Origin of the sequence: Serratia sp. JKS000199 (genome assembly GCF_900215455.1) — a bacterium.
GTDB classification, from domain to species: Bacteria; Pseudomonadota; Gammaproteobacteria; order Enterobacterales; family Enterobacteriaceae; genus Serratia; species Serratia ureilytica.
In genome coordinates, this window is record NZ_LT907843.1 from 3,289,202 (window position 1) to 3,346,872 (window position 57,671).

The window sequence follows — 57,671 nt, forward strand, 5'->3', positions numbered from 1 at the left end:
CCGGGTGCGCATCATGCAGGAGCAGGAGCTGCAAGGCTGGGTGATCAGCTTCCGCGACAAGAACGATATCAATACCCTGAGCAGCCAGCTCAGCCAGGTGAAACGCTATGCCGACAACCTGCGCATCATGCGCCACGAGCAGCTGAACTGGACCGCCACGCTGGCCGGGCTGCTGCATATGCAGCGCTACGACGAGGCCATCCGCTATGTGGAAGCCCAGTCGGAGGGGGCGCAGGAGATCCTCGATTTCATCTCGCAGCGCTTCAGTTCGGCGGCGCTGTGCGGGCTGCTGCTGGGCAAATACTCCAGCGCCAGAGAGAAAGGCATCGAACTGCGTTTCGATCCGGCCTGCCAGCTGCGTCAGATCCCGGCGGCGCTGAATGAGACCGAACTGATGTCGATCGTCGGCAACCTGCTGGATAATGCGGTGGAGGCGACGCTGCACTGCCCGGCTCCGCACGACGCGATCGAACTCTATATCAGCGACGGCAGCGACGAGCTGGTGATCGAGGTGGCGGATCGCGGCACCGGCATCGCCGAGGAGATTCGTGATACGCTGTTTGAACAGGGCGTGACCACCAAAGCGGATAAAAGCGACCACGGCATCGGCCTGCATCTGGTCGCCAGCCACGTGGCGCAGGCGCACGGCAGCATAGAAGTGTCGGACAACGAGCCGCACGGCGCGATATTCTCTATATTTATCCCTAAATAAAACCCATAACCCGATTTTTTTGAGCACCCGATTATGTCACACCAAACACTGGACGTTCTGATCGTGGAAGATGAGCCGCAACTGGCGACGCTGCACGCAGAGTTCATCGAGAAAAATTTCAACCTGCGGGTGGTGGCCTACGCCGCCACGCTGGCCGAAGCGCGGGCCAAAGCCAACGAGCATCAGCCGCGGCTGATCCTGCTGGACAACTTTCTGCCGGACGGCCAGGGCATTGAGCTGATGGAAGAACCGGCGGTAAAGAATCCCGCCTGTTCGGTGATTTTCATCACCGCCGCCAGCGACATGCATACCTGCAGCCAGGCGATCCGCAACGGCGCCTTCGACTACATCATCAAGCCGGTGTCTTACAAACGGCTGCGCAACTCGCTCGAGCGCTTCATGCAGTTCGTGCAGACCCAGCGCACCTTCAAAATCATCGATCAGGACAATGTCGATGCGCTGTACAACCTGCAGTCGAAGCAGTTCTCCAGCGAACCGAGCGCCAAAGGCATAGAAACCAACACGCTGGAGCTGGTGCAGGCGCTGTTTATCGCCCAGCCGGCGGTGGCGCATGCGGTGGAAGACGTGGTCGAACAGGTCGGCATCAGCAAAACCACCGCTCGCCGTTATCTGGAATATTGCGTCGCCACCCAGTTCGTGCGGGTGGAGATGCTGTACGGCAATATCGGCCATCCGCGCAGGCTGTATCGCAAGGCCTAAGGCTGCCATCTGGCTGTCATACTAAGGCGATAACATGACGCTCGACGATATCCCCCTCGATATCGGCACCTGTCGTTAAAACTGATGAAATACTGATGACTTTTGCCCGGCCTCTGGTCGGGTTTTTTATTATCCGAACGGCAGGCGCGGCGCCCAAATATTTCTCTGCGCCACACCGTATTATTTCCCCAAAAACCAAACCATTATGGCGAATAATGGCCGTCAATTTTGAGTCACGGGCCAAATTACCATAACTAATTAAAACCTTGATGTAAACCACTAATATCCCATTTAAATGACATTGAGGGTTGTTTCAGATATTCACTGTGTTAGGGTAAAAAGCTCTTTTATTTTGCTAAGGACAGCCCATAACGCTTTAATTAAACCAGAGGAAACAGCAAATTGCATGGCAATTAAACTCGAAGTAAAGAACCTGTATAAGATATTTGGCGAGCACCCGGAACGCGCATTCAAACTGCTGGATAAAGGTCTGACAAAAGATCGGCTGTTTGAAAAAACCGGCTTATCGCTCGGCGTAAAAGACGCCACTCTGGCCATTGAAGAAGGCGAGATATTTGTCATCATGGGGCTCTCCGGTTCCGGCAAGTCCACCCTGGTACGCCTTCTCAATCGTCTGATAGAACCCACCCGCGGTCAGGTGCTGATCGACGGTGAGGACATCGCCAAAATATCCGACACCGCGCTGCGCACCGTGCGGCGAAATAAGATCAGCATGGTATTTCAGTCATTCGCGCTAATGCCGCATATGAATGTTCTGAATAATACCGCCTTTGGCATGGAATTAGCCGGAATACCGCTGCAGGAACGCCAGGAAAAAGCGCTGGACGCCCTGCGTCAGGTCGGGCTGGAAAATTATGCGCTGTCTTATCCGGATGAATTATCCGGCGGCATGCGTCAGCGCGTGGGATTAGCCCGCGCGATGGCCAATAACCCGGATATATTATTGATGGACGAAGCCTTCTCGGCGCTCGATCCGTTAATTCGCACCGAAATGCAGGATGAGCTGGTGAAATTACAGGCTCAGCATCAGCGCACCATCGTGTTTATTTCCCACGATTTGGACGAAGCGATGCGCATTGGCGATCGCATCGCCATCATGCAGGGCGGCGAGGTGATCCAGGTCGGCACGCCGGACGAGATCCTCAATAATCCGGCCAACGACTACGTGCGCACCTTCTTCCGCGGCGTGGACATCAGTCATGTGTTCAGCGCCAAGGATATCGCCCAGCGGCGTCCGGTGACGCTGATCCGCAAAACCCCCGGTTTTGGCCCCCGCTCGGCGCTGCAGCTGCTGCGCGATGAGGACCGTGATTATGGTTATGTTGTTGAACGCGGGAAGAAATTTATCGGCGTGGTGTCGATAGAGTCGCTGAAAAAGGCGCTGTCCGCCAATCAAACGCTGGACGATGCCCTGCTTGAGGCCCCCGCCGCCGTGCCGGCCGACACGCCGCTCAGCGATCTGATCTCCCTGGTCGCCCAGGCGCCGTGCGCGGTGCCGGTAGTGGGCGAAGAACATAACTATCTCGGCATCATCTCCAAGGCCATGCTGCTGCAGGCGTTGGACAAGGAGGGCACAGCCAATGAGTGATACCACGCAAACCCAAGATCCCTGGGCTACCGCACCGGCCGATGCCGGCGCCGCCCCCGCTCACGATGCCGTCGCCAACGCCGGCGACGCCTGGTCCAGCGCGCCGCCGCCGGCCGCTCATGACGCCGCCGGGCAAGGCGCCGATTGGCTCAGCAGCGCCCCGGCGCAGCCTGAGCACTTCAGCCTGCTTGATCCGTTCCACAAAGCCTGGGTGCCGTTTGATTCCTGGGTCACGCAAGGCATCGACTGGCTGGTGCTGCACTTCCGCCCGCTATTCCAGGGCATCCGCGTGCCGGTAGACGTGATCCTGAGCGGCTTCCAGCAATTGCTGTTGGGCATGCCGGCGCCGATCGCCATTCTGGTGTTCTCGCTGGTCGCCTGGCAGATCGCGGGCCTCGGCATGGGCGCCGCGACGCTGCTCTCTCTGGTCGCCATCGGCGCCATCGGCGCCTGGTCGCAGGCGATGGTTACGCTGGCGCTGGTGCTGACCGCGCTGTTCTTCTGCATCCTTATCGGCCTGCCGCTCGGCATCTGGCTGGCGCGCAGCAAGCATGCCGCCAAAGTGATTAGGCCGCTGCTCGACGCCATGCAGACCACCCCGGCCTTCGTCTATCTGGTGCCGATCGTCATGCTGTTCGGCATCGGCAACGTGCCGGGCGTGGTGGTGACCATTATCTTCGCGCTGCCGCCGATCGTGCGTCTGACCATTCTTGGCATCAAGCAGGTGCCGGAGGATCTGATCGAGGCCGCCGAATCCTTCGGTGCCAGCCCGCGCCAGCTGCTGTTCAAGGTGCAGCTGCCGCTGGCGATGCCGACCATCATGGCCGGCGTGAACCAGACGCTGATGTTGGCGCTGTCGATGGTCGTCATCGCCTCGATGATCGCCGTCGGCGGTCTGGGCCAGATGGTGCTGCGCGGCATCGGCCGGCTGGATATGGGCCTGGCCGCCATCGGCGGGGTCGGCATCGTGATCCTGGCGATCATTCTCGATCGCCTCACCCAATCGCTGGGGCGCGATCGCCGCAGCAAGGGCATCGGCCGCTGGTACCGTCGCGGCCCCATCGGGCTGTTTACCCGTCCATTTATCAAACAAGCCTGACGCTTTTCCCGCCGGCGGCTGCGGCCCCGGCGGGCCAGGGCACCACCACATCAAAAGAGGGGAAACACTATGCGCACCACGGGCATCTGGGCTCTCGCCCTGACGACACTGATTGGCTCACAGAGCGCCATCGCGGCGGATTTACCCGGCAAGGGAATAGCGGTACAGCCGGTACAAAGCACCATTTCCGAAGAGACGTTCCAGACGCTGCTGGTCAGCAAGGCGCTGGAAAAACTGGGTTACGACGTGAAGGAACCGCGCGAAGTGGATTACAACGTCGCCTACACCTCCATCGCCTCCGGCGACGCCACCTTTATCGCGGTCAATTGGGATCCGCTGCACGCCGATCAGTACAAGGCCGCCGGCGGCGACGCCAAGTTCTACCGCGAAGGCGTCTACGTCAACGGCGCCGCGCAGGGCTACCTGATCGACAAGAAAACCGCCGAGCAGTACCACATCACCAACGTCGAACAGCTCAAGGATCCCAAGATCGCCAAGCTGTTCGACACCAACGGCGACGGCAAGGCCGATCTGACCGGCTGCACCCCGGGCTGGGGCTGCGAGGCGGTGATCAACCACCACATCAAGGCCTATGGCCTGAGCAATACCGTCGAACACAACCAGGGCAACTACGCGGCGATGATCGCCGACACCATCACCCGCTACAAAGAGGGCAAACCGGTACTGTATTACACCTGGACGCCGTACTGGGTCAGCGATGTGATGGTGCCGGGCCGCGACGTGGTCTGGCTGCAGGTACCGTTCTCTTCCTTGCCGGGCGAGCAGAAGAACGTCGATACCAAGCTGCCTAACGGCGCCAACTACGGCTTCCCGGTCAACACCATGCGCATCGCCGCCAACAAGCAGTGGGCCGAAGCCAACCCGGCGGCCGCCAAGCTGTTCGCCATCATGAAGCTGCCGATCGCCGACATCAACGCGCAAAACCTGCGCATGCATGAAGGCCAGGCTTCGGAGGCCGACATCCAAAACCACGTCAACGGTTGGATCAAGGCGCATCAGGCGACCTTCGACGGCTGGGTGAAAACCGCCGCCGAGGCGGCGAAGCCGTAACCGATCGGGGGCGCCTCTGCCGCGCCCCTACCCCGCCAGATCGATGCCGCTGAACTGTAAAAAACGGGCGGCGGCGTTCGACAAGGGCTGCGGCCAGATGCAATACACCTGGCGCCGCGGCCCGTCTTCAATCGGAATCGACACCAGCGCGCTTAAGCGTTGCGCGGTCGAGATCGGTACGATGCCCGCCGCCAACCCGCGCCGCACCAGATTCTCCAGCCATTCGATATGATCGATTTCAAAACTGACGTGCCGGCGGATGCCCGCCGCCTGAAAGGCGCGGTCGGTTTGGCGCCGCGCGCCGGTGCCGCTGTAGAAATCCACCAGCGGCACTTCCGCCAGCGCCTGCAGGTTCACCCGCTCGCGGTTGGCCAGCGGGTGCTGCGGCGCCACCAGCGCCACCAGCGGCTCATCGGTCAACTGCCGGTGCGACATCGGCAGCAGATCGACATCGCCGGGCCAGATGCCGACGAACGCCATATCGCACTTCTGCAGACGCACATCCTCCAGCAGGACTTCGCTCATGCCAACGTACAGGCGGATGTTCACCGCCGGATAGTGGCGATGAAACTTGTCGAGCTTTTCGGTCAGATCAATCGCGTTTATGGTTGAAATCGTGCCGATGGTCAGGGTGCCGGACACCGCATCGCCGGCGGCGGTCACCTCTTCCACCAGCGCCTGCTGCGCCGCCAACAGGCGCTGCGCCGACGGAATGAAAGCCTGGCCGGCAGGGGTCAACCGCACCCGGCGCGAAGTGCGCTCAAACAGCGTACAGCCCAGCTCTTCTTCCAGTTTGGCGATCTGGTGGCTGAGCGCGGACTGCACCGTATGGCAGCGCTGCGCCGCCCGGGTGAAACTCTGTTCTTCCGCCACCGCCAGCGCATAGCGGATCTGTTTCAGGTTCATGGCATCTATCTTGAAATGAGATAAATCAAATGAAAATTATACATTGGTTTCCGCAGACGCGTTGCCGGATACTGCGCGCTATCTTCTTCCCGTGATGAAAAAAACATGAACCAACAAAACGCCCATCCGGGCCTCAGTCCGGCGCTGACCGTGCTGATTGCCATCGCAACCGGTCTGGCGGTCGCCAGCAACTATTACGCGCAACCGCTGCTGGAAACCATCGCCACCGGTTTCAACCTGTCGGTCAACCAGGCCGGCTTTATCGTCACCGCCGCGCAGCTCGGTTACGCCACCGGCCTGCTGCTGCTGGTGCCGCTCGGCGACATGTTCGAACGCCGCGGCCTGATCGTGTTCATGACGCTGCTGGCCGCCGGGGGCATGCTGATCACCGCCACTTCAGCCACGCTGCCGATGATGATCCTCGGCACCGCGCTCACCGGGCTGTTCTCGGTGGTGGCGCAGATCCTGGTGCCGCTGGCCGCCACGCTGGCCCACCCGGAAAAGCGCGGCAAGACCGTCGGCATCATCATGAGCGGTCTGCTGCTCGGCATCCTGCTGGCGCGCACCGTCGCGGGCGCCTTGGCGTCGTTCGGCGGCTGGCGCACCATCTACTGGGTCGCCAGCGTGCTGATGATCCTGATGGCGCTGATCCTGTGGCGCGCGCTGCCGCGCTATAAGCAACACTCCGGGCTGAACTACCCGCAGCTGCTGGCCTCGATCTTCAGCCTGTTCTGCCGCACGCCGCTGCTGCGCACCCGCGCCATCCTCGGCGCCCTGTCGTTCGCCAACTTCAGCGTGCTCTGGACCTCAATGGCCTTTCTGCTCGCCGCGCCGCCGTTCAACTATTCCGAAGGGGTGATCGGACTGTTCGGTCTGGTGGGCGCCGCCGGAGCGCTGGCCGCTTCGCGCGCCGGGCATCTGGCGGACAAAGGCAAGGCCGGGTTGACCACCACCGTCGGCTTGGTATTGCTGCTGCTGTCCTGGATACCTATCGCGCTGGCTAAACAATCGCTGTGGGCGCTGATCGCCGGCATCCTGATCCTCGATCTGGCGGTGCAGGCGGTACACGTCACCAACCAGAGCGTGATGTATCGCATCATGCCGGAGGCGCGCAACCGCCTGACCGCCGGCTACATGACCAGCTACTTTATCGGCGGCGCGCTCGGTTCGTTGCTCTCCGCGTCCGCCTATCAGCATGCCGGCTGGTACGGCGTGGCCGCCGTCGGAGGGGTGTTATGCCTGCTCAACCTGCTGACCTGGTGGCTCGGCAAGCATCACGATCCGCAGGGGCCGGCGGCAATCTGATTATCGTGCAAATAGTCACTAAAGAAATTTATTAGCGGTGCAGGGTATAAACATTACTTACTCTCTGGTAATGTTCTGGGCATAAACTATTGACGACCTATCTACCCTGCGACCCACAACCATGCAAAGCCAAGCTGCAGACAGCCTTACTCCGCCCGCCGTCAGCGCCACCTTCGCCAACGGCGTCGTCGACAGTTTGCCGATCGTCATCGGGTACGTGCCGGTGGCGTTCGCTTTCGGCCTCAGCGCCGTCAAACTGGGCTTTTCCCCACTGGAAAGCATTTTCTTCTCCTGCATCATCTACGCTGGCGCCAGCCAGTTCGTGATCACCGCCCTGCTGAGCGCCGGCATGTCGCTGTGGGTCTCCGCGCTGACGGTAATGGCGATGGACGTGCGCCACCTGTTGTATGGCCCGGCGCTGCGTCACCGCATCGTCTCGCGCCTGTCGCCCGGCAAAACGGCGCTGTGGGCCTTTGGCCTGACCGATGAGGTCTTCGCCGCCGCCACCGCCAGGCTGATGCGCAATAACCGCAGCTGGAGCGAAAACTGGATGCTGGGCATCGCGCTCTGTTCCTGGCTCTCCTGGGTAGCCGGCACCGCGCTCGGCGCGCTGTTCGGCAACGGCCCGCTGGAGCAGTTCCCGGTGATCGAGGCCTCGCTCGCCTTCATGCTGCCGGCGCTGTTTCTCAGTTTCCTGCTGGCCGCTTTCCGGCGCCCGCAGAGCCTGACCATCGCCGCCGCGCTGGCCGGCGCGCTGCTCGGCGTGGTGCTGTTCTCCATTCCGGTCGCCATTTTGGCCGGCATCGGCGCCGGCTGCGCCGCCGCCCTGTTCCAACCCCCGCACGCGGAGGCCAGCCATGAACACTGATGTGTTGGTGATCGGCCTGGTGGTGGGCTGCGCCAACTACCTGTTCCGTTATCTGCCGCTGCGGCTGGCGCCGGCGCGCGCTCAGCCCGGCATCAAACGCGGCAAAGCCGCCCTGCTGCTCGACAGCATCGGCATCGCCTCCATCTGCGCCCTGCTGGTGGTCTCCAGCACGCCGGTGGTGATGCGCGAACCGGACAAGCTGCTGCCGACGTTAGCGGGGTTCGCCGCGCTGGCGCTGTGTTTCTACCGCAGTAAAAGCATCATTCTGTCGACGCTGCTCGGCGCGACGGCCTTTGGCGTCACATTAAAATTGTTAATGTTTTTCGGCCCTGGCTGACGCCGCCTCCGACCGTTTGGCTTCACACTGGCGTTTTCAGGCGTCACATCTTTACAAACACTGACAAATGACACGAATTGCTAAATTATCCGCACGGCTGAACATTTACATTATTTGTCACCGTCGTTACTATCTCGAACGAAATTAATGAGGCCCTAAATTATGGAAAGCTCGTTTGCCCCCATAGAACAAATGCTGAATTTCCGCGCCACGCGGCAGAAAGATTTCCCTTATCAGGAAATCCTGCTGACCCGTCTGTGCATGCACATGCAAGGCAAGCTGCTGGAAAATCGCAATAAGATGCTGAAAGCGCAGGGGATTAACGAAACACTGTTTATGGCGCTGATTACCCTGGATGCGCAGGAAAGCCACAGCATCCAACCTTCTGAGCTAAGCTCTGCCCTGGGCTCCTCGCGCACCAATGCGACCCGCATCGCCGACGAGCTGGAGAAGCGCGGCTGGATCGAGCGCCGGGAAAGCGACAACGATCGCCGCTGCCTGCATCTGCATCTGACGCCGCAGGGGGAAGAATTTCTCAGTCAACTGCTGCCGCCGCAGCACCAATGTCTGCATTTCCTGTGGTCCACGCTGACCGACGATGAGCAAAAACAGCTGGAACAGCTGACGCGCAAATTGCTGGCACGTCTGGATCAAATGGAAATCACAGAACAGTTACCCTAATTCACAATTTCTGTTCAGGTACCTACTTATGCGATCCCCATTTCACTGGAGATTCACCCCGCTGTTCGCCGTGTTGCTGCTGGCCGGGTGTGCTTCTACCGATAATATTGCCCCGCAATCCACGCTGATGGATCCGCAGAGCCTGCAGTTGGCTCAGCCGAAAGTCAGTTCGCTGGCCGTCAGCCCGCAGTGGTGGCGCGCCCTCAAGGATCCGCAGCTGGACGCCTTGATGACGCAAACGCTGCAAAGTTCGCCGACCCTGCGTCAGGCCGCCGCCCGCGTGCGCGAAGCGCAGAGCGTGGTAGGCGAAGCCAACGCCGCCAACGGGCCGAACCTGGATCTGAACGCCAGTACCCAGCGTCAGCGCGTGCCGCAGAACGTCAATATGGGGCTGGGGTATCCGCATAAGCCGATCTATTCAAGCTCCAACTCGCTGGGGTTGAACCTGGCGTACGAGTTCGACTGGTGGGGCAAATACCGCAACCAGGTGAACGCCGCCAAGGCGCAAGTGAACGCAGCGCGCGCCGAGCAGGAACAGGCGGCGCTGACGCTGACCAGCTCGGTGGCGTCCGCCTATTATCAGCTGCAGAGCAATCTCGCGCTCGAGAAGCTGCTGCAGCAGGAAGTGAACAACAACGAGCGCCTGACCGCGCTGCGCCAACAGCGCTATCAGGCCGGCCTGACCGGCGTCGACGTGCCGCAACAAACCCAGGCGCAGTCCGACGTCGCCAAACAGCAGATTCTGCAGCTGCAGTCGCAAATCGAACAGCTCAGACACCAGCTCGCCGCGCTGGCGGGCCAGGGGCCGAACGCCATGCAGCACCTGCGTCAGGTGCCGCTACCTGCAGACAACCTGATGGCGCCGCAGGGCGAACTGACGGCGGATCTGCTGGGCAAACGCCCGGACATCGCCGCGCAACGCCAGCTGGTGGAGTCTTACAGCCAGCGCGTCAGCGCCGCGCGTAAAGAGTTTTACCCCAGCCTGACCATTTCAGCCTTCGCTGGCCTGATGACCACCAATACCAGTGGCACCAGCCCGAATCTGTTTGAAGCGGCCAGCCAGGCCTGGAACGTGATGCCGGCGATCTCGCTGCCGATCTTCCACGCCGGGGCCCTGCGCAGCAAGCTGGGCGAGGAATCCGCGCTGTATGACGAAGCGGTGGAATCCTACAACCAAACCATCCTGAATGCGGTACAGGAAACCGCCGACGCCATCACCATCCAGCAGAGCTCTGCACAACAGCAGCTGCAGGCGGCGTCCGCGGCCCAGTCGATGCAACAGGTGTATCAGGTCGCCAACGCCCGTTACCAGGCAGGGATTATCGGGCGCGACGATCTGTTGACCAGCCAGACGCAGCTATTGCAGCAGCAACAGGCGGAGTTGAATGCCAGCAGCAATTTACTGCAGGCGAAGATAGGACTGATCCGCGCGTTGGGCGGTGGCTATCAGGCCCCGGCCGCAGCGGATTCGAAAGCATAATAATATAAGGTTTGGAGAACACCATGAGCGCAAGCGCGGAAACCCAAAACCCGCAGCAGCCGAGCGGCAAAAAGAAGCAGCGCAAATTTTGGCTGCTGTTGCTGACGGTTATTTTCATTGTTATAGGGGTGGCTTATTTAGTGTATTGGTTCCTGGTGCTGCGTCATCACCAGGAAACCGACGACGCCTACGTCTCCGGCAACCAGGTGCAGATCATGGCCCAGGTGTCCGGCAGCGTGAACAGCGTCAACTTCGACAACACCGACTACGTCAAGCAGGGCGACGTGCTGCTGACGCTCGATCCGACCGATGCCGAGCAGGCGTTTGAACGCGCCAAAACCGGCCTGGCCAACAGCGTGCGTCAGACCCACCAGCTGATCATCAACAGTAAGCAGTATCAGGCCAACATCGCCTTGCGCAAGACCGATCTGAGCAAGGCCGAGAACGATCTGAAACGTCGCGTGGTGCTGGGCAGCGTTGACGCCATCGGCCGCGAAGAGCTGCAACACGCTCGCGATGCGGTCGACAGCGCCAAAGCCGCGCTGGAAGTGGCGGTGCAGCAATACAACGCCAACCAGGCGATGGTGCTGAACACCCCGCTGGAACAGCAGCCGGCGATCCAGCAAGCCGCCGCGCAGATGCGCGACGCCTGGCTGGCGCTGCAGCGTACCAAAGTGATCAGCCCGATTACCGGCTATGTCTCGCGCCGCAGCGTGCAGGTCGGCGCGCAGATCGCCGCCGGTTCGCCGCTGATGGCGGTAGTGCCGGCCGATCACATCTGGGTTGACGCCAACTTCAAGGAAACGCAAATCGCCAATATGCGCATCGGCCAGCCGGCGACGGTGGTCAGCGACGTCTACGGCGACGACGTGGTGTATCAAGGCAAAGTGGTCGGTATCGACATGGGCACCGGCAGCGCCTTCTCGCTGCTGCCGGCCCAGAACGCCACCGGCAACTGGATCAAGGTGGTGCAACGTCTGCCGGTGCGTATTGAGCTCGACGCCAAGCAGGTGGCCGATCATCCGCTGCGCATCGGTCTTTCGACGCTGGTGACCGTCGACACCGCCAACCTGGACGGCCGCGTGCTGTCTGACGTGGTGCGCGACAAACCGCTGTATCAGAGCGACGCGCTGGCGTTGAATCTGGCGCCGGTTAACCAGCTGATCGCCGACGTGATCCATGCGAACGCCGGCTAAGCGCGCGGGAGGCCATCTTGCCACAGAAACCGCTTGAAGGCGCCCAGCTTGCCTGGATGACGGTCGCGCTCGCCATGGCGACCTTCATGCAGGTGCTGGACTCCACCATCGCCAACGTGGCGATCCCCACCATTGCCGGTAACCTCGGGTCTTCCAACTCGCAGGGCACCTGGGTGATCACCTCGTTCGGCGTGGCGAACGCCATCTCGATCCCGATCACCGGCTGGCTGGCGAAACGCATCGGCGAAGTGCGGTTGTTCCTCTGGTCCACCGCGCTGTTCGTTCTCGCCTCCTGGCTGTGCGGCATCTCCAACAGCCTCGGCATGCTGATCTTCTTCCGCGTGATCCAGGGCGTGGTGGCCGGACCGCTGATCCCGCTGTCGCAGAGCCTGTTGCTGAACAACTACCCGCCCGCCAAGCGAGCGATGGCCCTGGCGCTCTGGTCGATGACCGTGATCGTCGCGCCGATCTTCGGGCCAATTCTCGGCGGTTACATCAGCGACAACTACCACTGGGGTTGGATCTTCTTCATCAACATCCCGATCGGCGCCTTCGTTATCCTGGCGGCGATGGCGACGCTGAAGGGGCGAGAAACCAAAACCGAGATCAAGCCGATCGACACCGTCGGTCTGGTGCTGTTGATCGTCGGCATCGGTTCGCTGCAGGTGATGCTCGATCAGGGCAAGGAGCTGGACTGGTTCAACTCGACCGAGATCATCACCCTGACCGTCGTGGCGGTCGTGGCGCTGCTGTTCCTGGTGGTCTGGGAGCTGACGGACGATCATCCGGTGGTGGATTTGTCGCTGTTCAAGTCGCGCAACTTTACCATCGGCTGTCTGTGCATCAGCCTGGCGTACATGCTGTATTTTGGCGCCATCGTTCTGCTGCCGCAGCTGCTGCAAGAGGTGTACGGCTATACCGCCACTTGGGCGGGGCTGGCGTCGGCGCCGGTCGGGCTGATCCCGGTGCTGCTGTCGCCGATCATCGGTAAGTTCGGCAACCGGCTCGACATGCGCAAGCTGGTGACTTTCAGCTTCATCATGTATGCCGTGTGCTTCTACTGGCGCGCCTATACGTTTGAACCGGGCATGGACTTCGGCGCTTCGGCCTGGCCGCAGTTCGTTCAAGGTTTCGCCATCGCCTGCTTCTTCATGCCGTTGACCACCATCACGCTGTCCGGCCTGCCGCCGGAACGCATGGCGGCGGCATCGAGCCTGTCGAACTTTACGCGAACCCTGGCAGGGTCGATCGGCACCTCGATCACCACCACCCTGTGGACGCAGCGCGAATCGCAGCATCACGCGCAGCTGACGGAGTTCGTCAACCCGTACAATCCGCAGTCGCAGGAGATGTACCGGCAGCTCGAGCAGCTCGGCATGAGCAAGCAGCAGGCGTCGGCCTACATCGCCAACGAGATCACGGCACAGGGGCTGATCATCTCCGCCAACGAGATTTTCTGGCTGTCGGCCGGGGTATTCCTGGTGCTGCTGGCGCTGGTGTGGGTAGCGAAACCGCCATTCAGCTCCGGCGGCGGCGGGGGCGGTGGCGCTCACTAAGCTTCAATAAACGAAACGGGCGCCCTGAGGCGCCCGTTTTTTTATTCGACGTAATGAAAATCACGCCTGATTCTGACGCCACCAGTCCGCCAGCAGAATGCCGGTCGCCACGGAAACATTCAGGCTTTCTACCTTGCCGGTGCCGCCGATAGACACGTTCATATCGCCCTGCTGCCAAGCGCTGTCGCTGAGGCCGTCGCGCTCCTGGCCAAGCACCAGCACCATCTTGGCCGGCAGCTTGGCCTGCGCCAGCGCGGTGCCTTTGTGGCTGGAGGTGGTGACGATGGTGTAACCCGCCTTGCGGAAGGTATCCAGCACCGACAGGAAATCATCGGCGTTGATCGCCTTGATGTGCTCCGCGCCGCCTTCTGCGGTACGCACCGCCGCGCCGGATTCCAGCAACGCCGGATCCTGCAGCAGCACGCCGTTGACGCCGAAGTGGGCGCACGAACGGACGATGGCGCCCAGGTTATGCGGGTTGCCGACTTCTTCCAGCGCCAATACGCAGTCGGTCGCCGGCGCAGTTTTCAGGTAGGTCTGCGCATCCAGGCCCTGACGCTTTTTGATCAGGAAGCAGACGCCGCCGTGGTGCTCGGTGCCGGAAGCCTTGGCCAGCTCTTCCTCATCCACCACGTGGTAGGCTTTGCGGTTAGCCGCCATCCAGCGCAGCGCTTCACGGAAGCGCGGCGTGACCGACTGCACGAACCAGGCGCGCACGATCGCTTCCGGACGGCTGGCGAACAGCGCCTGACAGGCGTTCTCACCGTAAACGCGGGTTTCTTCCGCGCGCTGGCGGCGCAGCTGTTCCGGATCGATAAAGCTTTTGCCGCTGATGCCGCCGTGATCGAACGCCGGCTCTTCACTCGGCGCGCGCGACACGGTTCTCCACGGCGACTCGTTGCCGCCGCGATCTTCAGAGCGCGCCGGACGGCGAGGACGATCGCTTTCACTGCGGCGGGAATCGGCTCCGCGACGGTCATTGCCGCCGCGCGCCTTGTCTTGACCGGTGCGGCCCGAGCGCGCACCGTCAGCCGGACGGCCTTTGCCGGCCGGACGTTTATTCTTGTTGCGGTCGTCGCCGTTGTCGTCGTCGCTGCGGACGTACATCACTTTGACCTTACCGTTCTTGCCACTAAATGAATCGTTCATTGTCTTCTCCACCAACGCGCAGGGCGCGAAGATTACCTGATGTTGGTGCATGAAGCCACCAACTTGCGCTAAAAGCTCCCAACTATCACATCCATTGAACAAACCTCATTGTTCATGCGCCGGGTTTTGCCGATAATCGTCAGCATTAAAGAAACATCTCCGCAACCGCGTTGCGGGGACCCGGCTTTCTCAGTACCCGAGGTCAACATGAATACAGTTTGTGCAGCTTGCAATGCCACCAACCGTGTGCCGGAAGAACGTCTGGCGGACAACGCGAAATGCGGCCGCTGCGGCCATGAGCTCTTCGACGGTGAAGTGATCAACGCCACCGCCGCCACGCTGGACCAGTTGCTGCAGGACGATCTGCCGGTCGTGGTCGATTTTTGGGCGCCGTGGTGCGGCCCGTGCCGCAGCTTTGCGCCGATCTTTGAAGACGTGGCCGAAGAGCGCGCCGGCAAAGTGCGCTTCGTGAAAGTGAACACCGAAGCCGAGCCGGAACTGAGCGCACGTTTCCGCATCCGCAGCATCCCGACCATCATGGTGTTCCGTCAGGGCAAGATGGTCGACATGCTCAACGGCGCGATGCCGAAGGCGCCGTTTGACAACTGGCTCAACGAGTTAGTGTGATTCGGCAAGTATAGGCCGTATCCCGCCATCGCGCGCGAACGCGCCCCGATCGAGCCCGCCCCTCCCGGCGGGCTTTTTTCTGCGTTACAATAGCGGTTTTTCCCCAGGATCGTTATGACCGACAACGCCGTACTTCGCCTGCGCCAATTCCGTTTAGACCGCGCCACCCGCCCCTTTCTGGCGCGCGGTTGCCGGGTGGCGCGTTGTCAGGGGTGCCTGCTGCCGCATAAGAACTGCCTGTGCGACACCATTCGCCCGCAGCAGGCCGGCAGCCGTTTCTGCCTGATCATGTTCGGCGCAGAGCCGCTCAAGCCCAGCAACACCGGGCGCCTGATCGCCGATATCCTGCCGGACACCCAGGCGTTCCTCTGGTCGCGTACCGAGGTCGATCCCGCCCTGCTGGCGGCCATCAACGATCCGACACGGCAGCCTTACGTGGTGTTCCCCGCATCCTACGCCGACGCCGAGCGGCCGGTGTTCAGCGAACTGCCCGTCGGCGGCAAACCGCCGCTGTTCATCATGCTGGACGGCACCTGGGCGGAAGCGCGCAAAATGTTCCGTAAAAGCCCGTATCTCAATCAATTCCCGGTGTTTTCACTCAACGTCGACGCCGCATCGGCCTACCAGCTGCGCGAAGCCAGCCGCGCCGAGCAACACTGCACGGCGGAAGTGGCCGCCGCCCTGCTGCAACAGGCGGGCGATATGCCGGCCGCTGACGGATTGAATCAGCATTTCCGCTATTTCCGTCAACAGTATCTGGCGGGAAAACCGACCCGACCGGAGGCACCGGTCACAGCAATGTAGCCATAAAGCGCCTAAAATCAGGCGTAACGTTGCCAAAAGGAGCCGTGCATGAGCCAGCGAGGGTTAGAAGCGCTACTACGTCCCAAATCGATCGCCGTGCTGGGCGCTTCGCAGCAGCCGGGCCGCGCCGGCAACCTGATGATGAGCAACCTGCTGGCCGGCGGTTTCGGCGGGCCCATCTTGCCGGTGACGCCGCGCTACAAGGCGGTATGCGGCGTCATGGCCTATCCCGACGTCGCCAGCCTGCCGCTGACGCCGGATCTGGCGATCATCTGCACCCACGCCAGCCGTAATCTGGCGCTGATTGAAGCGCTGGGCCAACGCGGCTGCAAAACCGCCATCGTGCTCTCTTCGCCGCCGGAACAGTTCGCCGAGCTCAAAGCCTGCGCGCAGCGTTACGCCATGCGGCTGCTGGGCCCCAACAGTCTGGGGCTGCTGGCGCCGTGGCAAGGCATCAACGCCAGCTTCTCGCCGGTGCCGATCCAAAAGGGCAAGCTGGCGTTTATCTCGCAGTCCGCCGCCGTCGCCAACACCATTCTCGACTGGGCACAGCAGCGCGAAGTCGGCTTCTCCTATTTCATCGCGCTGGGCGACAGCCTGGATATCGACGTCGACGACCTGCTCGACTTTTTGGCGCGCGACAGCAAGACCAGCGCCATCCTGCTGTATCTGGAAAACATCAGCGATGCGCGGCGCTTTCTCTCCGCCTCGCGCAGCGCCTCGCGCAACAAGCCCATTCTGGTGATCAAAAGCGGCCGTAGCCAACAGGCGCAATTACTGCTCAACAGCCAACTGGGGCTGGACGCCGCCTATGACGCCGCCATCCAGCGCGCCGGCCTGCTGCGCGTCCAGGATACCCATGAGCTGTTCTCGGCGGTGGAAACCCTCAGCCATATGCATCCGCTGCGCGGCGAACGGCTGATGATCGTCAGCAATGGGGCGGCGCCGGCGGCGATGGCCTTGGACGAACTGCTCGGCCGCAACGGCAAGCTGGCGACGCTGAGCGAGGAGAGCCTGGCGACGCTGAGCGACGCGCTGCCGGACTTCATTCGCGCCGGCAACCCGCTCGACCTGCGCGACGACGCCACGCCGCAGCGTTATCTGGCGGCTCTCGAAGCGCTGCTCGACAGCCACGACTATGATGCGCTGCTGCTGATCCACGCGCCGAGCGCGGCTGCGCCCGGCACCGCCACGGCGCAGCGGCTGATCGACGCGCTGCATCGCCATGCGCGCGGCAAGCGCATCACCTTGCTGACCAACTGGTGCGGCGAATACTCTTCGCAAGAGGCACGCCGGCTGTTTACCGAAGCCGCCATTCCCACCTACCGCACGCCGGAAGGCGCGGTCACCGCCTTTATGCATATGGTGGAATACCGCCGCAACCAGAAGCAGCTGAAGGAGACGCCCGCGCTGCCGGTCGGCCTGACCGCCAATACCGCCGATGCCCACCGCCTGATTCATCAGGCGCTGGCCGAAGGCGCCACCCAGTTGGATACCCACGAGGTGCAATCCATTCTGCAGGCTTATGACCTGAGCACCCTGCCGACCTGGATCGCCGAAGACAGCGCCGAAGCGGTGCACATCGCCGAGCAGATCGGCTACCCGGTGGCGCTGAAGCTGCGCTCGCCGGATATCCCGCACAAATCGGAAGTTCAGGGCGTGATGCTTTACCTGCGCACCGCGACCGAAGTGCAACGCGCGGCGGAGGCGATCCTCGACCGCGTGAAGCGCACCTACCCTCAGGCACGCATCCACGGCCTGTTGGTGCAGAGCATGGCCAACCGCGCCGGCGCCCAGGAGCTGCGCATCGCCGTGGAGCAGGATGCCATTTTCGGCCCGTTGATCATGCTGGGAGAAGGCGGCGTAGAGTGGCGCCAGGAAAATCAGGTCGCGGTCGCGCTGCCGCCGTTGAATATGGCGCTGGCGCGTTATCTGGTGCTGCAGGCGGTGAAAGGCGGCAAGATCCGCGGGCGCAGCGCACTGCGGCCTTTAGATATCCCCGGGCTGAGCCGCTTGCTGGTGCAGGTTTCCAACCTGATCCTTGACTGCCCTGAGATCGCCCGGCTGGATATTCACCCGGTGCTGGCTTCCGGCAGCGAGTTCACCCTGCTGGACGTTTCGATGCAGCTCGCACCGTTCAGCGGCGATCCGCAGGCGCGGCTGGCGATTCGGCCTTATCCGCATGAGCTGGAAGAGACCATCGTGCTGAAAGACGGCAGCCAATGCCTGTTCCGCCCTATCCTGCCGGAAGACGAGCCGGCGCTGAAGCATTTCATCGACCGGGTGACCAAGGAAGATCTCTATTACCGCTACTTCAGCGAGATCAACGAGTTTACCCATGACGATTTGGCCAACATGACGCAGATCGACTACGATCGGGAAATGGCCTTTGTGGCGGTGCGGGCAGACGAGATTATCGGCGTGACCCGCGCGCTGTCCGATCCGGACAACACCGACGCCGAATTCGCCGTGCTGGTACGTTCCGACCTAAAAGGCGTGGGGCTCGGCCGCCAGCTGCTGGAGAAAATGATCGCCTATGCGCGCGCGCATGGCCTGACCCGCCTGAGCGGTATCACCATGCCGAATAACCGCGGCATGATCGCGCTGGCGCAGCGGTTGGGCTTTGGCATCGAGGTGCAGCTTGAGGACGGCATCGTCAATCTGACGCTGCCGCTGCAGGCCGACGACGCGCAGTGACCTGCGTCGCAATGCGCTACGAATCCACCACTTAACGCCAAAACATACGCACAATCGAGGCAACTAATGGTATTATCGCCCGATTATTCGGTTTATTGTTTTTAAGTCTGTGGCGTTCCGGCCATCAATCATGAGAGAAGAAGCGCACTGTGATGTTGTCAAAATTTAAACGTAGCAAACATCAACAACACCTTGCACAACTGCCCAAACTCCCCCAGACGGTTGCTGATGTTCGTACTCTGTACGCGCCGTCCGACTTTCGCGCCACGCTGCTGGATTCCATCGCCAACGCCACCCAACGTATCTATCTGGTGGCTCTGTATCTGGAGCATGACGACGCCGGGCGTGAGATCCTCAACGCGCTGTATCAAGCCAAACAGCGGCGGCCCGAGCTGGAAATCTGCGTGCTGGTCGACTGGCACCGCGCACAGCGCGGGCGCATCGGCGCCGCCGCCGCCAATACCAACGCCGACTGGTACTGCGCCATGGCCAGCCAGCATCCGGAACAATCGGTGCCGATCTACGGCGTGCCGGTCAATACTCGCGAAGCGCTGGGCGTATTGCATTTAAAAGGTTTTGTGGTCGACGATACCGTTATCTACAGCGGCGCCAGCATCAACGACGTCTATCTGCATCAGCATGAGAAATACCGTTACGATCGCTACCAGTTGATCACCAACGGCGTGCTGGCCGATACTCTGATCGATTACATCAAGCAGCATCTGCTCACCGCCGGCGCCGTACAACGCCTGGATCGCAGCGATCGGCCGAAAAGCCCGGAGATCAAAAACGAAACCCGTCTGTTCCGTTTCGCCCTACGCCGCGCCGGTTACCACTTCCGCGGCAAAGCCGGCAACGATGAGCTGGCGGTGACGCCGATGGTTGGGCTAGGCAAACAAAGCGTGCTGAATAAAACCATTCATCACCTGATGTCATGCACCGACCAGAAACTGACGCTGTGCACCCCCTATTTCAACCTGCCGGCGCTGCTGGTGCGCAACATCATTTATCTGCTGCGACAAGGCAAGCAGGTGGAAATCATCGTCGGCGATAAAACCGCCAACGATTTCTATATTCCGGAAGACCAGCCGTTCAAAATCATCGGCGCGCTGCCCTACCTGTATGAGATCAACCTGCGCCGCTTCCTGAGCCGGTTGCAGCGTTACATCGACACCGGCCAACTGATCGTGCGTTTGTGGAAGGATGGCGATAACAGCTATCACCTGAAAGGCATGTGGGTAGACGAAGAGTGGCAGCTGATTACCGGCAATAACCTCAACCCGCGCGCCTGGCGGCTGGATCTGGAAAACGCCATTCTGATCCACGATCCCAAGCAAGAGCTGCGCGAGCAACGGCAGAAAGAGCTGGAATGCATCCGTACTCATACCACTGTAGTCGGCCATTATCAGGAACTGCAAAGCATTCAGCAGTATCCGATCAAGGTGCGTAAGCTGATTCGGCGTCTGCGCCGTATCCGTATCGATCGGCTGATCAGCCGTATCCTGTAAGCGGTATGCTGACCCCGGCCAAGGCCGGGGTTTTTATTACAGCTGTATCTCCTTGCCTTTGCGATGCAACCGGAGCGAGACCAGCAGCGCCAGCAGGCACATGCCGGAGACATACCAGAAGAAAGCGTTCTCCACGCCAAACGATTTAAGCGACAGCGCGACATATTCCGCCGAGCCGCCGAACATGGCGTTCGCCACCGCATAAGACAAGCCCACCCCTAAAGCACGTACCTCCGGCGGGAACATTTCGGCTTTAAGCAGCCCGCTGATCGCGGTGTAAAAACTGATGATGAACAGCGCCAGCACGATCAGGCCAAACGCCATATAAGGATTACTCACCTCTTTCAGAGCGAACAGGATCGGCACCGTCAACACCGTGGCAAAGGCCGAGAAGATCAACATCGAGCTGCGACGGCCGATTTTGTCCGAAAACGCGCCTACCGCAGGCTGCAGCAGCATAAAGACGAACAGCGCGACGGTCATGATGGCGCTGGCCAGCTTGGCGTCCATACCGGCGGTATTCACCAGATATTTCTGCATGTAGGTGGTGAAGGTGTAGAAGGTCAGCGAACCGGCGGCGGTAAAGCCCAGCACCATCAGGAACGCCTTGCGATTTTTCCACAGGCCCGTCAGCGAACCGGCATCTTTGTGGTTACGCGTCTTCGCATCGGAGGTTTCATTCAGCGAACGGCGCAGGTACAGCGCAACTACCGCCAACACGGCCCCCAGGGCAAACGGAATGCGCCATCCCCAGGCTTTCAGCTCTTCGGCGGGCAATATCTGCTGCAGGATCACCAGGACCAGCAACGCCAACAGTTGCCCGCCGATCAGCGTCACGTACTGGAACGAGGCGTAAAAGCCGCGTCGCCCCTTGATCGCCACCTCGCTCATATAGGTCGCGCTGGTGCCGTATTCTCCCCCTACCGACAGCCCCTGGAACAGGCGGGCGATCAGCAGCAACGCCGGCGCCCAGCTGCCGATCGATTCATACGTCGGCAGGCAGGCGATCACCAGCGATCCGGCGCACATCATGCAGACTGAAAGCAGCATGGAGTTTTTTCGGCCATGCTTGTCGGCAATATAGCCGAACAGCCAACCGCCGATAGGTCGCATAAAGAAGCCGGCGGCGAAAACACCAGCGGTTTGCAGCAGCTGCGTGGTGCTGTTGCCCGCTGGAAAGAACGAGGCGGCAAAATAAATGGAACAGAAGGAGTAAACGTAAAAATCAAACCACTCCACCAGATTGCCTGATGAAGCCCCGACGATAGCGAAAATGCGTTTCTTGTTATCCAGCGCCCCCTGTTCGACGCCGTGCTCATCCCCAAGAGCCGATGTTGTTTCTGTCATGATGTATTCTCCGAGCCATAACAATGATGAAATTTGGCTTCCTGCCGCCCTGGTTGTTACTTTATTGTTATTTATAAGTTAACAGCCAAACTTAATAGCGGACGAAGAATATCTGACATTCAGAGAAACAATGCGTTGGTTTTGTGATGAATATTAAACAGTACGATGAAAGCTGAAGCGGATTACAACGGGGATTTTCCATTTTACGCACAGCAAAAATCCCTGAACGTCAGTTCAGGGCTTTCGGCTTTATTTGATGCCTGGCAGTGTCCTACACAATTCGTCTCATCCTGAGACTCTCCCCTCCGGGGCCGCCGCACGCGGCGTTAAGGCCCGTTCCCGACGGGCCTTTCGCATGCCCATGCTCGAGCAGAACGCCAGATAACAGACAAAACAAAAAGCCCCATGCTTTCGCATGAGGCTTTTTGCTTTGTTTGATGCCTGGCAGTGTCCTACTCTCGCATGGGGAGACCCCACACTACCATCGGCGCTACGGCGTTTCACTTCTGAGTTCGGCATGGGGTCAGGTGGGACCACCGCGCTATTGCCGCCAGGCAAATTCTGTTTCATTCCAACCGCTTCACTTCCATGAAGCCATCAGAACCAATCTTGGAACGTCGCTGAAAATCTCTCTAAAAACACCTTCGGTGTTGTAAGGTTAAGCCTCACGGATCATTAGTACTGGTTAGCTCAATGCATCGCTGCACTTACACACCCAGCCTATCAACGTCTTAGTCTTAAACGTTCCTTCAGGGACCTTAAAGGCCCAGGGAAGACTCATCTTGAGGCAAGTTTCGCGCTTAGATGCTTTCAGCGCTTATCTTTTCCGCACTTAGCTACCGGGCAATGCCATTGGCATGACAACCCGAACACCAGTGGTGCGTTCACTCCGGTCCTCTCGTACTAGGAGCAACCCCTCTCAATCTTCCAACGCCCACGGCAGATAGGGACCGAACTGTCTCACGACGTTCTAAACCCAGCTCGCGTACCACTTTAAATGGCGAACAGCCATACCCTTGGGACCTACTTCAGCCCCAGGATGTGATGAGCCGACATCGAGGTGCCAAACACCGCCGTCGATATGAACTCTTGGGCGGTATCAGCCTGTTATCCCCGGAGTACCTTTTATCCGTTGAGCGATGGCCCTTCCATTCAGAACCACCGGATCACTAAGACCTACTTTCGTACCTGCTCGAGCCGTCACTCTCGCAGTCAAGCTAGCTTATGCCTTTGCACTAACCTCACGATGTCCGACCGTGATTAGCTAACCTTCGTGCTCCTCCGTTACTCTTTGGGAGGAGACCGCCCCAGTCAAACTACCCACCAGACACTGTCCTCACCCCAGATTATGGGGCCGAGTTAGAACATCAAACATTAAAGGGTGGTATTTCAAGGATGGCTCCACGCAGACTGGCGTCCACGCTTCAAAGCCTCCCACCTATCCTACACATCAAGGCTCAATGTTCAGTGTCAAGCTATAGTAAAGGTTCACGGGGTCTTTCCGTCTTGCCGCGGGTACACTGCATCTTCACAGCGAGTTCAATTTCACTGAGTCTCGGGTGGAGACAGCCTGGCCATCATTACGCCATTCGTGCAGGTCGGAACTTACCCGACAAGGAATTTCGCTACCTTAGGACCGTTATAGTTACGGCCGCCGTTTACTGGGGCTTCGATCAAGAGCTTCGCCTTGCGGCTGACCCCATCAATTAACCTTCCAGCACCGGGCAGGCGTCACACCGTATACGTCCACTTTCGTGTTTGCACAGTGCTGTGTTTTTATTAAACAGTTGCAGCCAGCTGGTATCTTCGACTGGCTTCAGCTCCATCCGCGAGGGACTTCACCTACATGCCAGCGTGCCTTCTCCCGAAGTTACGGCACCATTTTGCCTAGTTCCTTCACCCGAGTTCTCTCAAGCGCCTTGGTATTCTCTACCTGACCACCTGTGTCGGTTTGGGGTACGATTTAATGTTACCTGGAGCTTAGAGGATTTTCCTGGAAGCAGGGCATCAACTACTTCTGCACCGTAGTGCATCGTCATCACGCCTCAGGGTTGATATGCAACCGGATTTACCAGGTCACACCCCCTACACGCTTAAACCGGGACAACCGTCGCCCGGCCAGCCTAGCCTTCTCCGTCCCCCCTTCGCAGTAACACCAAGTACAGGAATATTAACCTGTTTCCCATCGACTACGCTTTTCAGCCTCGCCTTAGGGGTCGACTCACCCTGCCCCGATTAACGTTGGACAGGAACCCTTGGTCTTCCGGCGAGCGGGCTTTTCACCCGCTTTATCGTTACTTATGTCAGCATTCGCACTTCTGATACCTCCAGCAACCCTCACAGGCCACCTTCAACGGCTTACAGAACGCTCCCCTACCCAACAACGCTAAGCGTCGCTGCCGCAGCTTCGGTGCATGGTTTAGCCCCGTTACATCTTCCGCGCAGGCCGACTCGACCAGTGAGCTATTACGCTTTCTTTAAATGATGGCTGCTTCTAAGCCAACATCCTGGCTGTCTATGCCTTCCCACATCGTTTCCCACTTAACCATGACTTTGGGACCTTAGCTGGCGGTCTGGGTTGTTTCCCTCTTCACGACGGACGTTAGCACCCGCCGTGTGTCTCCCGTGATAACATTCTTCGGTATTCGGAGTTTGCATCGGTTTGGTAAGCCGGGATGGCCCCCTAGCCGAAACAGTGCTCTACCCCCGAAGATGAGTTCACGAGGCGCTACCTAAATAGCTTTCGGGGAGAACCAGCTATCTCCCGGTTTGATTGGCCTTTCACCCCCAGCCACAAGTCATCCGCTAATTTTTCAACATTAGTCGGTTCGGTCCTCCAGTTAGTGTTACCCAACCTTCAACCTGCCCATGGCTAGATCACCGGGTTTCGGGTCTATACCTTGCAACTATTCGCCCAGTTAAGACTCGGTTTCCCTACGGCTCCCCTATACGGTTAACCTTGCTACAAAATATAAGTCGCTGACCCATTATACAAAAGGTACGCAGTCACACCACGAAGGTGCTCCCACTGCTTGTACGTACACGGTTTCAGGTTCTATTTCACTCCCCTCGCCGGGGTTCTTTTCGCCTTTCCCTCACGGTACTGGTTCACTATCGGTCAGTCAGGAGTATTTAGCCTTGGAGGATGGTCCCCCCATATTCAGACAGGATGTCACGTGTCCCGCCCTACTCATCGAACTCACGACCTGTGCATTTTAGTGTACGGGGCTATCACCCTTTGCTGCGCGACTTTCCAGACGCTTCCACTAACACACAAGCCGATTCAGGTTCTGGGCTCCTCCCCGTTCGCTCGCCGCTACTGGGGGAATCTCGGTTGATTTCTTTTCCTCGGGGTACTTAGATGTTTCAGTTCCCCCGGTTCGCCTCATGCCACTATGTATTCATGACATGATAGTGTGTCGAAACACACTGGGTTTCCCCATTCGGGTATCGCCGGTTGTAACGGTTCATATCACCTTACCGACGCTTTTCGCAGATTAGCACGCCCTTCATCGCCTCTGACTGCCTAGGCATCCACCGTGTACGCTTAGTCACTTAACCTCACAACCCGAAGATGTTTCCATCGTTCGCGCTGCAAACATTTGAGAGACTCTATGACAGGTTACTCTTCATCCCAATACATCTACGGAGGGATAAATTTCAGCCGTCATGTTTCAATTTTCAGCTTGTTCCAGATTGTTAAAGAGCAAAATACTTCGCAGCATACTGTCGCCAATATACTCTGAAGTATTCAATACCGGACTATATGGTGGAGCTAAGCGGGATCGAACCGCTGACCTCCTGCGTGCAAGGCAGGCGCTCTCCCAGCTGAGCTATAGCCCCATACAGTCACGTGCAGTACCTTTTCCACTTACAAGAAGTGGTAGGCCTGAGTGGACTTGAACCACCGACCTCACCCTTATCAGGGGTGCGCTCTAACCACCTGAGCTACAAGCCTATAAAGGTATTTCTGCTCGTTACTTTCTATCAGACAATCTGTGTGAGCACGCCACTCGAATCAATATCTTTAGGTAAGGAGGTGATCCAACCGCAGGTTCCCCTACGGTTACCTTGTTACGACTTCACCCCAGTCATGAATCACAAAGTGGTAAGCGCCCTCCCGAAGGTTAAGCTACCTACTTCTTTTGCAACCCACTCCCATGGTGTGACGGGCGGTGTGTACAAGGCCCGGGAACGTATTCACCGTAGCATTCTGATCTACGATTACTAGCGATTCCGACTTCATGGAGTCGAGTTGCAGACTCCAATCCGGACTACGACGTACTTTATGAGGTCCGCTTGCTCTCGCGAGGTCGCTTCTCTTTGTATACGCCATTGTAGCACGTGTGTAGCCCTACTCGTAAGGGCCATGATGACTTGACGTCATCCCCACCTTCCTCCAGTTTATCACTGGCAGTCTCCTTTGAGTTCCCGGCCGAACCGCTGGCAACAAAGGATAAGGGTTGCGCTCGTTGCGGGACTTAACCCAACATTTCACAACACGAGCTGACGACAGCCATGCAGCACCTGTCTCAGAGTTCCCGAAGGCACCAATCCATCTCTGGAAAGTTCTCTGGATGTCAAGAGTAGGTAAGGTTCTTCGCGTTGCATCGAATTAAACCACATGCTCCACCGCTTGTGCGGGCCCCCGTCAATTCATTTGAGTTTTAACCTTGCGGCCGTACTCCCCAGGCGGTCGATTTAACGCGTTAGCTCCGGAAGCCACGCCTCAAGGGCACAACCTCCAAATCGACATCGTTTACAGCGTGGACTACCAGGGTATCTAATCCTGTTTGCTCCCCACGCTTTCGCACCTGAGCGTCAGTCTTCGTCCAGGGGGCCGCCTTCGCCACCGGTATTCCTCCAGATCTCTACGCATTTCACCGCTACACCTGGAATTCTACCCCCCTCTACGAGACTCTAGCTTGCCAGTTTCAAATGCAGTTCCCAGGTTGAGCCCGGGGATTTCACATCTGACTTAACAAACCGCCTGCGTGCGCTTTACGCCCAGTAATTCCGATTAACGCTTGCACCCTCCGTATTACCGCGGCTGCTGGCACGGAGTTAGCCGGTGCTTCTTCTGCGAGTAACGTCAATTGATGAGCGTATTAAGCTCACCACCTTCCTCCTCGCTGAAAGTGCTTTACAACCCGAAGGCCTTCTTCACACACGCGGCATGGCTGCATCAGGCTTGCGCCCATTGTGCAATATTCCCCACTGCTGCCTCCCGTAGGAGTCTGGACCGTGTCTCAGTTCCAGTGTGGCTGGTCATCCTCTCAGACCAGCTAGGGATCGTCGCCTAGGTGAGCCATTACCCCACCTACTAGCTAATCCCATCTGGGCACATCTGATGGCAAGAGGCCCGAAGGTCCCCCTCTTTGGTCTTGCGACGTTATGCGGTATTAGCTACCGTTTCCAGTAGTTATCCCCCTCCATCAGGCAGTTTCCCAGACATTACTCACCCGTCCGCCGCTCGTCACCCAGGGAGCAAGCTCCCCTGTGCTACCGCTCGACTTGCATGTGTTAAGCCTGCCGCCAGCGTTCAATCTGAGCCATGATCAAACTCTTCAATTAAAAGCTTGATGTGCTTCCACTCGAGAAGCGATGCTCAAAGATTTACTGCATGAATTTTACTTCAGTTAGTCACTCTTCAAGACTTGATATTTTTTTGCACCCGAAGATGCTGGATATCGTCTTGTGGAGTGCCCACACAGATTGTCTGATAAATTGTTAAAGAGCAGTGAGTTAGGCGCTTTCGCTTGCTAACTCGAGGTGGCGTATATTACGCTTTCCTCTTTCAGAGTCAACCCTAATTTTCAGGATTTTTTCTCTGCGACCCCCGGATACTCTGTGAAGTTGTTCACATGTTCCGTGTCGATGGAGGCGCATTATAGGGAGCCGGTTCAGAATGACAAGCGTTAATATGCATTTTTTATCTGACCGCTCACTATTCATTCGTAACGCCTATTAAACCCGCTTTTTGATGGCTGCCGGCAGGTCCGCCAGGCTGTTTAGCACCCAATCGGCCAGCTTTTCGCCCTGCTCCGTCACCGGCTTGCCGGTACGCACCAGCACCTTGGTGCCGACGCCGGCCGCGATCGCCGCCTGCATGTCTTCCGGTTTATCGCCCACCATATAAGAAGCGGCCATATCGATGTTCAATTCCTGCTGCGCTTGCAGCAACATGCCCGGCTGCGGCTTACGGCAGTCGCACACCTGGCGATACTCTTCTACTGCCGCCTCCGGATGATGCGGGCAGAAATAGATGCCGTCGAAGTCGACGTCGCGATCGGCCAGCGACCAGTCCATCCACTCGGTCAGGTACATAAACTGGTCTTCGCTGAACTTGCCGCGCGCAATGCCGGACTGGTTGGTCACCATCACCAGCGCGAAGCCCATCTTTTTGAGCTCGCGACAGGCGTCGATCACGCCGTCGATAAAGTGGAAGTTGTCGATTTCATGGACATAGCCATGGTCAACATTAATCGTGCCGTCACGATCGAGAAAAATTGCTGGAACGCTTTGTGTCACCGCTTTGCTCCTGAGGGCCTGTATACGCTGACAGTATCGCATGTTTTACCCCACGCTGAGAACGCCGGAGAACGTCGTTGGTCATTGACTTAGACGTCTAGACGCCTTAACATCTGAGGCATACCTTGGTTCCACGCCGAGGTTTACTTTTATCTAGCCACGGGCAACCACGCTAAAATAAGAAGAATATGATTAAACTTTCTAACATCACTAAAGTGTTCCAGCAGGGTTCGCGCACCATTACCGCGCTCTCTGACGTGACCCTTCACGTTCCTGCCGGGCAAATCTATGGCGTCATCGGTTCCTCCGGCGCCGGTAAAAGCACGCTGATCCGCTGCGCCAACATGCTTGAGCGCCCCACCTCCGGCCAGGTGCTGGTCGATGGCCAGGATCTGACGTCTCTGTCAGAAAGCGAACTGACGCGCGCCCGTCGCCAAATCGGCATGATCTTCCAGCACTTTAACCTGCTCTCTTCCCGTACGGTGTTCGGCAACGTGGCGTTGCCGCTGGAGCTGGACAATACGCCGCGCGCCGAGATCAAAAAGCGCGTGACCGAACTGCTGGAACTGGTCGGCCTGGCGGACAAGCACGACGCCTACCCGGCCAACCTGTCCGGCGGCCAGAAACAGCGTGTGGCGATCGCGCGCGCGCTGGCCAGCAACCCTAAAGTGCTGCTGTGCGACGAGGCCACCAGCGCGCTGGATCCGGCCACCACCCGTTCCATCCTGGAACTGCTGAAAGACATCAACCGCCGTCTGGGCCTGACCATTCTGCTCATCACCCATGAAATGGACGTGGTGAAACGCATCTGCGACCAGGTCGCGGTCATCAGCCAGGGGCAGCTGATCGAAAAAGACAGCGTCAGCGAAGTGTTCTCGCACCCGAAAACGCCGCTGGCCCAACAGTTCATTCAGTCCACGCTGCATCTGGATATCCCGGACGACTACGCCGCGCGCCTGTCGCCGGAGCGTCAGGGCGACCGTCAGCCGCTGCTGCGCCTGGAGTTCACCGGTCAGTCGGTCGATGCGCCGCTGCTGTCTGAAGCCGCTCGCCGCTTCAACGTGAACAACAACATTATCAGCGCCCAGATGGATTATGCCGGCGGCGTGAAATTCGGCGTGATGCTGGCGGAGCTGCACGGCAGCGACGAAGACGCGCTGGCAACGATTAAGTTCCTGCAAGAAAATCAGGTAAAAGTAGAGGTTCTGGGTTATGTCTGAGGCAATGATGTGGTTGATGGCGCGTGGCGTGTGGGAAACCGTCATGATGACCTTTGTCTCCGGCTTTTTCGGTTTCGTGCTCGGCCTGCCGGTCGGCGTGCTGTTGTATGTCACCCGCCCGGGGCAGATCATCGCCAACAATTCGCTGTATAAGATCCTGTCCGGGCTGGTGAACATCTTCCGTTCCATCCCGTTCATTATCCTGTTGGTTTGGATGATTCCGTTTACCCGCATGATCGTCGGCACCTCGATCGGTCTGCAAGCGGCGATCGTGCCGCTGACCGTCGGCGCCGCGCCGTTCATCGCGCGCATGGTGGAAAACGCCCTGCTGGAGATCCCGTCCGGTCTGGTGGAAGCGGCGCGCGCCATGGGCGCCACGCCGATGCAGATCATCAAGAAAGTGCTGCTGCCGGAGGCCCTGCCGGGCCTGGTCAACGCCGCGACCATCACCCTGATCACCCTGGTGGGCTACTCCGCCATGGGCGGCGCGGTCGGCGCCGGCGGCCTGGGCCAAATCGGTTACCAATACGGTTATATCGGTTATAACGCCACAGTTATGAATACCGTATTAGTATTACTGGTAGTTTTGGTTTATCTGATCCAATTCTGCGGCGATCGCATCGTCAAAGCCGTTACCCATAAATAGTTTCACAGCATATTAATGCGAGTCTAATGAGGAAGGGATATGTCGTTAACATTTAAATCCATCGCGACAATTGGCGCACTGATCGGCACTCTGGCTCTGGCGGGCTGCGGCCAGGATGAAAAGAATCCAAACCACATCAAGGTCGGCGTGATCGTCGGCGCTGAACAGCAAGTGGCCGAAGTGGCGCAGAAAGTGGCGAAAGAGAAATACGGTCTGGACGTTGAGCTGGTCACCTTCAACGACTACGTGCTGCCTAACGAAGCGCTGAGCAAAGGCGATATCGACCTGAACGCCTTCCAGCACAAACCTTATCTGGATCAGCAGATCAAAGATCGCGGCTACAAGCTGGTGCCGGTCGGCAGCACCTTTGTTTACCCGATCGCCGGTTACTCCAAAAAAATCAAATCGCTGGACGAACTGAAAGAGGGTTCTCAGATCGCACTGCCGAACGATCCGACCAACCTGGGCCGTTCGCTGCTGCTGCTGCAGAAAGTCGGTCTGATTAAACTGAAAGACGGCGTTGGCCTGCTGCCGACCGTACTGGACGTGACCGAGAACCCGAAAAACCTGAAGCTGGTTGAGCTGGAAGCCCCTCAGCTGCCGCGCTCTCTGGACGATCAGCAGATCGCGCTGGCGGTGATCAACACCACCTATGCCAGCCAGATCGGCCTGACGCCGGCGAAAGACGGTCTGTTTGTGGAAGATAAAGACTCGCCTTACGTCAACCTGCTGGTTGCGCGCGAAGATAATAAAGACGCGGAAAACGTGAAGAAATTCGTTCAGGCCTACCAGTCTGACGAAGTGGACGCCGCCGCCAACAAAATCTTCAACGGCGGTGCCGTGAAAGGCTGGTAAGCGCTTATTCACCAATTTTATTCCTATAATTGCAAGACGGGCCAAGGCCCGTCTTGTTATTTCCGCCATAGATTGCTTCAATAGCGCCACTTTCATTAAGGCAGAGGAATCTCAATGCGTGTTTTACCTCTCTGTTTGTTAGCGCTCGCGCTGGCCGGATGTTCATCGCAACGTATCGCGCCATCCTCAACAAACAGCACCAGCAAGCCGACCACGACCGCCCCGGCCAAGACCACGCCGGCCGCCCGCCCCGCTCCGGTAAAACTGTATAAAAGTGCAGAAGAACTCGTGGGTAAACCATTCCGCGATCTGGGTGAAGTGTCCGGCGAATCGTGCCAAACCACCGTACAAGACTCCCCACCGAATCTGGCTACCGCCCGTAAACGCATGCAAATCCGTGCGTCTTACATGAAGGCCAACGCCGTGCTGCTGCACGACTGCCAGATTGTCAGCGGCGTCGCCGGTTGTTACCAGCAGGCCGTTTGCCAGGGCTCGGCGCTTAACGTCTCGTCTAAATGACCGAATTCGTTTTTGAGCAGATCGGCGTGATCCGCTCGCCGTATAAAGAGAAATTCGCCGTGCCCCGCCAACCGGGGCTGGTCGAAGACGGTGGCGGCGAACTGCTGCTGCTGCCGCCTTACAACCAGGCGGAAGCGGTTCGCGGTCTCAGCGATTTCAGCCATCTGTGGGTGATGTTCATTTTCCATCAAACCATGGAAGGCGGCTGGCGCCCGACGGTACGCCCACCGCGTTTAGGCGGCAATGCCCGCATGGGCGTGTTCGCCACCCGCTCCACCTTCCGCCCCAACCCGCTCGGCATGTCGCTCATTGAGCTCAAAGGCGTACGGGTGAAAAACGGGGAAGTGGCGCTGGAACTGGGCAGCCTCGATCTGGTCGACGGCACCCCGGTGGTGGACATCAAGCCTTATCTGCCGTTCGCCGAGAGCCAACCGCAGGCCCGCGCAGGCTTTGCCCAGGCCGCGCCCGCCGGCGATATGCCGGTGCGTTTCGCGCCGCAGGCGGAACAGCAGCTGCAGCAACATCAGGCGCGCTACCCGCAATTAAGGCGTTTTATCAGCCAGGTGCTGGCACAGGACCCCCGTCCCGCCTATCGTAAAGGAGAGGACGTCGAACGGGATTACGCCGTCTGGCTGCTGGATTTCAACGTGCGCTGGCGCGTCGTGGACGGCCACACCGAAGTGCTGTCGCTCGACCCGCGTTAAAATTCCGCCGCCTCTCTTTTGGCGACCCGCTCGCGCTGGTAAACTAAATCACTTTTTGGCCGCCACTCTGGCAGCCCGATGCAATTTGCAGTTCTAACGGAACCAAAACACCATGCGTACTAGCCAATATCTGCTCTCCACTCTGAAGGAGACACCTGCCGACGCCGAAGTGATCAGCCACCAGCTGATGCTGCGCGCCGGGATGATCCGCAAGCTGGCCTCCGGTCTTTACACCTGGCTGCCGACCGGCCTGCGCGTTCTGAAAAAGGTTGAAAACATCGTTCGCGAAGAAATGAACAATGCTAACGCGATCGAAGTGTCCATGCCGGTGGTTCAGCCTGCCGACCTGTGGCAGGAAAGCGGCCGTTGGGAGCAATACGGCCCCGAGCTGCTGCGTTTCGTCGACCGCGGCGACCGTCCTTTCGTGCTGGGCCCGACGCATGAAGAAGTGATCACCGATCTGATCCGCAACGAGATCAGCTCGTACAAGCAGCTGCCGCTGAACTTCTTCCAGATCCAGACCAAGTTCCGTGATGAAGTGCGCCCACGTTTCGGCGTGATGCGTTCCCGTGAGTTCCTGATGAAGGATGCCTACTCCTTCCATACCTCGCAGGAGTCTCTGCAGGAGACTTACGACGCGATGTACGAAGCGTACAGCAAAATCTTCAGCCGCATGGGCCTGGATTTCCGCCCGGTGCAGGCCGATACCGGCTCGATCGGCGGCAGTGCGTCGCACGAATTCCAGGTGCTGGCAGACAGCGGTGAAGACGATATCGTGTTCTCCACCGGTTCCGACTTCGCCGCCAACATCGAGCTGGCGGAAGCGGTCGCTCCGGCAGCGCCGCGCGCGGCGGCCAGCGAAGAGCTGCGCCTGGTGGATACGCCAAACGCCAAAACCATCGCCGAGCTGGTCGAGCAATTCCAGCTGCCGGTGGAAAAAACCGTGAAGACGCTGATGGTGCGCGCCACCGAAGAGAGCGGCCATAAACTGGTCGCCCTGCTGGTGCGCGGCGATCACGAGCTGAACGAAATCAAGGCCGAGAAGCTGGCGCAGGTTGCCGCGCCGCTGACCTTCGCCACTGAAGAAGAGATCCGCGCCATCGTCGGCGCCGGCCCGGGTTCCCTCGGCCCGGTCAAGCTGCAGATGCCGGTGGTTGCCGACCGCAGCGTAGCGGCGATGAGCGACTTTGGCGCCGGCGCCAACGTCGACGGCAAACACTACTTCGGCATCAACTGGGAGCGCGATCTGCCGCTGCCGCAGGTGGCCGACATCCGTAACGTGGTGGAAGGCGACGCCAGCCCGGACGGTCAGGGCACGCTGCTGATCAAACGCGGCATCGAAGTGGGCCATATCTTCCAGCTCGGCACCAAGTATTCGGAAGCGATGAAAGCGACCGTACAGGGTGAAGACGGCCGCAACCAGGTGCTGACCATGGGTTGCTACGGCATCGGGGTGACGCGCGTCGTGGCCGCTGCCATCGAGCAGAACCACGACGAACGCGGCATTATCTGGCCGGACGCCATCGCGCCGTTCCAGGTCGCTATTCTGCCGATGAACATGCACAAGTCGTTCCGCGTGCAGGCGCTGGCCGAAGAGCTGTACAACACCCTGCGCTCCCACGGCATCGACGTGATCCTCGATGACCGCAAAGAGCGCCCGGGCGTGATGTTCGCGGATATGGAGCTGATCGGCGTGCCGCACTCTATCGTTATCGGCGACCGTAACCTCGACAACGAAGAGATCGAGTACAAAAACCGCCGCGTCGGCGAGAAGCAAATGATCAAAACCGGTGAAATCGTTGATTTCCTGCTGGGCCAGATCAAACGCTAAACACCGAGCGTCAGCGAATAAAAAACCCGCCTAGGCGGGTTTTTTTATGTCCATGGGGACAGGGGAAGTTAGTTGTTGCTGCAGCTTTTACTGCGGTCGAACGCGATTTTGCCGTCCGGCACCACCGCCTTCTCTATCTGCCCCTCTTCCATCGACGGCTGCACGCTGAAGTGCGCGTTGAAAGTCAGAAACACCGGCTCACCGGCATTCTTATTGGCTTTGGCGTAACCTTGCTCCAGCGCGATGTTGTTATCCACCGGGAACGTGATGCCGGTGGCGCAATCTTTGAACACCGCCGCGTCGGCCATATAGGTGTAGCTGCCTTTCATCACCATCGGCGTTTTAGGCAATGGCTTCTCGACCGGCTCCAGACGATAATTCAGCTTGGAGGCGATCGGCGCGCCGCTGCGATCCAGCATCTCAAGACTCTTGCCCACCGGGCGGAAGTAGCGTTTTTCCCCGGTGCTGTCAGTCAGCACCAGCTTATCCGCCGTGCGCGCCCATTTGCCGTAGTCGGCGAAGGTCTGATCGCCGTCTTTGGTGCCGCGATAAGTTTCCTGCAGCACAAAGGTGCCGTCCTCATCCAGGAACAGCGCCGTATCCAGCCCGCCGCAATCGGCGCAAGGCAACACCCCTTGATAACTCTGCGGCATCGCCTGCAGCGGTTGTTCCTTCGGTTGATAATGATTGTTGCATCCCAACAACGAGAGTGCGCCTGCCGCCAAGAACAGGGCTACCGTAATTTTCTTCACAGTTATTCTCCTACTGTGTTCATGTATTCCTAAGTGCGAACCTTGCCACGCAGCGCCTTGGTGGCGCCCTTACGCGCCTTGCCTTCCAAACGGCGCAATTTTGCCCCTTTGGTCGGCTTGGTCGCCTTGCGCGTTTTTTCCACCACCATCGCCTGCTGAATCAGCGCGACCAATCTGGCCAACGCCGCTTCGCGATTCAATTCCTGACTGCGATACTCTTGCGCCTTGATAATCACTACGCCATCAGCGGTAATGAGATGATGATTCAGCGCCAGCAGCCTTTCCTTATAATACTCTGGCAGGCTGGATGCCCGGATGTCAAAGCGCAAATGGATCGCCGTTGAGGTTTTGTTCACGTGCTGGCCACCCGCGCCCTGCGCGCGGATCGCCGTCAATTCCAGCTCATTATCCGGTATGGCTACGTTTCTTGACAGTTCCAGCACCGGTCACACCTGTGCCTGCTGCCACTCGGCAAACTGGATTTCCAGACTATTCTGAGCATCAGACAGCCAAATAGTTCCCTCCTGCAGCGTTGCCTGCAGCGTCATGGTGCGGCTGGCCAGCGCCGTCAGGCGCGCCAGCTGTTCGTCATCGAGGAAGCGCACGCTCAGGTTCTTGTAGCCGGCCACTTTTCCCTGCATCGCCTGCCACCAAACGTGCGCGGCGCGCTCGCCGTAAGCGTACAAGACCACGCGCGGCGACTGGTTGCAGGCCTTGCGGATGCGTTTCTCGTCGGGCAATCCCATCTCGATCCACATTTCCAGCCCGTTGTGGTCGTTGCGCTGCCAGATCTCCGGCTCGTCGTCGGCGCTCAGCCCTTTGGTGAACACCAGCCGCTCGTCGGCGTGGCAGATCCAGGCCAACAGGCGCAGCATCATGCGTTGCTCATTTTCGGACGGGTGTTGCGCCAGCGTCAGCGTGGCGTCGTGGTAGAAGTGACGATCCATATCAGCAATATTGACCGCGGCTTTATAAATGGTTGCTTTCAGCGCCATGGGTGACCTCGTTATTATCCGGCGACAGTGTACTTGATCAGGGCCAAACCCCGCCAGCGCGGCCAGGCTGCGGCAGTGCGAAAGGCGTGCCGGGGTGCTGATAACTCCATAACAGCTGTGCTATAGTCGTCTAGGATAGGATAAAACTCCGAGAGCCTGCGCCTCATCGCGATAGTAGTCTTGATGATGCAGAGGTTCTTAAGGGAGGAAACTGTGCAACAATACTGTGAGTTAGTACGCCGTACTTACGCCGAGATTGGCAGTGGAGATCTTGGCTACGTGCCTGATGCGCTGGCTTGTGCGTTAAAGGCATTGGACGATGTCGCAGCGAACCACGCGCTACCGTCCTCCGTTAGGGAACAGGCGGCCTTTGCCGCCGCTAACTTATTGGTGAGCGACTATGTTGATGAATGATGAGTACCAACCCATCAATTGCGATGACTACGACAACCTGGAACTCGCCTGTCAGCATAAACTTATTCTGAAGCTGGAGTTACGCGACGGAGAAGTGATCGAGGCCAAGGCGATCGACCTGCTGCAAAAGAAACGCGTTGAGTATCTGACCATCGAACAGAACGGCCAACAGCGCGACCTGCGTCTGGACCATATCAGCAGTTTCAGTCATCCGGAAATCGGTACCGTGGTCGTCAGTCTGTCGGACTGAGCAGCGGTAACCCCATCCCAACAGGGCAGCCCAACGGCTGCCCTCGTCATTTAGGGCTTCAGGCTGGCGTAATAAGCCGCCAGATCGGCGATATCGTCATCCGACAATCCCGACACATAGGCTTTCATCACCTCGGCCTGGCCGCCGTTGCGTTCCCCTTTCTTATACGCCTGCAACGCGTGCTGCAGGTACATGGCGTTCTGCCCGGCCAGATTCGGGTACATCGGCACCGTCACCTTGCCCTGCGCGCCGTGGCAGGCCGCGCACGCGGCGGCTTTGGCCTGACCGGCGGCCGCATCCCCCGCCGCCAACGCCGGCAGGCTGAACAGGCCGGCGGCCAACAGCGCGATTTCCACAAACTTCATCATTGCTCCTCACGATTATGATTTTTTTCCCAGCGCAGCCGCCACGGGCGTTCGCCTTCCGGCACCTGCCCCGCCTCACAGACGAATACGCCCAGCGCGGCGATCAGCTGCTCATCATAATAAATCAACGGGATACGTTCACGCTGCCAGGGAGGAATACCCAGCTCCTGCCACAGTTTTTTTATCGGCCGCGAATGGGCGCGCCCCACGATGCGCACCGCGCCCCGTAAGCCGCCGAAACGAATGCTAATCTGCTGCGATGGCAGCGGCGCGCGCAGCGCCAGATCACCCTCACCGGCAACCAACTGCCCCAGCCCGTCCGGCAACGTCAGCGTCTCGTCAGGCTGCCAGGGCAGATGCACATCGCGCAGTGCCGCCAGCGGCGGCAACAGGTGCAATCGGCCTCGGAAGCGGCGGATCTGATAGGCGCCGAGCTGCAGCTGCGGTTCGGCATCTTCCCGGCTGAGCGCCACCTCCTCCCACAGACGCTGCAACTGCTCACGCGCCGGCATGGTAACGTTGAACAATGCGATCCAGCGCCGCAACAGAGCGAAGCGCCGCACCGGCGAACAGGCCGTCAAACCGTCGATCGCCAATGAGCGATCCGCCGCCAACAGGCTTTGCAGCGGTTCCGCCAGCAGCTCGTCCAACAATTGTTCCTGTTCGGCGCACAGGCTGGCGCTGCGCGCCACCGCCGAAGCGAAGTGCGGCCAACGTTGATTGAGCTGCGGCAACACCTGCAACCGCAGGAAATTGCGATCGAAGCGCGTGTCCTGATTGCTGTCGTCGTCTATCCAGGTTAAGGCGTGGCGTTGCGCGTAATTTTCCAGCGTTTGACGCGAGCAGCCCAGCAGCGGCCGCAACAGCAGGTGCTCGCCCAGCGTGGCGCGCGCCGCCATCGCCGACAATCCCGCCGGCCCGCTGCCGCGCTTGAGCGCCAACAGGAAGGTTTCGCTTTGATCGTCAAGGTGTTGGGCGGTGAGCAGCGCTTCGCCCTCCGCCAATGCTGCACTGAAAGCGGCATAGCGCGCCGCACGCGCCGCCGCTTCGATGCCGCCCTGGCGGGCATCCACCTGCACGTGCGTAACCGTCAGCGGGATCCGCCACTCGGCACACCGGCTGCGGCAATGCTCAACCCAACGGTCGGCAAAGGCGCTCAGGCCATGGTGCACGTGCAGCGCACGTAGCTGCAGCGCCGGACGTTGGCGGCGCAACGCCGCCAGCAGATGCAGCAGCACGCTGGAATCCAGGCCGCCGCTAAACGCCACCAGCAGCCGCTGCTGCGCGCCCAGCTGTTCCGCCACCTGCGTCGTTAATTGATCAGTATCCATCGGTAGGCTTTGTCACTTCTACATAGCTGCACGTTAACCCCGCCTACCGCCATCAATCAAGCATTAACCGTCCGGGCCTGGCGTCGCGTCAGCAGCCACCAGCCGCCCAGCACCGCGATCACCGCCAGCGCACATCCGGCCGCTCCCCAGCCGATCTGGGCGAAAATGCGGCCATACGCCTGCATCGCCGCCCCTTCGATGTGATCCTCGGCGGTCTGATTGGCGATAATGCCCGCCAGATAGTTGGCGATCGAACCGGTCGCCAACATATAGATGCCGGTCAACACGCCGGTGGCGCCGGGGATATTCAGCCGGGTGATCTGCGCCATCGCCACCGGATCGATAAACAGTTCGGCAAAGCCCATCACCGCCAAACCGGCGATCATCAGCCCCATCGATCCCGGCCCGTGCAGCCGCGTATTGAGCGCCATCAGCGTAAAGCCGACGCCGATCAACAGCAGACCGAAGGCGAACTTGCACCAGATGCGCAGCGTGCGATCGCCATCGCCGCTCGCCAGCCAGGCCAGCGCCACGCCGCCCAGCATCACCGCGCAGGCGTTAACCGACTGGAACAGCGCGGTCGGCACCGTCCAGCCAAACCAGCGCCGGTCAACGAAATGATCGATAAACAGGCTGATGGAGCTGCCGCCCTGCTGGGCAAAAGCCCAGAACAGCGTGCCCAGCAGCATCAGTACGATGATCTGCCACAGCCCCCGGCGCTGGCCGGCGTCCGCACGCAGCATAATGCGCGCCACCAGCGCCACCGCCGCCACGCACACCAACCCGAGCAAATAGCCGGCCCAGCCGCGTTCAAACAGCAGCGTGAAGAACAGCGGCGACGCCAGCAGCGCCGCCAGCAGCCATCCCCAGTGCGGCAGGCCCAGGCTCCTGGCGCGCATCAGCGGTGCATTCACGCCGCGCGTGTGGCGGAAATGGCGTCCGCCCAGCAGAAAAATCACCAGACCGGCGAACATGCCGATCCCGGCCAACGCAAAGCCGACGTGCCAGCCATAGCGCTCGGCCGCCAACCCGCAGGCGATCGGCGCCAGAATAGATCCGACGTTGCCGGCGGCGTACAGCAGTGAGAAGCCCCCTTCGCGGCGCGAGTCCTGCGCCGGATACAGCTCGCCCAGCAGGCAGCTGATATTGGATTTGAACAGGCCGTAGCCGCAGATGATGATCGCCAGCGCCAGATAGAGCGACTGGGCGGAGACCGCGCTCAGGCCGAGCACGATATGCCCCAGGGTCATCAGCGCCGCGCCGGCGATCACCGCGACGCGGTTGCCCAGCAGGCGGTCGGCGAGCCAGCCGCCAAGAATAGGAGTGACGTAAACTAACGAAGCGTAAGCGCTGTAGAGATCGATGGCGTGGCTGTCGGTATAGCCGAGTTGGTGGGTCAGATAGAGGATCAATAACGCACGCATGCCGTAAAAGCTGAAATATTCCCAAATTTGTATCGCTACGACATAGTAGATTGCGCGCGGCTGTGAGGGTGTTTTCATGGTGGTCTCCCATCAGTCGGTGAACGACAAAGGGGAAGCGCGAGCGCCTCCCCTCTTATTGGCTGCGGTTATTTCGCCTTCAGCACTTTCACCCGATAACGTCCGTCCGCCTGGCGATAGGCGCCGTGAATGTCGGTTTCAAAGCCCGGATAATGCGCGCCGATTTCGCACAGCATCTGCAGGAACTCCAGCACCGGCCGGCTCTCTTCGGTCAGCATCTCGCCCGGCATCACCAGCGGCACGCCCGGTGGGTATGGGAGGATCATGTTGGCATTGACCTTACCGACCATCTCTTCCAGATAGACCTCTTCCACTTCGCCGTGCAGCTCTTTCTGGAACGCCTGGTACGGATTCATCACCATGGTTGGCAGCACTTCGAACGCGCGGTACATCAGGTCCGGCAAGTTGTGTTGCTCCACCAAGCGGTGAATGTTCTGCGCCAGATCCTGAATGCGCATGTTTTCATAGAAATCAGGCGCTTCCTGATACAGCGAAGGCAGCATGTTTTTCACCCGCAGGTTCAGGTCGAACGAGCGTTTGAAGTCGGTCATCGCGCGCAGCAGGCTGAGCGCCTTGGTTTTATCGATGCCGATGCTGAACAGGAACAGCAGGTTGTAAGGCCCGGTTTTCTCGACGATGATGCCGCGCTCGTCGAGGTATTTCGCCACGATGCTGGCCGGGATACCGAACGGCTGCATCTCGCCTTCCTTGCTCATACCCGGGGTCAGGATAGTGACCTTGATCGGGTCCAGATACATGTGTTCGTTGTCGATGTTCTTGAAACCGTGCCAGGCGCTGTCGGAGCGCAGCGGCCAGCATTCCGGCTCATCGATATGCTCCGGCTGCCAGACGTCGAAGAACCAGCCGTCGGACTCGACTTTCAGGCGTTTGATCTCTTTGCGGAACTTGATCGCGCGCTCGATAGAGCCGTTGATCAGGCGCTTGCCGGCGTTGCCTTTCATCATCGCCGCGGCGGTTTCGGTCGACGCCACGATGCCGTAGTGCGGCGAGGTGGTGGTGTGCATCATGTAGGCTTCGTTGAAGGTCTCTTCGTTGATGTCACCCTTCACATGAATCATCGAAGCCTGCGAGAAGGCCGCCAGCAGTTTGTGGGTGGACTGGGTTTCATAGATCACCTTGCCCTCCACGCGGCCGCCGCTCATGCCGCACTTGCCTTTATAGATCGGATGGAAGTTGGTGTAAGGCACCCAGGCGGAGTCGAAATGGATCGACTTCACGTCCAGAGTGTTCTTGATAAAGTCGGTGTTGTACAGCAGGCCGTCATAGGTGGAGTTGGTGATCACCGCATGCACCGGCCAGGTGGCGTTCGGGGTCTCCTTCACGCGTTTGGCGATGGTGGCGCGCTGGAACTCGCTCTGCGGAATGCCGCCGAGGATGCCGTAGGCATTGCGGGTCGGGCGGAAGTAGATCGGCGTGATGTCGCTCATCATCATCAGGTGAGTCAGCGACTTGTGGCAGTTACGGTCAATCAGCACCGTGCTGCCCGCCGGCGCCGAATACATGCCGACGATCTTGTTGGCGGTGGAGGTGCCGTTGGTCACCATGTAGCTGCGCTCGGCGTTGAACACGCGGGAAATGTACTCTTCCGCCTCTTTGTGCGGGCCGGAGTGATCCAGCAGCGACCCAAGCTCGGACACCGAAATCGAGATATCCGACTTCATGGTGTTCGGGCCGAAGAAATCGTAGAACAGGCTGCCCACCGGGCTTTTCTGGAAGGCTGTGCCGCCCATGTGGCCCGGCGTACAGAAAGTGTATTTGCCTTCGCGCACGTATTTGAACAGCGCCTTGGTCAACGGCGGCAGGATGGTGTCGATATACTCGTCGGTATTCTGTTTGATCTTGGCGGCGATGTCGGTTGCCGCGCCGAGCGCATACTCGAAGAAGCGCACCTGCATGCGCAGATCGTTCAGGCTGACGTCCAACGTGGAATAGGTGTTGGCGAATGCGTACAGCGGCATGTATTCGTTCAGCTGGCTGATCTCTTCGCACAGCTCCAGATTGTATTTGTCCCAGTCGAAGATCACCCCGCACAGACGGGCGTTGTTCTCGATCAGTTTCAGCAGGTCTTCGCGATCGTTAGGGTAAACGATGCGGAAATCCAGACTTTCCAGCGCCTGATGCAGTTCACGGATAGGCTCTTCTTTGAAGTAGACACCCATGTGATTCATGATGGCGATAACGTTCATATGCATTTCTCCTGGCAAAGCAAGCCCCTTCCCGTCGCGGCTGACAGGTCGGAAAGAAAGGGGCTGGGTAAATTCAGTCGGTCAGCGGACGCGAATCAGTGCGCTTTGGCCGTGGTGTTTTCATCGACCGCCGCTGCATTGGCAGCCTGGCGGGTATTCATTTTCCGGGCGTAGAACATCAGGATAATCAGGCTGATGATAAAGGTGCCGGACAGTTCGAAAGAGTTGGCGCCCATCAGCGCGATGAAGCAGAAGCCGCAGCCGCACACCGAAGCGATCAGGCTCAGCAGGTTGCGCACGTTGACCCCTTCGAAGCGAATCAGGTCTACGCAGGAGTAGAAGTAAGGCAGCATGGTCAGCAGCACCGCGATGCCGGTCAGCTCGCCGAACAGATCGGAAGCCTTGCCGCCGGCGGAGCTCATCAGGGTGATCAGCACCATCAGCGCGGTCATTTTGCAGCTCGCGAGCAGCAGGCCTTTTTTCGGAATGCCGTTTTTATCCAGCTCGCCGTACACTTTCGGGAAGTTGCCGTCGTTGGCGGCGCGCACCCCGGCCTGGCCGACCAGCATCATCCATGACCCGAGCGAGGTCAGGCAGGCAAAGGCGGTGAACGCGGAAACCATCGGTGCCGCCCAGTTGCCCATAATCGCCGAGGCGCTGATGGCGAACGGCGCGCCGCTGGCGGCCATTTCAGACGCCGGGAACATGCCGCTGATCACCTGGGTGGCGGCGATGTAGATGATGCCCGCCAGGCCGGTGCCAAGCATGGTCGCCAGCGGCACGGTGCGTTTCGGGTTTTTCACCATGCCGGTGCTGACCGCCGCGGATTCCACGCCGATGAACGCCCACAGGCACAGCAGAATACTTTTGATGACCGCATGGCTGTCGGTGGTGCCGGAGGTATTCCAGTTAGCCTGGTAGGTGGCGGCGTCAAACCAGTGCCAGCCGAGGGTGGCGGTTACGATCACCGGGATCAGCACCAGCACCAGGCCCAGGGTGGTCAAGCGGCTGACCCAGGTCCCGCCCAGCATGTTGACGAAGGTGAAGATCCACACGATGGCGATACAGGCGATGCCGGCAGGCACCGGGTTGTTCAACGCCGGGAAGAAGGTGGAGAGATAAGAAACGGCGGTAATGCCGATGGCCAGGTTGCCGATCCAGTTGGCATGGTAATAAAGCACGCCGGTCTGGAAGCCGAACGCCGGGGAAATTTCACCGGCGTAGGCGATAGGGCCGCCCTGCTGCGGGTTTTTGGTCGCGAGGCGGGCGTACACGTAGGCCAGCGACATCGCCCCGATAATCGAGATCACCCATCCCCAAATGGCGATGGATCCGAGACTCGCCAGGTTGGCGGGCAATAAGGCAATCCCGCTCCCCATCATATTACCGGCGACTACGCCGGTGCAGGCAATAAGCCCTATTTTCTTGGGTGAAGCCATGGTCAGTTTCTCCTGATTTACGTTTCTTATAAGCCACACCCATAAATAAAAGATTTTAATGAGCCGGCTTGATAGTCAGGATGCTAACCATCGGCAGAAATAAAGTCCTAAAGATAAAGTGAGATTACGCTCATGATCATACAAATGATAATCTGAGGTTTTTGATTAACACATCAAGATAAAAAGGTAAGCTAAAGAAAAGATAAACATCGTTAAAAAACAGGATAATAACCAGGTTAATCACGAATAACAAACGGCAGAAAAGGAACGATATTGCGCAGCAAAATAACACAATGGCGCAACATATCTTCACCAATAAATAACGCCGCCGGAGTTCCCTGAGAATAATGGCGGCGTGGTTCTGGTGAATTATTGGCGCTGATAGTTATTTAAATAAGGCACCACGTTGGTCAATGACGTCTGGAATACGCCATTGGTGATCCAATGCAAGGTATCTTCACCGGGGCGCAGGTTGAACGCGGTAATATAAGAATCCGCCGCCAAATGATTCTGCCCCTGCATTTCATACACTTTGCCCAGCAGCACATAATTCAGCCACGACATTTGCAACTCAATCCCCAGCTCGATCGCTCGGTGCGCATCGTCAATGCGTCCCTGCGCCAGCGCATCAACCGCCAGAACTTGCTGCACGATCGGCGTATTTTTCAATTCGGGGATGGTCGCCAGATGGCTGATATCGGCGCGCAATTGCGCCAGCCCCTGGCTGTCGAACGGTTGATAAGAGTTGCGCAGCACATCCACCAGCGCTTTTTCCGCCAGCAGGTAGTGGAAATTCGGCGCGCTTTTAATCAGCTCGCTCAGCTGCGCGCTGGCGCGAGTCAACGAATCGGCGTCGCCGTGGATCAACAATTGATGCGCCTGGTAGAAGCGCTGCAGCAGCGGCCCGTTATCCGGCAGCAGCTGCGCCAGACGCTGTTCCAGCTGCGGCGGCCAGGGCTGTTTCAGCGCGGCGGACAGGCTGGCGAGGAAGTCGCTTTGGATCTTCAGCTGGTTATCGGCGGTAATGAAGTAACGCTTGTCCAACATGATTGAGCTGTCGGCGTTATCCACCAGCCGTACGGACAGGAAACACTGCTGGGCGCGGTAGTGGCGCTGATTGACGAACTCGATATACAGCGACTTGCCCGAGTTGCTGGGGCCGGAATAGTTGTAATTGGTTTGGTCGTGCACCAGGAAGGTCGAGTAGGTGTTGAGCGAATCGGTGATCAGCTCGCTGACGCCCACCACATAGGAGAGCTGCGGCATCCAGTTGCTGCAGCTCTCGCCGCCCTGGATGCGGATATCGATATCGCGCGGATTGAGCAGCACCGGCATGGTCGATACCGGCACGCGCTGCGACAGCGTGGCGATGCCGACAAACGCCACGCAGACGCTGAGCGCCGCCAGAAACGCCAGCCACACCCAGAACGTCGAGCGGCGATAAAAGCGCGGCTGCTTTTCGCCGGGTGCGGCAACCGGCGTTCGGGTCCGGCTCGGCGGCACGTACGGCGTATCGTCTTCATCATCGCTGCCGTCTTCCGGCTCATGCATGATCACCGCAATCTGCGGCGCCGGCGCAGGGGCGGGCTGCGACTCCCCGTCTTCACACCAGATCACCGAAGCCGCCAACTTATACCCGCGCTTAGGCACGGTGATAATGTATTCCGGACTGTCGCTGTCGCCGTCTTTCAGGTATTTGCGCAGTTCTGAAATGCATTGGGTCACCACGTGATTAGTGACGATATTGCGCTTCCAAACGCTATCGATCAGCTCGTCGCGGCTCAGCACCACATCGGGGTGCCGGGCGAAATAGCACAGCATGTCGATCAGGCGCGGTTCCAGCGTTTTCTGGCGGCCGTCACGGCTGATGGTATTGTCGGCAGGGGTAACCAGCCACTCCCCGACGCGAAAAGCAGGCTCTTGCATGGCGGAAATAACTCTGTAGGCATGTGGGGCAAGGGCGCGATCATAGCATAATCGCCCCCGGCTGTGGCCGCCGGGAGGCGATTAAGCCGTTAACTCTCGTATAATTCTAACGGTAAACCATCGGGATCGCTGAAAAAGGTAAAACGAGATTGAGTATAAGGATCGACGCGTACCGGTTCGCAGGCGACGCCGGCCGCCTGCAGATGGGCGATGGCTTGGTCTATATCGTCAACGCTGAACGCCAGATGGCGCAGGCCGCAAGCCTCCGGGCGGCTGACGCGGGCCGGCGGCGAAGGGAAAGAAAACAGCTCGAGGGTGTATTGCCCGTTGAGCGCCAGATCCGCTTTCCAGGAGTCACGCTCCTCGCGGTAAACTTCACTCAGCAGGGTAAAGCCGAGAATGTCGCAATAGAAATGCTTACTGGCGGCGTAGTCCGCGCCAATGATCGCGATGTGATGCACCTGACGTAATGCCAGCATAGAAACCCTCTCCTGTTCATTCTGATGGTGCACGGTATCCGGCGGCGATGAGGCCGTCAATGAGGAAGCCCGGCGCATCTTTCCAAACCGCCGGGCGCATTATGGCCTTATGGCTGCGGGGCTTTCAGCACCTTCACCAGATAGCGTCCGTCTTCCGTCAGCTTGGCGCCGTGGATGTCGGTTTCAAAACCGGGATAGCGCTCGCCGATCGAGCACAGCATCAGCAGGAAATCGAGCACCGCCCGGCTCTCTTCGGTGATCATTTCCCCCGGCATCACCAGCGGCACGCCCGGCGGATAAGGCAGTATCATATTGGCCGCCACTTTGCCCACCAACTGATCCAGCTCGCAGGTTTCCACATTGCCGCGCACCTGCTCCTGGAACATCTGGTGCGGCGTCAGCTTCATTTCCGGCAGCACGTCAAACGCCCGCTGCATCAGGCGCGGCAGATCGTGTTGGCAGATCAGGCGATGAATACCGGCGGCCAGCTCCTGGATGCGCATATGGCGATAGAAATCCGGATCCTCGGCGTACAGATCCGGCAGCATGTTCTTCACCCGCAGGTTGAGATCGTAGGCGCGCTTGAAGTCGGTCAGGCCGCGCAGCAGGCTCATCGCCTTGGTTTTATCGATGCCGATGCTGAACAGGAACAGCAGGTTGTACGGCCCGGTCTTCTCCACCACGATGCCGCGCTCGTCGAGGTACTTCGCCACCAGCGCCGCCGGGATCCCCTCTTCCTCCAGCGCCCCCAGCTCATTCATGCCCGGCGTCAGGATCGTCACCTTGATCGGATCGAGATACATATGATCGCGATCGGTCTGGCCGAAACCGTGCCAGTTATCGTCCGGATCCAGCGGCCAGCACTGCGCTTCATCGATCTCTTCCGGCTGCCAGATATCGAAGAACCAGCTGTCGCTTTCCTCGCGCAGCCGCTGCACTTCACGGCGAAAATGCAGCGCGCGCTCCACCGAACGGTTGATCAAGCGGCGCCCCGGATTGCCGCGCAGCATGGCGGCGGCGGTCTCCATCGACGCCACGATGCCGTAGTGCGGCGAAGTGGTGGTGTGCATCATGTAGGCTTCGTTGAAGGTGCTCTCGTCGTAGTCGCCCTTGATATGAATCATCGAGGCCTGCGAGAAGGCCGCCAGCAGCTTGTGGGTGGATTGGGTTTCGTAGAAAACCTTGCCGGGCACCCGATCGCCGCTCATGCCGCTCTTGCCGTCGTAAATCGGATGGAAGTTGGTGTAAGGCACCCAGGCGGAGTCGAAGTGGATCGACGGCACCTCCAGCGTCTGCTTGATGTAGTCGGTGTTGTACAGCAGGCCGTCATAGGTGGAATTGGTGATCACCGCATGCACCGGCCAGGTGGCGTTCGGGGTCTCCTGCACCCGGGCGGCGATGCTGGCGCGGGTAAACTCGCGCTGCGGAATGCCACCGAGGATGCCGTAGGCGTTGCGCAGCGGGCGCAGATAGATCGGCACGATATCGCTCATCATCAGCAGGTGGCACAGCGATTTGTGGCAGTTGCGGTCGATCAGCACCGTGCTGCCCGCCGGCGCTGAATACATGCCGACGATCTTGTTGGCGGTGGAGGTGCCGTTGGTGACCAGATAGCTCTGCTCGGCATTGAAGGTGCGCGCGATGTACTCTTCGGCCTCCAGATGCGGGCCGGTGTGATCCAGCAGCGACCCGAGCTCGGTGACCGAAATCGAGATGTCGGCCTTCAGGGTATTGGCGCCGAAGAAGTCATAGAACAGGCAGCCCACCGGGCTTTTCTGGAACGCGGTGCCGGCCATGTGGCCCGGCGTGCAAAAAGTGTACTTTCCTTCGCGCACGTAGTTGAACAGCGCCTTGGTCAGCGGCGGCGTAATGGTGTCGATGTATTCCGCCGTGTATTGCTGGATGCGCTGCGCGATATCGTCTGCCGCATTCAGGCCATACTCGAAGAAATAGAGCACCATGCGCATTTCATGCAGGCTGACGTCGAAGGTGGAGTGAGTATTGATAAAGGCGTACAGCGGCAGGTATTCGTTCAGCTCGTTGATCTCGCTGCACAGCTCCAGGCTGTAATCGTCCCAGTCGAAGATCACGCCGCAGATGCGGGCATTGGCTTCGATCAGCTTCAGCAGGTCACCGCTGTTTTTGGGGTATACCAGCTGGAATCCCATCGCGCCCAGCGCCGCGTGGAGCTCGCGGATCGGCTCATCTTTGTAGTAGACGCCCGTCGGGCCCATGATGGCGATGATATTCATCGGCAGCTCCTGTCAGTTAACGGCCAAGTCTCTATAACACCACGAAAATCCGGCGGTGTGTAGCCAAAAAAAAACCGCCCGGAGGCGGTTTATTACCGTGAAGATCGCAACTCAGCAGTAGCCGTAGTTCATCAGACGCTGGTAGCGACGGTTGAGCAACTCTTCGTCGTTCAGGCCATCCAGATCTTTCAGATCGGCCAGCAGCTGCGCTTTCAACGCGGCGGCCATCGCCGGCACGTCGCGGTGCGCGGAACCCAGCGGCTCCGGGATCACCGAGTCGATCAGCTTCAGCTCTTTCAGACGCGGCGCGGTGATGCCCATCGCTTCCGCGGCCAGCGGCGCCTTGTCGGCGCTCTTCCACAGGATGGAGGCGCAGCCTTCCGGCGAAATCACCGAGTAGGTGCTGTACTGCAGCATGTTCACCTTGTCGCCCACGCCGATCGCCAGCGCGCCGCCCGAGCCGCCTTCACCGATGACGGTGCAGATGACCGGTACGTTCAGGCGCGACATCTCACGCAGGTTGCGCGCGATGGCTTCCGACTGGCCGCGTTCTTCCGCGCCCACGCCCGGATAAGCGCCCGGGGTATCGATAAAGGTGATGATCGGCATTTTGAAGCGGGCGGCCATTTCCATCAGGCGCAGCGCCTTGCGGTAGCCTTCCGGCGCCGGCATGCCGAAGTTGCGGCGGATCTTCTCTTTGGTCTCACGGCCTTTCTGGTGCCCGATGATCATCACCGGGCGGCCATCCAGACGCGCAATCCCCCCGACGATCGCTTTGTCGTCGGCGTAAGCGCGATCGCCCGCCAACTCTTCGAAGTCGGTAAAGATGTGTTTGATATAATCCAGGGTATAAGGACGGCGCGGGTGGCGTGCCAATTGGGCAATCTGCCAGGCCCCAAGATCGGCAAAAATCTTGCGCGTCAGCTCAACGCTCTTTTCACGCAGGCGCTGAACCTCTTCGTCCAGATTAATATCTAATTTTTCGTCTTGACGGCTGACTGCAGTCAGCGAGTCAATTTTCGCTTCCAGCTCTGCAATCGGCTGTTCAAAATCAAGAAAATTCAGACTCATAGCATTCCTATTTTAGTCAAATTCCAAGTCCACCTGCTCATTGCCTACCAACGTCCGCAAGTCTATCAACAAGCGGTCGGTGGGCGTCACGCGCCAGGTTGCGCCAAAACGCAGCTTGGCTCGCGCATCTTCCCGTTGATAGTAGAGATGCACTGGAATCGTCCCCGAGCGATGGGGTTCCAACGACTGACGGAGACGGTTCAAAAGCTGGTCATCAATTTGCCTGTCAGTCAGCGAGATAGCAAGCCCGCGAGCGTATTTTTCCCGGGCTTCACTGATGTCCATTACCTCGCGGGCCATCATTTTAAGCCCGCCGCTAAAGTCATCAAAGCTGACCTGTCCACTGGCGATAAGGATACGGTCTTTTTCCAACAAATGCTGGTATTTTTCTAACGCTTCGGTGAATAGCATCACTTCCAGACGGCCCGAACGGTCATCCAGCGTACAGATGCCAATGCGGTTGCCGCGCTTGGTCACCATCACCCGCGCGGCGACCACCAACCCGACGGCGGTGGTCATTTTGCCCCGATCCGTCGGGTGCATGTCTTTCAAACGCTGGCCACCGGCGTAACGTTCGATCTCCTTGAGGTATTGGGTGATCGGGTGGCCGGTCAGGTACAGCCCCAGCGTTTCCCGTTCACCGTCCAACACCACCTGCTCCGGCCAGGGCGCGATGTTGGCGTAGGATTGCTCCACCTGCTCCGGCGCTTCCGCCAGCACGCCAAACATGTCCACCTGGCCGATAGCTTCGGCTTTCGCATGCTGATCCGCCGCTTTCAACGCGTCGCCGAGCGAATTCATCAGCGCGGCGCGGTGTGGCCCAAGGCGATCGAACGCCCCGGACATGATCAGTTTTTCCAGAATGCGGCGGTTCAGTTTCTTGATGTCGGAGCGCGCGCAGAGATCGAACAGGTCTTTGAAATAACCTTGCTCGCCGCTGTTGCGCGCTTCGATAATGGCTTCGATCGGCCCTTCCCCCACGCCCTTGATGGCGCCGATGCCGTAAACGATCTCGCCGTCGTCGTTGACGTGGAAGTGATACAGGCCGCTGTTGATGTCCGGCGGCAGGATCTTCAGCCCCATGCGCCAGCATTCGTCCACCAGACCCACCACTTTGTCGGTGTTGTCCATATCGGCGGTCATCACCGCCGCCATAAACTCGGCCGGATAGTGCGCCTTCAGCCACAGCGTCTGGTACGACACCAGCGCGTAGGCGGCGGAGTGCGATTTGTTGAAGCCATAACCGGCGAATTTCTCCACCAGGTCGAAGATTTTCACCGACAGTTCGCCGTCGATGCCTCGCGCTTTGGCGCCGTCTTCAAAGCCGCCGCGCTGCTTGGCCATTTCGACCGGGTTCTTTTTACCCATCGCACGGCGCAGCATGTCCGCGCCGCCCAGCGTATAGCCGGCCAGCACCTGGGCAATCTGCATCACCTGTTCCTGATACAGGATGATGCCGTAGGTCGGCTCCAGCACCGGCTTGAGCGACTCATGCTGCCACTGAATGTCCGGGTAGGAGATCTCTTCGCGGCCATGTTTGCGGTCGATGAAGTTATCCACCATGCCCGACTGCAGCGGCCCCGGACGGAACAGCGCCACCAGTGCGATCATGTCTTCGAAGCAGTCGGGCTTCAGACGTTTGATCAAATCTTTCATGCCGCGCGATTCAAGCTGGAACACCGCCGTGGTTTCCGAACGCTGCAGCATGTCGAAGCTTTTCTTGTCGTCGAGCGGGATGGCGGCGATGTCGATCGGTTCCAGCCCGGTCTTGGCGCGCCGGGCGTTGATCATCTCCAGCGCCCAGTCGATGATGGTCAGGGTGCGCAGACCGAGGAAGTCGAACTTCACCAGCCCGGCGTATTCCACGTCGTTCTTGTCGAACTGGGTCACCGGGTGGTTCCCTTCGGCATCGCAGTACAGCGGCGCGAAGTCGGTGATCTTGGTCGGCGCGATCACCACGCCACCGGCGTGTTTACCGGCGTTGCGCGTCACCCCTTCCAGCTTGCGGGCCATGTCAATCAGCGCTTTGACCTCTTCGTCGGCCTCGTAAATCTCCGGCAGCTGCGGTTCGGCGGCGAAGGCTTTCTCCAGCGTCATGCCCGGATCCGGCGGCACCAGTTTGGAGATGCGATCGACGAACCCGTACGGGTGCCCCAACACGCGGCCTACGTCGCGGATAACCGCTTTCGCCGCCATGGTGCCGAAGGTGATGATCTGCGATACCGCTTCGCGGCCGTACATCTCCGCCACGTGCTCGATTACCTGGTCACGTTTCTCCATGCAGAAGTCGACGTCGAAGTCGGGCATCGAGACACGTTCCGGGTTCAGGAAGCGTTCGAACAGCAGGTCGAATTCCAGCGGATCGAGGTCGGTGATTTTCAACGCATAGGCCACCAGCGAACCGGCGCCGGAGCCTCGCCCTGGGCCCACCGGCACGTTGTTGTCCTTCGACCACTGGATAAATTCCATCACGATCAGGAAGTAGCCGGGGAACCCCATCTGGTTGATCACTTTCAGCTCGACGTCCAGACGCTCGTCGTATTCCGGGCGGCGCTGCGCGCGCACTTCAGGATCGGGGAACAGGAACTCGAGGCGCTCTTCCAGCCCCTCTTTCGATTTGAGTACCAGGAAGTCCTCGGTACTCATATCGCCGGTCGGGAACTGCGGCAGGAAGTACTCGCCGAGGCGAATGGTGACGTTACAGCGTTTGGCGATTTCGACGCTGTTCAGCAGCGCTTCCGGGATGTCGGCGAACAGCTCGCACATCTCGTCTTCGCTGCGCATGTATTGTTGCGGGCTGTAGTTGCGCGGCCGCTTGGGATCGTCCAGCGTAAAGCCGTCGTGGATGGCGACGCGGATCTCATGGGCGTCGAAGTCATCTTCCACCAGGAAACGCACGTCGTTGGTGGCCACCACCGGCAAACCGCGCTCGGTGGCCAGCGCCACCGCCGCATGCAGATAGTTCTCTTCGTCCGGGCGGCCGGTGCGGATCAACTCCAGGTAGTAGCAGTCGGGGAAATATTGCTGGTAGAAATCCAGACACTGATCCACCTGCGCCTGGTTGCCGCGCAGCAGGAACTTGCCGACGTCGCCCTGACGCGCGCCGGAAAGCAGGATCAGCCCTTCGCGATGTTCAATCAGCCAGTCGCGATCGATGATCGGGCCGGCGGCGCCGTAGCCGCGCTGATAGGCGCGGGAAATCAGCAGCGTCAGGTTCTGGTAGCCTTCGTTGTTGCTGGCCAGCACCGTCAGCTGAGCGAGTTCGTCGCCCAAGACTTCGCTTTGCACATGGAAATCCGCGCCGATGATCGGTTTGATCCCGGCGCCGTGCGCGCTGCCGTAGAACTTCACCAGCCCGCACAGGTTGGTGAAATCGGTGATTGCCAGAGCAGGCATGGCTAACGCGGCGGCTCTTTTCACCAGCGGCGCCGTCTTGGCCAATCCATCAATCATGGAGTAGTCACTGTGGACGCGCAGGTGAATAAAACGAGGTTCGGCCATCTCCAGATACCTGATTGAAGGGGCTCAGCGTGCTGAGCCCGGGTTAATGCTATCGTCGAGCCGGTCAGGCTCGCAGGCTACAGCGCGAGCGCCCTTTTCACCGGCGCGAAGCTGCGGCGATGATGCTCGGTGGCGCCCAGCGCGGCCAGCCGCTCCAGGTGGAAGGCGGTCGGGTAGCCTTTATGCTGCGCGAAACCGTAGTCCGGGAACTCGCTGTCCAGCTCGGCCATTTCGCGATCGCGCGTGACCTTCGCCAGAATGGACGCCGCGCTGATCTCCGCCACGCGGCTGTCGCCCTTCACCACCGCCTGCGAACGCATCGGCAAGCTCGGGCAACGGTTACCGTCGATTAAAACCATGTCCGGCGCGATATGCAACCCGGCCACCGCGCGCTGCATCGCCAACATGGTGGCGTGCAAAATGTTCAGCTGGTCGATTTCCGCCGGTTCGGCGCGCCCCAGGCTCCAGGAGAGCGCTTTGGCGACGATTTCGTCATACAGCGCCAGCCGGCGTTTTTCACTGAGCTTTTTGGAGTCCGCCAGTCCGACGATCGGCCGCGCCGGATCGAGGATCACGGCGGCGGTGACCACCGCGCCGACCAACGGGCCGCGGCCCACTTCGTCCACACCGGCAATCAGCGTGGCAGCGGGATAGATAAAGGGTTCAATCATGCTTTCGCCAGCTCCAACACAGCCTGAGCGGCCTGTTCGTCCGCACCGCAACGGATGCTTTGGTGCAAGGTAAGGAAAGTCTGTTTCAACGCGTCGGTTTCCGGGCTCTCTTCCAGCAGCGGCATCACGGCGGCGGCCAGTTTGTCCGGGACGCAGTCATGCTGCAGCAGTTCGGTGACGATCTCCCGCCCCGCCAGCAGATTCGGCAGCGAGACATAAGGCGTTTTCACCAGCTTCTGCGCCAACCAGAAAGTGAACGGCTTCATGCGATAGCCCACGACCATCGGGCACTTGGCCAGCATGCATTCCAGCGCCGCCGTGCCGGATGCCAGCAGCGCCGCGTCGCTGGCGATCATCGCTTCACGCCCCTGCCCATTCAGCAGGTGTACGGTCAGATCCGGCGCCACTTCGGCCTTGATGCGCTCAAACTGCTCACGCCGTTTGGCGTTGACCAGCGGCACCACCACTTCCAGCTCGGGATAACGCGTGCGCAGCAGCTGCGCGGTTTTGAGGAAGTCGGCGCTCAGCATCTCGACTTCGGCGCCGCGGCTGCCCGGCAACAAGGCCAAACAGCGCGCCTGCGGAGCGATGCCAAGCTGAGCGCGCGCCGCCAACCGATCGGGCTGCAGCGGCATGGCGTCCGCCATGGTGTGACCGATAAACCGGCAGGGGACGTTGAAACGATCGTAAAACGCTTTTTCGAAAGGGAGAAAGGCCAGCACCAAATCGGTGGCTTTGCCTATTTTGAAAACGCGCTTTTGTCGCCAGGCCCACACTGAAGGGCTGACATAGTGGATGGTGCGAATGCCGCGCTGCTTGAGGCGGCCTTCCAGCGTGATGTTGAAGTCCGGCGCGTCGATGCCGACAAACACGTCCGGCCGCAGCTCACCGAAGCGGCGGGTAAGATCCTTGCGGATCTTCAACAGGCGTGGCAAGCGCTCGAGCACTTCCACCACGCCCATTACCGCCAGCTCTTCCATTTCGTACCAGGCTTCGCACCCTTCGGCCTGCATCAGCGGGCCGGCGACGCCAACGAAACGCGCGTCAGGGATCTGCGCTTTGAGCGCACGGATCAAACCGGCGCCGAGAATGTCACCGGAGGTTTCTCCGGCGACCAATCCGATAGTCAATGGACGATTCGACATAACTCAGCGAATGATGCCACGGGTAGAACGGGTGAAGAAATCGAGGTACTGCTGCACCACCGGCTGCTCTTTGGCCAGGGCTTCGATTTCCGCTTTCGCTTCATCCAGCGTTTTTTCGCTGCGATACAGGATTTTGTAGGCGTTGCGGATCGCCTGCATTTCATCCTTGTCAAAACCGCGGCGCTTGAGGCCGACCGCGTTGACGCCGAACGGCGTAGCGTGGTTGCCCTGAGCGATGACGAACGGAGGCACATCCTGAGCGACACCGGAACAACCGCCTACCATCACATGCGCGCCGATAATGCAGAACTGATGGATCGCCGTCATGCCGCCGATGATGGCGTGATCGTCGATTTCCACATGCCCCGCCAGCGTGGCGTTGTTGGCCAGCACGCAAGCGTTGCCAACTACGCAGTCGTGGGCGACATGCACGTTGACCATCAGCAGGTTATCGTTGCCCACTTTGGTCAGGCCGGTGCCCTGCGCGGTGCCGCGGTGGATGGTGACGCTTTCGCGGATGCGATTGCGATCGCCCACTTCCACACGCGTCGGCTCGCCCGCGTATTTCAGATCCTGATTCACTTCGCCGATAGAGGCGAACTGATAAATCTGGTTATCGCGGCCAATCTTGGTAATGCCGTTCACCACCACGTGGGATTTCAGCACCGTGCCGGCGCCGATTTCCACCTGGGAGCCGACGTAGCAGAAAGGGCCGATATGCACGCCGGCGCCAATCACGGCGCCTTCTTCGACTATCGCGCTAGGATGGATAAAGGCGGTTTGGTCAATCACGGATTAAGCCTCCCGGCTGCGGGCACACATCATGGTTGCTTCGCAGACAATTTTACCGTCAACGGTCGCCACGCCTTTGAAGCGAGTCAGACCGCGGCGAGTTTTCTCGAAGGTGACTTCCATGACCATCTGATCGCCTGGCACCACAGGGCGCTTGAAGCGAGCTTCATCGATACCAGCGAAGTAATACAGCTCGCCCGGTTCCAGTTTGCCGACGCTTTTAAACGCCAGGATGCCGGTGGCCTGCGCCATGGCTTCCAGAATCAATACGCCTGGGAAAATCGGTTTGCCAGGGAAGTGGCCCTGGAAAAACGGTTCATTCACCGATACGTTCTTCACCGCACGCAGATATTTGTGCTCTTCAAACTCGAGGACGCGGTCGACCAGCAAGAACGGGTAACGGTGAGGAAGCAGATCCAAAATTTCTGCAATATCCAGAGTATGAGTGTCAGTAGTCAAAATACTCTTCCTGTCTCTAAAAACTGATGGCATCAACAACACGGCCTGCGCTGACCCCAAAAGGAGATCATCATGCAGGCCGCAAATTAACATCTCTTTGCGCTTTTGGTCTCACGACCAACGCGTTTCGTTTTGTACCCGCGAGAGCGGGCGGCAATGACTAGTCTTTTCCGACTTTACGTTCGACAGCTTTCAAGCGCTTGCTGATCTCATCGATATTCATTACCAACGCAGCGGTTTTACGCCAAACCTTGTTAGGCTGCAACGGAATGCCCGAAGAGTATACCCCAGGTTCGGTGATTGGTCGCATAACCATTCCCATTCCGGTAACAACAACCTTGTCGGCAATTTCCATGTGACCGTTGATCACGCTGGCGCCGCCAATCTGGCAGTAGCGGCCGATTTTCAGGCTGCCGGCCATGATCACACCGCCGGCGACGGCGGTATTGTCGCCAATCACGACGTTATGTGCAATCTGGCATTGGTTGTCGATGATAACACCATTCCCGATTTGGGTGTTATCCAAAGCGCCGCGGTCAATGGTGGTGCAAGCGCCGATTTCGACGCGATCGCCGATAATCACCGTGCCCAACTGAGGGATCTTGATCCACTCGCCGCGCTCATTCGCATAGCCGAAACCGTCTGCGCCGATCACGGTGCCCGACTGAATCAGGCAGCGCTGGCCGATTTCGACCGCATGATAAATCGTTACGTTCGCCCACAGACGCGTTCCCGCGCCGATGCGTGCGTGTTTGCCGATGAAGCAGCCCGGGCCGATAACCACGTTATCGCCAAGCACCGCACCCGACTCGATCACCGCGTTCGCCCCAATGGCGACGTTCTGCCCCAGCTGCGCTTCAGGCGAGATCACCGCGCTTGGCGCGATATCCTGAGCCGGCGACGGCGTGGTGTCCATCAGCTGCGCCATGCGCGCATAGGTCAGGTAAGGGTTCTTAACCACCAGCGCCGCAGCACGGCAGTGTGGTAAATCCGCTTCGGTAAGCACCACGGCGCTTGCCTGGCAGGAAGACAGCTGCTCTTGATAGCGGCTGTTTGACAAAAACGTGATTTGGCCAGGCTGTGCCGAATGCATAGAAGCAATGCCGGTGATGACGAGATCGCCATCACCGTGCAATTGTGCATCCAACTGCTGCGCTAAATCAGCCAGTCGAATTGAAAGCATGTGTTATTTAACCTGTTTCAGCACGTCAGCAGTGATATCTTTGGAAGAGTCTGCATAGGCAACGGCGTTGGCGTCGATCACCACGTCATAACCGCCTTTGCTCGCGACAGATTTCACCGCGTCCTGAATGCGGCTCAGGATCTTGTTACGCTCTTCCATCTGGCGACGACGGTTGTCCTGCTCGAAAGCCTGGGCTTTCTGAGAGAACTGCTCGCGCTGCGCCATCACGTCTTTTTCCAACTTGCTGCGGTCGCTGGCTTTCATGGTAGCGCCGTCACGCTGCAGACGTTGCATTTTGGTCTGCAGGCTACGTTCCATGTTCTGGAGTTCGCTTGCACGGCCTTTAAACTCGTTTTCCAGCTGTTTAGCGACCGCTTCGCGGGCCGGCAGCTGTTGGAAAATGCTGGAGACGTTAACGACAGCGATCTTATCTGCTGCCTGAACGCCAGCTGAAGCAGCCATTGCTAAACCGAGGCCTGCGGCACACAACCACTTTTTCACTATAAACTCCTTACCATCACCCATTTGTGTCATATGACACTGAAGTACACAATTTGCCAGACTTGTCCCACCAAACAATGAGAATCATCTCCCTCTGCCGGCGGGCGCCTGGCCATTGCGATTCTTAATAACTGTTATGCCCAGAGGCGAGACCCGTTACCAGGTCTTACCGATGTTAAACTGGAACTGTTCGGACTTGTCGCCTTCGTATTTCTTGATCGGGTTGGCGTAAGAGAACACCAATGGCCCCAATGGCGACATCCACTGCAGCGCGATACCGGCGGAAGAACGAATATTGCTGGCCTTGCTGTAGTCCGGCACGCCGTACATCAGCGTATCGTTGGTATTCTTCCACTTGGTATCCCACACGGTACCCGCATCGATGAACAGCGACGTGCGCACAGAGTTGGCGTATTTCTCGCTGATGAACGGCGTTGGGGTGATCAGCTCCAGGCTGG

At 59.1% G+C, this 57,671-nt stretch carries 49 protein-coding genes, 2 tRNA genes and 3 rRNA genes (2 of these 54 running past the window's edge); 24 read left to right on the forward strand and 30 right to left on the reverse strand.

Annotation, left to right across the window (positions count from 1 at the left end; all coding sequences use genetic code 11):
- Nucleotides 1-712: the end of a sensor histidine kinase gene (locus tag CPH57_RS15780; protein WP_033644156.1), read on the forward strand. It extends 881 nt beyond the left edge of the window; only the last 712 of its 1,593 coding nucleotides appear in the window; its start codon lies beyond the left edge, outside the window; its stop codon occupies nucleotides 710-712.
- 33 nt (nucleotides 713-745) lie between these two features.
- On the forward strand, nucleotides 746-1,432 hold the full coding sequence (locus tag CPH57_RS15785; protein WP_033644157.1) for a response regulator: 687 nt from the start codon (nucleotides 746-748) through the stop codon (nucleotides 1,430-1,432).
- Between the two features lie 16 nt (nucleotides 1,433-1,448).
- Here the strand turns inward: CPH57_RS15785 and CPH57_RS24430 are convergent, their stop codons facing one another.
- A complete protein-coding gene (locus CPH57_RS24430; RefSeq protein ID WP_145957278.1) occupies nucleotides 1,449-1,712 on the reverse strand; it encodes a hypothetical protein in 264 nt (87 codons plus the stop codon).
- A gap of 126 nt (nucleotides 1,713-1,838) precedes the next feature.
- Between CPH57_RS24430 and proV the strand changes: the two genes are divergently transcribed.
- The 3 genes from proV to proX all read left to right on the forward strand — a co-directional run bounded on the left by proV (nucleotide 1,839) and on the right by proX (nucleotide 5,211).
- Nucleotides 1,839-3,041 (forward strand): glycine betaine/L-proline ABC transporter ATP-binding protein ProV, encoded by a 1,203-nt coding sequence (gene proV / locus CPH57_RS15790; RefSeq protein WP_096242552.1) that lies wholly within the window; start codon nucleotides 1,839-1,841, stop codon nucleotides 3,039-3,041.
- Nucleotides 3,034-4,140 (forward strand): glycine betaine/L-proline ABC transporter permease ProW, encoded by a 1,107-nt coding sequence (proW, locus tag CPH57_RS15795; RefSeq protein ID WP_096242553.1) that lies wholly within the window; start codon nucleotides 3,034-3,036, stop codon nucleotides 4,138-4,140. Before proV ends, proW begins: the two co-directional genes overlap by 8 nt.
- Before the next feature lie 69 nt (nucleotides 4,141-4,209).
- The gene (gene proX, locus CPH57_RS15800; protein WP_033644160.1) at nucleotides 4,210-5,211 is read left to right on the forward strand and encodes a glycine betaine/L-proline ABC transporter substrate-binding protein ProX; all 1,002 of its coding nucleotides are present in this window, start codon (nucleotides 4,210-4,212) and stop codon (nucleotides 5,209-5,211) included.
- Nucleotides 5,212-5,238: 27 nt separating this feature from the next.
- Here proX and CPH57_RS15805 read toward each other — a convergent pair whose 3' ends face one another.
- Complete coding sequence (locus CPH57_RS15805; protein WP_033644161.1) at nucleotides 5,239-6,117, reverse strand: LysR family transcriptional regulator; 879 nt, start codon at nucleotides 6,115-6,117, stop codon at nucleotides 5,239-5,241.
- Nucleotides 6,118-6,222: 105 nt separating this feature from the next.
- Here CPH57_RS15805 and CPH57_RS15810 point away from each other — a divergent pair, with 105 nt between their 5' ends.
- From CPH57_RS15810 to emrB, 7 genes are all read left to right on the forward strand, one after another.
- Nucleotides 6,223-7,422 carry an MFS transporter gene (locus CPH57_RS15810; protein WP_033644162.1) on the forward strand — a complete coding sequence of 400 codons (1,200 nt, stop codon included), beginning with the start codon at nucleotides 6,223-6,225 and terminating at the stop codon, nucleotides 7,420-7,422.
- A gap of 121 nt (nucleotides 7,423-7,543) precedes the next feature.
- Nucleotides 7,544-8,290, forward strand: coding sequence for an AzlC family ABC transporter permease (locus CPH57_RS15815; RefSeq protein ID WP_033644163.1), 747 nt, complete (start codon nucleotides 7,544-7,546; stop codon nucleotides 8,288-8,290).
- A complete protein-coding gene (gene ygaH / locus CPH57_RS15820) occupies nucleotides 8,280-8,627 on the forward strand; it encodes an L-valine transporter subunit YgaH (protein ID WP_033644164.1) in 348 nt (115 codons plus the stop codon). Before CPH57_RS15815 ends, ygaH begins: the two co-directional genes overlap by 11 nt.
- Nucleotides 8,628-8,789: 162 nt before the next feature.
- On the forward strand, nucleotides 8,790-9,308 hold the full coding sequence (gene mprA / locus CPH57_RS15825; RefSeq protein ID WP_004928879.1) for a transcriptional repressor MprA: 519 nt from the start codon (nucleotides 8,790-8,792) through the stop codon (nucleotides 9,306-9,308).
- A 28-nt stretch (nucleotides 9,309-9,336) separates the two neighbouring features.
- Nucleotides 9,337-10,788: an efflux transporter outer membrane subunit gene (locus tag CPH57_RS15830; protein WP_033644165.1), complete on the forward strand. Its 1,452-nt coding sequence runs from the start codon at nucleotides 9,337-9,339 to the stop codon at nucleotides 10,786-10,788.
- 23 nt (nucleotides 10,789-10,811) lie between these two features.
- Nucleotides 10,812-11,984, forward strand: a complete 1,173-nt coding sequence (emrA, locus tag CPH57_RS15835; RefSeq protein ID WP_016929855.1) for a multidrug efflux MFS transporter periplasmic adaptor subunit EmrA — start codon at nucleotides 10,812-10,814, stop codon at nucleotides 11,982-11,984.
- A gap of 17 nt (nucleotides 11,985-12,001) precedes the next feature.
- Nucleotides 12,002-13,540 (forward strand): multidrug efflux MFS transporter permease subunit EmrB, encoded by a 1,539-nt coding sequence (gene emrB / locus CPH57_RS15840; RefSeq protein ID WP_033644166.1) that lies wholly within the window; start codon nucleotides 12,002-12,004, stop codon nucleotides 13,538-13,540.
- Nucleotides 13,541-13,600: 60 nt separating this feature from the next.
- Here the strand turns inward: emrB and CPH57_RS15845 are convergent, their stop codons facing one another.
- Nucleotides 13,601-14,689: a tRNA/rRNA methyltransferase gene (locus CPH57_RS15845; RefSeq protein WP_033644167.1), complete on the reverse strand. Its 1,089-nt coding sequence runs from the start codon at nucleotides 14,687-14,689 to the stop codon at nucleotides 13,601-13,603.
- A gap of 207 nt (nucleotides 14,690-14,896) precedes the next feature.
- Here CPH57_RS15845 and trxC point away from each other — a divergent pair, with 207 nt between their 5' ends.
- From trxC to pssA, 4 genes are all read left to right on the forward strand, one after another.
- A complete protein-coding gene (gene trxC / locus CPH57_RS15850; RefSeq protein ID WP_004928868.1) occupies nucleotides 14,897-15,316 on the forward strand; it encodes a thioredoxin TrxC in 420 nt (139 codons plus the stop codon).
- A 114-nt stretch (nucleotides 15,317-15,430) separates the two neighbouring features.
- Nucleotides 15,431-16,120, forward strand: a complete 690-nt coding sequence (locus CPH57_RS15855; RefSeq protein WP_047573925.1) for a tRNA-uridine aminocarboxypropyltransferase — start codon at nucleotides 15,431-15,433, stop codon at nucleotides 16,118-16,120.
- 48 nt (nucleotides 16,121-16,168) lie between these two features.
- Nucleotides 16,169-18,817, forward strand: coding sequence for a bifunctional acetate--CoA ligase family protein/GNAT family N-acetyltransferase (locus CPH57_RS15860; protein WP_096242554.1), 2,649 nt, complete (start codon nucleotides 16,169-16,171; stop codon nucleotides 18,815-18,817).
- Between the two features lie 152 nt (nucleotides 18,818-18,969).
- Entirely contained in the window at nucleotides 18,970-20,325 is a 1,356-nt protein-coding gene (pssA, locus tag CPH57_RS15865) for a CDP-diacylglycerol--serine O-phosphatidyltransferase (RefSeq protein ID WP_033644170.1), read from the forward strand.
- Nucleotides 20,326-20,361: 36 nt separating this feature from the next.
- Here pssA and CPH57_RS15870 read toward each other — a convergent pair whose 3' ends face one another.
- From CPH57_RS15870 to gmhB, 7 genes are all read right to left on the reverse strand, one after another.
- Nucleotides 20,362-21,672, reverse strand: a complete 1,311-nt coding sequence (locus CPH57_RS15870) for an MFS family transporter (protein ID WP_033644171.1) — start codon at nucleotides 21,670-21,672, stop codon at nucleotides 20,362-20,364.
- Nucleotides 21,673-22,111: 439 nt separating this feature from the next.
- Nucleotides 22,112-22,227 (reverse strand): 5S ribosomal RNA (rrf, locus tag CPH57_RS15875).
- A gap of 99 nt (nucleotides 22,228-22,326) precedes the next feature.
- Nucleotides 22,327-25,233, reverse strand: a 23S ribosomal RNA gene (locus CPH57_RS15880).
- Between the two features lie 206 nt (nucleotides 25,234-25,439).
- Nucleotides 25,440-25,515 (reverse strand) — tRNA-Ala (locus tag CPH57_RS15885).
- Nucleotides 25,516-25,553: 38 nt separating this feature from the next.
- Nucleotides 25,554-25,630, reverse strand: a tRNA-Ile gene (locus tag CPH57_RS15890).
- Nucleotides 25,631-25,704: 74 nt separating this feature from the next.
- Nucleotides 25,705-27,246: ribosomal RNA gene (locus CPH57_RS15895) — 16S ribosomal RNA — on the reverse strand.
- The 16S, 23S and 5S rRNA genes sit together here with 2 tRNA genes alongside, the layout of an rRNA operon.
- A 393-nt stretch (nucleotides 27,247-27,639) precedes the next feature.
- Nucleotides 27,640-28,203, reverse strand: a complete 564-nt coding sequence (gene gmhB, locus CPH57_RS15900) for a D-glycero-beta-D-manno-heptose 1,7-bisphosphate 7-phosphatase (protein ID WP_025304009.1) — start codon at nucleotides 28,201-28,203, stop codon at nucleotides 27,640-27,642.
- Between the two features lie 188 nt (nucleotides 28,204-28,391).
- On the opposite strand from gmhB, the gene metN reads away from it, so the two are divergent.
- The 6 genes from metN to proS all read left to right on the forward strand — a co-directional run bounded on the left by metN (nucleotide 28,392) and on the right by proS (nucleotide 33,978).
- Nucleotides 28,392-29,423: a methionine ABC transporter ATP-binding protein MetN gene (gene metN / locus CPH57_RS15905; RefSeq protein ID WP_004932012.1), complete on the forward strand. Its 1,032-nt coding sequence runs from the start codon at nucleotides 28,392-28,394 to the stop codon at nucleotides 29,421-29,423.
- The gene (locus tag CPH57_RS15910) at nucleotides 29,416-30,069 is read left to right on the forward strand and encodes a methionine ABC transporter permease MetI (protein ID WP_004932010.1); all 654 of its coding nucleotides are present in this window, start codon (nucleotides 29,416-29,418) and stop codon (nucleotides 30,067-30,069) included. Before metN ends, CPH57_RS15910 begins: the two co-directional genes overlap by 8 nt.
- A 39-nt stretch (nucleotides 30,070-30,108) precedes the next feature.
- On the forward strand, nucleotides 30,109-30,924 hold the full coding sequence (locus CPH57_RS15915) for a MetQ/NlpA family lipoprotein (RefSeq protein WP_025304010.1): 816 nt from the start codon (nucleotides 30,109-30,111) through the stop codon (nucleotides 30,922-30,924).
- A gap of 114 nt (nucleotides 30,925-31,038) precedes the next feature.
- Nucleotides 31,039-31,443 carry an Rcs stress response system protein RcsF gene (rcsF, locus tag CPH57_RS15920; RefSeq protein WP_025304011.1) on the forward strand — a complete coding sequence of 135 codons (405 nt, stop codon included), beginning with the start codon at nucleotides 31,039-31,041 and terminating at the stop codon, nucleotides 31,441-31,443.
- Nucleotides 31,440-32,147, forward strand: coding sequence for a tRNA (N6-threonylcarbamoyladenosine(37)-N6)-methyltransferase TrmO (gene tsaA / locus CPH57_RS15925; RefSeq protein WP_033644898.1), 708 nt, complete (start codon nucleotides 31,440-31,442; stop codon nucleotides 32,145-32,147). Before rcsF ends, tsaA begins: the two co-directional genes overlap by 4 nt.
- Before the next feature lie 112 nt (nucleotides 32,148-32,259).
- Nucleotides 32,260-33,978: a proline--tRNA ligase gene (gene proS / locus CPH57_RS15930; RefSeq protein WP_033644896.1), complete on the forward strand. Its 1,719-nt coding sequence runs from the start codon at nucleotides 32,260-32,262 to the stop codon at nucleotides 33,976-33,978.
- A gap of 68 nt (nucleotides 33,979-34,046) precedes the next feature.
- On the opposite strand, the gene nlpE is transcribed toward proS, so the two are convergent.
- Genes nlpE through CPH57_RS15945 form a run of 3 tightly spaced genes read right to left on the reverse strand, consistent with a single transcriptional unit; the run spans nucleotide 34,047 to nucleotide 35,725 of the window.
- Nucleotides 34,047-34,730: an envelope stress response activation lipoprotein NlpE gene (gene nlpE / locus CPH57_RS15935; protein WP_060660320.1), complete on the reverse strand. Its 684-nt coding sequence runs from the start codon at nucleotides 34,728-34,730 to the stop codon at nucleotides 34,047-34,049.
- A 29-nt stretch (nucleotides 34,731-34,759) separates the two neighbouring features.
- The gene (gene arfB / locus CPH57_RS15940; RefSeq protein ID WP_060660319.1) at nucleotides 34,760-35,173 is read right to left on the reverse strand and encodes an alternative ribosome rescue aminoacyl-tRNA hydrolase ArfB; all 414 of its coding nucleotides are present in this window, start codon (nucleotides 35,171-35,173) and stop codon (nucleotides 34,760-34,762) included.
- Between the two features lie 3 nt (nucleotides 35,174-35,176).
- On the reverse strand, nucleotides 35,177-35,725 hold the full coding sequence (locus CPH57_RS15945; RefSeq protein ID WP_033644891.1) for a YaeQ family protein: 549 nt from the start codon (nucleotides 35,723-35,725) through the stop codon (nucleotides 35,177-35,179).
- 213 nt (nucleotides 35,726-35,938) lie between these two features.
- Between CPH57_RS15945 and CPH57_RS15950 the strand changes: the two genes are divergently transcribed.
- Together CPH57_RS15950 and rof are read left to right on the forward strand one after the other, a co-directional pair.
- A complete protein-coding gene (locus tag CPH57_RS15950; RefSeq protein WP_033652508.1) occupies nucleotides 35,939-36,139 on the forward strand; it encodes a YaeP family protein in 201 nt (66 codons plus the stop codon).
- On the forward strand, nucleotides 36,126-36,389 hold the full coding sequence (gene rof, locus CPH57_RS15955; RefSeq protein WP_004931991.1) for a Rho-binding antiterminator: 264 nt from the start codon (nucleotides 36,126-36,128) through the stop codon (nucleotides 36,387-36,389). The genes CPH57_RS15950 and rof overlap by 14 nt, the downstream gene beginning before the upstream one ends.
- Before the next feature lie 50 nt (nucleotides 36,390-36,439).
- On the opposite strand, the gene CPH57_RS15960 is transcribed toward rof, so the two are convergent.
- The 17 genes from CPH57_RS15960 to bamA all read right to left on the reverse strand — a co-directional run.
- Nucleotides 36,440-36,754, reverse strand: a complete 315-nt coding sequence (locus CPH57_RS15960; RefSeq protein ID WP_025304017.1) for a c-type cytochrome — start codon at nucleotides 36,752-36,754, stop codon at nucleotides 36,440-36,442.
- Nucleotides 36,754-38,085 carry a tRNA lysidine(34) synthetase TilS gene (gene tilS / locus CPH57_RS15965; RefSeq protein ID WP_069100480.1) on the reverse strand — a complete coding sequence of 444 codons (1,332 nt, stop codon included), beginning with the start codon at nucleotides 38,083-38,085 and terminating at the stop codon, nucleotides 36,754-36,756. Before tilS ends, CPH57_RS15960 begins: the two co-directional genes overlap by 1 nt.
- 56 nt (nucleotides 38,086-38,141) lie before the next feature.
- A complete protein-coding gene (gene dtpD / locus CPH57_RS15970; protein WP_060660317.1) occupies nucleotides 38,142-39,587 on the reverse strand; it encodes a dipeptide permease DtpD in 1,446 nt (481 codons plus the stop codon).
- A 68-nt stretch (nucleotides 39,588-39,655) separates the two neighbouring features.
- Complete coding sequence (cadA, locus tag CPH57_RS15975) at nucleotides 39,656-41,794, reverse strand: lysine decarboxylase CadA (protein WP_033635725.1); 2,139 nt, start codon at nucleotides 41,792-41,794, stop codon at nucleotides 39,656-39,658.
- A gap of 95 nt (nucleotides 41,795-41,889) precedes the next feature.
- A complete protein-coding gene (gene cadB, locus CPH57_RS15980) occupies nucleotides 41,890-43,233 on the reverse strand; it encodes a cadaverine/lysine antiporter (RefSeq protein WP_033644886.1) in 1,344 nt (447 codons plus the stop codon).
- A gap of 369 nt (nucleotides 43,234-43,602) precedes the next feature.
- Nucleotides 43,603-45,159 carry a lysine decarboxylation/transport transcriptional activator CadC gene (gene cadC, locus CPH57_RS15985; protein ID WP_033644885.1) on the reverse strand — a complete coding sequence of 519 codons (1,557 nt, stop codon included), beginning with the start codon at nucleotides 45,157-45,159 and terminating at the stop codon, nucleotides 43,603-43,605.
- Nucleotides 45,160-45,248: 89 nt separating this feature from the next.
- On the reverse strand, nucleotides 45,249-45,638 hold the full coding sequence (locus CPH57_RS15990; RefSeq protein ID WP_047026598.1) for a VOC family protein: 390 nt from the start codon (nucleotides 45,636-45,638) through the stop codon (nucleotides 45,249-45,251).
- 107 nt (nucleotides 45,639-45,745) lie between these two features.
- Nucleotides 45,746-47,890, reverse strand: coding sequence for a lysine decarboxylase LdcC (locus CPH57_RS15995; RefSeq protein ID WP_033644883.1), 2,145 nt, complete (start codon nucleotides 47,888-47,890; stop codon nucleotides 45,746-45,748).
- Nucleotides 47,891-48,001: 111 nt separating this feature from the next.
- Nucleotides 48,002-48,961, reverse strand: a complete 960-nt coding sequence (accA, locus tag CPH57_RS16000; protein ID WP_004931972.1) for an acetyl-CoA carboxylase carboxyl transferase subunit alpha — start codon at nucleotides 48,959-48,961, stop codon at nucleotides 48,002-48,004.
- Between the two features lie 12 nt (nucleotides 48,962-48,973).
- Nucleotides 48,974-52,462 carry a DNA polymerase III subunit alpha gene (gene dnaE / locus CPH57_RS16005; RefSeq protein WP_033652500.1) on the reverse strand — a complete coding sequence of 1,163 codons (3,489 nt, stop codon included), beginning with the start codon at nucleotides 52,460-52,462 and terminating at the stop codon, nucleotides 48,974-48,976.
- A gap of 77 nt (nucleotides 52,463-52,539) precedes the next feature.
- Complete coding sequence (rnhB, locus tag CPH57_RS16010; protein ID WP_033644879.1) at nucleotides 52,540-53,133, reverse strand: ribonuclease HII; 594 nt, start codon at nucleotides 53,131-53,133, stop codon at nucleotides 52,540-52,542.
- Nucleotides 53,130-54,278 carry a lipid-A-disaccharide synthase gene (gene lpxB, locus CPH57_RS16015; protein ID WP_004931967.1) on the reverse strand — a complete coding sequence of 383 codons (1,149 nt, stop codon included), beginning with the start codon at nucleotides 54,276-54,278 and terminating at the stop codon, nucleotides 53,130-53,132. The genes rnhB and lpxB overlap by 4 nt, the downstream gene beginning before the upstream one ends.
- Before the next feature lie 3 nt (nucleotides 54,279-54,281).
- The gene (lpxA, locus tag CPH57_RS16020) at nucleotides 54,282-55,070 is read right to left on the reverse strand and encodes an acyl-ACP--UDP-N-acetylglucosamine O-acyltransferase (RefSeq protein WP_033644878.1); all 789 of its coding nucleotides are present in this window, start codon (nucleotides 55,068-55,070) and stop codon (nucleotides 54,282-54,284) included.
- 3 nt (nucleotides 55,071-55,073) lie between these two features.
- Nucleotides 55,074-55,529, reverse strand: a complete 456-nt coding sequence (gene fabZ, locus CPH57_RS16025; RefSeq protein WP_004931962.1) for a 3-hydroxyacyl-ACP dehydratase FabZ — start codon at nucleotides 55,527-55,529, stop codon at nucleotides 55,074-55,076.
- A gap of 160 nt (nucleotides 55,530-55,689) precedes the next feature.
- Nucleotides 55,690-56,712 (reverse strand): UDP-3-O-(3-hydroxymyristoyl)glucosamine N-acyltransferase, encoded by a 1,023-nt coding sequence (gene lpxD, locus CPH57_RS16030; RefSeq protein ID WP_025304030.1) that lies wholly within the window; start codon nucleotides 56,710-56,712, stop codon nucleotides 55,690-55,692.
- A 3-nt stretch (nucleotides 56,713-56,715) separates the two neighbouring features.
- Complete coding sequence (gene skp, locus CPH57_RS16035) at nucleotides 56,716-57,213, reverse strand: molecular chaperone Skp (RefSeq protein ID WP_004931958.1); 498 nt, start codon at nucleotides 57,211-57,213, stop codon at nucleotides 56,716-56,718.
- 156 nt (nucleotides 57,214-57,369) lie between these two features.
- On the reverse strand, nucleotides 57,370-57,671 hold the end of the coding sequence (gene bamA / locus CPH57_RS16040; protein WP_096242555.1) for an outer membrane protein assembly factor BamA. Its footprint extends 2,125 nt past the window's final position; only the last 302 of its 2,427 coding nucleotides appear in the window; its start codon lies beyond the right edge, outside the window — the gene reads right to left on this strand; it ends in the stop codon at nucleotides 57,370-57,372.

What these genes read in the sequence shown, in the direction of transcription:
- tsaA (WP_033644898.1), top strand. Translation starts at nt 31,440, where the DNA reads ATGACCGAATTCGTTTTTGAGCAGATCGGCGTGATCCGCTCGCCGTAT.
- proW (WP_096242553.1), top strand. Translation starts at nt 3,034, where the DNA reads ATGAGTGATACCACGCAAACCCAAGATCCCTGGGCTACCGCACCGGCC.
- ygaH (WP_033644164.1), top strand. Translation starts at nt 8,280, where the DNA reads ATGAACACTGATGTGTTGGTGATCGGCCTGGTGGTGGGCTGCGCCAAC.
- CPH57_RS15945 (WP_033644891.1), bottom strand. Translation starts at nt 35,725, where the DNA reads ATGGCGCTGAAAGCAACCATTTATAAAGCCGCGGTCAATATTGCTGAT.
- rnhB (WP_033644879.1), bottom strand. Translation starts at nt 53,133, where the DNA reads ATGATTGAACCCTTTATCTATCCCGCTGCCACGCTGATTGCCGGTGTG.
- CPH57_RS15845 (WP_033644167.1), bottom strand. Translation starts at nt 14,689, where the DNA reads ATGAACGATTCATTTAGTGGCAAGAACGGTAAGGTCAAAGTGATGTAC.
- CPH57_RS15990 (WP_047026598.1), bottom strand. Translation starts at nt 45,638, where the DNA reads ATGCTGGCATTACGTCAGGTGCATCACATCGCGATCATTGGCGCGGAC.
- CPH57_RS15810 (WP_033644162.1), top strand. Translation starts at nt 6,223, where the DNA reads ATGAACCAACAAAACGCCCATCCGGGCCTCAGTCCGGCGCTGACCGTG.
- trxC (WP_004928868.1), top strand. Translation starts at nt 14,897, where the DNA reads ATGAATACAGTTTGTGCAGCTTGCAATGCCACCAACCGTGTGCCGGAA.
- proS (WP_033644896.1), top strand. Translation starts at nt 32,260, where the DNA reads ATGCGTACTAGCCAATATCTGCTCTCCACTCTGAAGGAGACACCTGCC.
- CPH57_RS15995 (WP_033644883.1), bottom strand. Translation starts at nt 47,890, where the DNA reads ATGAATATCATCGCCATCATGGGCCCGACGGGCGTCTACTACAAAGAT.
- CPH57_RS15915 (WP_025304010.1), top strand. Translation starts at nt 30,109, where the DNA reads ATGTCGTTAACATTTAAATCCATCGCGACAATTGGCGCACTGATCGGC.
- cadC (WP_033644885.1), bottom strand. Translation starts at nt 45,159, where the DNA reads ATGCAAGAGCCTGCTTTTCGCGTCGGGGAGTGGCTGGTTACCCCTGCC.
- dtpD (WP_060660317.1), bottom strand. Translation starts at nt 39,587, where the DNA reads ATGAAAACACCCTCACAGCCGCGCGCAATCTACTATGTCGTAGCGATA.
- CPH57_RS15855 (WP_047573925.1), top strand. Translation starts at nt 15,431, where the DNA reads ATGACCGACAACGCCGTACTTCGCCTGCGCCAATTCCGTTTAGACCGC.
- proV (WP_096242552.1), top strand. Translation starts at nt 1,839, where the DNA reads ATGGCAATTAAACTCGAAGTAAAGAACCTGTATAAGATATTTGGCGAG.
- CPH57_RS15960 (WP_025304017.1), bottom strand. Translation starts at nt 36,754, where the DNA reads ATGAAGTTTGTGGAAATCGCGCTGTTGGCCGCCGGCCTGTTCAGCCTG.
- mprA (WP_004928879.1), top strand. Translation starts at nt 8,790, where the DNA reads ATGGAAAGCTCGTTTGCCCCCATAGAACAAATGCTGAATTTCCGCGCC.
- emrA (WP_016929855.1), top strand. Translation starts at nt 10,812, where the DNA reads ATGAGCGCAAGCGCGGAAACCCAAAACCCGCAGCAGCCGAGCGGCAAA.
- cadA (WP_033635725.1), bottom strand. Translation starts at nt 41,794, where the DNA reads ATGAACGTTATCGCCATCATGAATCACATGGGTGTCTACTTCAAAGAA.
- metN (WP_004932012.1), top strand. Translation starts at nt 28,392, where the DNA reads ATGATTAAACTTTCTAACATCACTAAAGTGTTCCAGCAGGGTTCGCGC.
- accA (WP_004931972.1), bottom strand. Translation starts at nt 48,961, where the DNA reads ATGAGTCTGAATTTTCTTGATTTTGAACAGCCGATTGCAGAGCTGGAA.
- tilS (WP_069100480.1), bottom strand. Translation starts at nt 38,085, where the DNA reads ATGGATACTGATCAATTAACGACGCAGGTGGCGGAACAGCTGGGCGCG.
- rof (WP_004931991.1), top strand. Translation starts at nt 36,126, where the DNA reads ATGTTGATGAATGATGAGTACCAACCCATCAATTGCGATGACTACGAC.
- CPH57_RS15870 (WP_033644171.1), bottom strand. Translation starts at nt 21,672, where the DNA reads ATGACAGAAACAACATCGGCTCTTGGGGATGAGCACGGCGTCGAACAG.
- proX (WP_033644160.1), top strand. Translation starts at nt 4,210, where the DNA reads ATGCGCACCACGGGCATCTGGGCTCTCGCCCTGACGACACTGATTGGC.
- lpxB (WP_004931967.1), bottom strand. Translation starts at nt 54,278, where the DNA reads ATGTCGAATCGTCCATTGACTATCGGATTGGTCGCCGGAGAAACCTCC.
- CPH57_RS15830 (WP_033644165.1), top strand. Translation starts at nt 9,337, where the DNA reads ATGCGATCCCCATTTCACTGGAGATTCACCCCGCTGTTCGCCGTGTTG.
- pssA (WP_033644170.1), top strand. Translation starts at nt 18,970, where the DNA reads ATGTTGTCAAAATTTAAACGTAGCAAACATCAACAACACCTTGCACAA.
- CPH57_RS15910 (WP_004932010.1), top strand. Translation starts at nt 29,416, where the DNA reads ATGTCTGAGGCAATGATGTGGTTGATGGCGCGTGGCGTGTGGGAAACC.
- rcsF (WP_025304011.1), top strand. Translation starts at nt 31,039, where the DNA reads ATGCGTGTTTTACCTCTCTGTTTGTTAGCGCTCGCGCTGGCCGGATGT.
- dnaE (WP_033652500.1), bottom strand. Translation starts at nt 52,462, where the DNA reads ATGGCCGAACCTCGTTTTATTCACCTGCGCGTCCACAGTGACTACTCC.
- CPH57_RS15860 (WP_096242554.1), top strand. Translation starts at nt 16,169, where the DNA reads ATGAGCCAGCGAGGGTTAGAAGCGCTACTACGTCCCAAATCGATCGCC.
- cadB (WP_033644886.1), bottom strand. Translation starts at nt 43,233, where the DNA reads ATGGCTTCACCCAAGAAAATAGGGCTTATTGCCTGCACCGGCGTAGTC.
- CPH57_RS15815 (WP_033644163.1), top strand. Translation starts at nt 7,544, where the DNA reads ATGCAAAGCCAAGCTGCAGACAGCCTTACTCCGCCCGCCGTCAGCGCC.
- CPH57_RS15785 (WP_033644157.1), top strand. Translation starts at nt 746, where the DNA reads ATGTCACACCAAACACTGGACGTTCTGATCGTGGAAGATGAGCCGCAA.
- lpxD (WP_025304030.1), bottom strand. Translation starts at nt 56,712, where the DNA reads ATGCTTTCAATTCGACTGGCTGATTTAGCGCAGCAGTTGGATGCACAA.
- CPH57_RS15805 (WP_033644161.1), bottom strand. Translation starts at nt 6,117, where the DNA reads ATGAACCTGAAACAGATCCGCTATGCGCTGGCGGTGGCGGAAGAACAG.